Genomic DNA, 54,453 nt, shown 5'->3' with positions numbered 1-54,453 from the left:
CGCGACAAGCCATTACCGTTACCCACGAACGTCCTCCTACTGCGATGGGACACCAAGCCCGACAAGCGCATCAGGAGGACGTTCCCTCGTCCAGACACCCGGCGCATAGAACGTCTTTCTATGCCGCCTGCCACATGACCGGCACAGCACCGAAAAGCCCTACAGTCAGGACACCCGTCCTGCCGAATGTCAATTCGGCCCCGAAATATCCGGCTCGATAGGCTGGCGGCCATGGAAAGCCCGGACCCGAACTCTCCGCTGACCTACGACGAAGCGCTGCGAAAAGCGCGCGATCTGGCCCAGGATCCCGGCACTCTGATCCCCTACACCCACCAGGGGCTCGAGAATGCCCGCTACGGACGAGGTTTCGCCTTCTTACAGACGATCGGAACCGACTGCGGCGACATAGACGGCTATGTCCTGGTGACCACGACTGGTTACGGCAGCGGGCTACTGTCTGTGGACGGAGACACCATCGACACAGTGATCGCCGAACACTTGGCTCGAGCCGAACACGCCAACAGACAAATCCCCGATAGCGAACTCTCGGTGGCGCACCGAGTGGCGCTCGATGCCTACGATGCCGGCCTCACGCGCATCGACGAGATACCCGGGCGCGGAGCGATCGACGCCGAGACAGCCGACTACGCTGAGTTCGTTCTGCTGGTCCTGCGGCGCAACCGCAACCAGAGAGACGCGGGGCGTAAAATCCTCGCCCGCAACGATTTCCTGTTGCAAAGTCCGACCCCTGGGCGTCGATACACCCAGCCCTGCCCGAATTGCGAGCGGCCGACGATCTACCAGGACCGCTACCCCCGCGCGGTCTGCGATCACTGCCGGGACCGCACTACCGACCGCGCCGGGCGCCGAGTGACCGGTTTCAACGCCAGTTTCAGTGGCGGAATGATCGCCTACTACACCGACACGCTCGAGCACTCGGGCCGCTCTGGCTCCCAACAGGAAGAATGCATCGAGGTCAGCCGAAACGGTGTGTGTTTTATCGACGCACACCCAGCGACCATGCAGGAGGTGCGTCTCGGTGGGATCGTCGTCCAAATGGCATCCGCCGATGGAGACGGCTTAGGCAGGCCGAACGGCGCAGTAAGCCGCTTACGTCGCGTTTTCCGCTGGTAGCGACGACGGCAGGACATCGCACGAGTATTCAGCCGCCGACCAGTTGACGCGTGGACGAGCGGCATCATCAACGATCCACCGAACCCGCAGGTCATGTCTTGGATGTCACCTGCCGCGTGCCTACCGTCCTGATGCGCAGCTGGGGCCCTTCGGCCGTGGGGTGGTTCGGATTGATTAGCGTTAGGCCCACCGAAAAAGGCTTATTTTGAGGATCATCCAGCCATTCGATGCAGCTCAATGCTCAGGACACGAGGGGTTGCTCCTCTGATTCGGTCAACTTCACGATGCACAACCCGCCGCGCTCGGCCTTGACGTCCGCGACGTCGAGCTGCGTGCCCGGCAAGAGGATGAATTCCTCTTCGTCGGTGAACGCGGAGAAACTCCGGATGCTCACGGCCCGAGTGGGGTGTACCTCGAAGAGCGTTCGCTTGCCACGACTACCGAGGAATGCCTGTGCCACATTGGGCTCGGACGTGCAGGAGGACACCCCCCACCACGTCACGGTCCGACCTAGTGGGTACTGCGCACGCAGGTCCAGTGATACCCCGCGCCACAACGGCTCGCTACGTGCGGGAAGCCGTGACACCGCCGAGAACAGCAGTCGCAGGTACGGGAGGTACGGGGCGAGTTTCGTGCGGTCCGGGGCGCGCAGGACGGCGTTGATCTCCCGATAGAACGCGGACTCGCCGGTGTAAATGTGGAGGGCGGCAATCGCGTTGGCGGAGAGTCTCCCGGCCGTCTGGTCCGCCCGCCTCTTGCCGAACTCGTGCGACAGCGCGGCGTGCCGATCGAGACCGGACAGCAGCTTGGCGATCGGGGCGATGGCGTCATGGAAGTCCATGAGCGGGGTGTCGAATACGCCGGTGATCGCGGGGAGGACGAGCCCCTCGTCCTTGACGCTCGCGAGCCGTTCGAGGTAAAGCTGGTGCAGCTCCATGGTCGACGCGATGAACGCGCCCATACGTTCGGCGATGTCGTGGTCCGTCCCGCCGGCTTCCGCTGCAAGCTTGTTCCACCCTGTGCTCGGCAACCAGTCGATCTCGTCGGCGCCCAGCGCTGCGAGGGCCGCGTTCACCGTTGCGAAATGGTCACCGTTGCAAAAGATGTCACCCTGCGCGGCAGGGTTGGCGTGGTCTACGTGCCGGACTTCGACCTGAGGGTACTTCTTCTGGAGTTGCAGGACGACCTTTTTCAGACTGCGCGCGTGGGTCCCCCACCAGGCGAAGACAACACCACGGTCGGCCTCGTCGGCGTTCTGCTTCGCCCTGAGGATCTCTTCGACGATCCGCTCGGCAACGGGACGCCAGAACGCAGTGTGCTGATCGGTTCCCAGCGCTCCGTCGCTACTGGCGGTGAGCGCTGCGTTGAGCAGTAGTACACCCTGGGTGAGCATCGCCTGGAACCACTCCGGAGGCTGCACGGCGTCCTGCTCGTGCAAGAGTGCGCGAATGTCGGCAATCGGAGTCTTCTTCGGGATACCGTACTTCCACATCGCCGCTGCTTTGATGATGCAGCGGATGCTGACGACCCGTCCGAACTGGCTGTTCTTCCAGTTGTGGAAGGTGTTGTCGAACATGGCGATGCCGGTGGCGCTCTCCGGCCGCGGGTATGGGTTCTGGCCGAAGACGACGACCTTCCACTTGTGTGGTGAATTGGGCTTGAGCGCCTGGAAGGTCAGTTCCCGGACGGGGACGATCCGCGGGCTGCGGCCCGGGCCCATAAATGTTGCCGCGTCCGGCCGTGCCTCGATGACCGGCTTCAGCAGTGGCAGCCACGGCTCACCGCCGCCTTTGAACAATTCAGCAAGGGCCAGTGGATCATTCATGCTCACCATCGGCACTATATTTCATGAAATCTCCTCTGACAGAGGACATGTCGGTGGGTCGCGGTAGCGTCGTGAACGGGTGGGAGAACCGCATCTAGATTGGAGTTGACCATGACCATGAACCGTGTGCAGGCGCCGCTGCGGGTGGTGCTGACCGACATCAACCCGCACGTTGTGGAGGCGTGGCGGGCGGCGTTTGCCGACAACCCCGAAATCGAGATCCGCAGGGGCTCAATCCTTGACGAGCATGTCGATGCCTGGGTCACCCCGACCAACTCCCGGGGCCGGATGGACGGAGGGGTCGATGCGGTCATCAAGCGGCACCTCGGGGCGGGGATTCAACTGCGAGTGCAGCGGGCGATCCGTGATCAGTTCGCGGGAAGGCTTCCGGTGGGAAGCGCGGTGTGCGTTCCGTCCGGGGCGACCGACCCGAAGTTCTTGATCTCGACGCCGACAATGGAAACGTCCGTACAGAACGTCAGTGAGACCCTGAATGTGGCCTTGGCGTGTGCCGCCGGGTTCCAGGCGATCCACCGGCAGAACAACGAAGCGCCGGGCAGCATCGAATCGGTGGCGCTGGTCGGCATGGGCGCCCAAACCGGCAGTGTGCCTGCCCGCGTGTGCGCCAACCTGATGTGGACGGGTTACACGTTGTTCACCGACTACCGGTTCGAAGACTACGACGACCTGCGCAGCACAATCATTGCGCAACTCGACGACATCGAGAATGCACCCCACGACCAGCGGGTACGCATCGCGCGGCCCAAACGCCCCGCGACCAATCGCTGATCGACCGGACGGTGCGGTCGACCGGGGTCAGGGACTCCTCGGCCACTGGTGGCCCGGCAACGCCAGCGCCACCGGTGCCGACCTCACCTCGAGCGACTTCGACCTCGGTAACGATGCTTGGCACACGAGCTGATGCTGTTCGGCGAAGCCATCGCCGTTCTGCCGACCCGTTGCAATCCCGCCCGCCGTCACCGGCCGTGACGACCTCGACTCGGGCGACATCATCCACCGACTCGGCTGACGTACCGCCGGCATTCCGGCCAGCGAACCATAGATGCTTGACTGTGATCAAGGTCACAGTTTGATAGCGGTTTGTGCGGCTTGCCTTCAAAAGCTTTCCATACGCTTTGCGAAGTCTTTACTATTTGCCTGACCTTCGCATCATCGGGTCGCTGCTCCACGAAGCAACAGCTTCGCCCGCCGCTCGCTTTCGATGCCAGTACATGTTCGACCGATGAACCGGATCGGCTCCTGCCGATTCGGCGAAGGAGAATTATGTCCACCGACACCGATCCCGCACCACGGACGTCGCCGCCGCGCGCAGGTATTCCCGAACGTCTCGCCGCCATCAGCCGCCATGACTTGCCCGCTTCGGTCGTGGTTTTCCTTGTCGCACTGCCACTTTCGCTGGGTATCGCAGTGGCCTCCGGCGCGCCCGTCGCCGCGGGCCTCATCGCGGCCGTCGTCGGCGGCGTTGTCGCCGGGCTACTCGGCGGCTCGGCGGTGCAGGTGAGCGGGCCGACCGCGAGTCTTACCGTTATCGTCGCCGAGAGTGTGCATCAATTCGGCTGGGCAGCAACATGTTTCATCACTGTGGGCGCGGGTGTGCTGCAGATTCTGTTCGGTGTGAGCCGGGTCGCGCGCGGTGCACTGGCGATCGCGCCGGTGGTGGTGCACGCGATGCTGGCGGGCATCGGCGTGATCATCGCGTTGCAGCAGGTGCATGTGCTACTCGGCGGCAACTCGCTGAGTTCGTCGTTTGCCAGCCTCACGGCCCTGCCGCAACAGCTGATGTCGGTGCATCGCGGTGACCTGGCCATCGGTGTGGTTGTCATCGCGATTCTCATCGCATGGAAGTCCGTGCCGCGCCCGGTGCGTGTGGTGCCGGGCCCACTGGTCGCGGTCGTCGTCGCAACGGTTCTGTCGCTGGTGCTGCCGACGCATGTCGAGCGCATCGTGTTGAACGGGTCCCTGCTCGATTCGATCGGCTTGCCCGCGATTCCGTCCGGCAGCTGGTCGGCCATCGCGGTGACGATGGTGACGATCGCGCTGATCGCCAGCGTGGAGAGCCTGTTGTCGGCCGTCGCGGTGGACAAGTCGCGTCCGGACAAGCCGACGAACTTCGATCGTGAACTCATCGGACAGGGTTCGGCGAACATTGTGTCCGGCCTGCTCGGTGGGTTACCCGTCGCCGCGGTGATCGTCCGCAGCATCACCAATGCCCATGCGGGGGCGCAGACCAGGGCCGCGACCGTGCTGCACGGTGTCTGGATCCTGTTGTTCGCGGTCGCGCTGGCGGGGCTTGTCCAGCAGATCCCCAAGGCGGCGCTGGCCGGGCTGCTCATCCTGATCGGCGTGCAACTGGTGAAATTGGCACACATCCGGCTGGCCCGCCGCACCGGCGAGCTGTATGTCTATGTGGCGACAGTGCTCGGCGTGGTGTTCCTGAATCTGTTGCAGGGCATGGTGATCGGCCTGCTGCTGTCGTTCGCACTGTTGTTGTGGCGGGTGGTCCGGGTGACGATCATCGCCGAACCCGTGGCCGGGGCCCGGCGCTGGGTGGTGACCATCGACGGCACCTGCACCTTCCTTGCGCTACCGAAACTCACCGCCGAACTGGCCAAGGTGCCCGCAGGTGCCGAGGTCACCATCGAGATGACCGTCGACTTCCTCGATCACGCCTCCTGTCAACTGATCACCGACTGGGCGGCTAAGCGTGAATCCGGCGGCGGGGTAGTCGAATTCGTCGAAATCGGGAGCGCGCGGATGGCAAGGGCGGAGGCAGGTCCGCCGGAACGCGGCCGTTCCAGGCAGGTCATCGACGAGGTGATCGGGCCGTGGCGGCGCACCGGCAACCGGGAGGATCCGATCGCCGCGGGCATCACGGCCTACCACCGTGGCCACGCCCATCTCATGCGCCCGCACCTGGATGGATTACGTAACCGTCCCGACGCCGATTCCTTCTTTCTGACCTGCGCCGATGCTCGTATCGTGCCCAACGTCATCACCAACAGCGGTCCCGGTGATCTGTTCACCGTCCGGAACGTCGGCAATCTGGTCCCGGCGGGCAGCAGCGATGTCTCGGTGGAGGCAGCGCTGATCTACGCGCTGGAGAAGCTGGACGTGCGTGCTGTAGTGGTATGCGGGCATTCCGGCTGCGGCGCGATGGAGGCGCTGCACCACGAGGTGCAGACAGGGCCAGGGCTGGGCGATTGGCTCGCGCATGCGCGACCGAGCCTGGACCGGTTTCGTCTCGGGCATCCGGTGGCCGACGCCGCGGCCCTCGTCGGTTTCGGCCAGGTGGATCAGCTCGGCATGGTGAATGTCGCGCTGCAATTGGAGCGGCTGTACGCGCACCCTGCGGTGCGTTATGGGATCGAGGAACGCGGTGTCGCGGTGTCGGGGCTGTTTTTCGACATAGCCACGGCACGCCTCATCGAGGTCACTGTCGACGGGATCGCCGAGTTCGACGATGCGGGTAGCCGTGTCGCCGCGGAACCTGTGTAGCGGTGGCGGTGTCGGCCGACCTTTGCCGGTCGGCCGGGGCAGGTGTGCGGAACGTCATGGTGTGGTTCGAGCATGGAGTCGGGGCACCGCGGGGCTACTTCTCAGGCTTTGCTAAGTCTTTACCAATACCCTTGTTGGGATTTACATCTCGACCCGTTGCCGGGTCGGGAACTGCTTCACCGCGAGATGCCGGTTCGCGGTCTTATGCCCTGCTGGACATGTTGATCGTCAACCGACCTCGGCACCTGCCGAGTTCGGCGAAGGAGAGTCAATGGCCGTCGAGAACGATGTAGCCACACCGCTGTCACCGCCCACTGAATCGGGGGATGATTCTGGATCGCGATCCGGCCGCTTGGCGTCTGTCCTACGCCACGACGTGCCTGCGTCGATCGTTGTATTTCTGGTCGCTCTACCGCTGTCGCTAGGCATCGCCCTCGCCTCCGGCGCGCCGGTGGCCGCCGGGCTCATCGCTGCCGTTGTCGGCGGTGTCGTCGCCGGCACAGTCGGCGGTTCCGTGCTCCAGGTGAGTGGCCCTGCCGCCGGTCTCACCGTGGTGGTCGCCGAGTCCATCAGTGAATTCGGTTGGCGCGTCACCTGTTTCATCGTGGTGGCGGCCGGTCTATTGCAGATCCTCTTCGGGCTCAGTCGCATCGCGCGTGCGGCGCTCGCGGTCGCGCCCGTTGTGGTGCACGCAATGCTTGCCGGCATCGGCATCACCATCGCACTGCAGCAGATCCATGTGCTGCTCGGCGGTTCCTCCCACAGCTCGGCGTGGAAGAACATCGTGGAGCTGCCCGGTCAGTTGATGAACCTGCACGGCGGCGGTGCCTTCATCGGCGTGGTGGTCATCGTGATCATGCTCGGATGGCGTCATGTTCCTGCTCGGGTGCGTGCCATTCCCGGACCGCTGGTCGCGGTGTTCGTTGGCACCGTCCTTTCCTTGGTGCTGCCCACAGGTGCCGAGCGAATTGTGTTGAGCGGCTCACTGTTCGACGCGATCGAGCTGCCGAGCCTGCCGAGCGGCGATTGGTCCGCGGTGGCGATCATGGTGCTGACCATCGCACTTATCGCCAGCGTCGAGAGCCTGCTTTCGGCGGTGGCCGTCGACAAGATGCACACCGGTCAGCGCACCAATTTCGACCGGGAACTCATCGGCCAGGGCTCCGCGAACGTGGTCTCCGGTCTGCTCGGTGGTCTACCGATCACCGGTGTGATCGTCCGCAGTGCCACCAATGCGCAGGCGGGCGCGCGCAGCCGGGCCTCTGCGGTGCTGCACGGATTCTGGATTCTGCTGTTCTCGGTCGCGCTGGCCGGACTCGTGCAGCAGATTCCGAAGGCCGCGCTGGCGGGTCTGCTGATCGTGATCGGCGTCCAACTGGTGAAGCTGGCCCACATCAAGCTCGCCCAGCGCACCGGTGATCTGCTGGTCTACACGGTCACCGTGGTCGCCGTCGTGTTCCTGAACCTGCTGGAAGGCGTGATCATCGGTCTGGCGCTGGCCTTCGGCCTGCTGCTGTGGCGCGTGGTACGAGTGGCCGTCGCCGCTATGCAGGTCCCGGGTTCGCAGCGGTGGCTGGTCACCATCGACGGTTCCTGCACCTTCCTGGCCTTGCCGAAGCTGTCCACGGAGTTTGCGAAGGTGCCCGCCGGTGCCGACGTCACCGTCGAGATGACCGTGGACTTCCTCGATCATGCCGCCTTCGAAGCCATCGAGGAATGGGTGCGCCAGCAGGAAAGCAGCGGCGGCACTGTCGAATTTGTGGAGATCGGTAGTGCGCGCATGGCCGCGGTCACGGCGGGCCCGCCCGCGCGCGGCTTCGGTCGGGCGGCCATGGACGAGATTCTCGGTCCATGGCGTAGCGACGACAAGAACATCGATTCGGTCACCTCGGGCGTCGCGGCATACCACCGTAGCCATGCGCATGTGGTGCGCCCGCACCTGGATGACCTGCACGACTCACAGGATCCGCATTCGTTCTTCCTCACCTGCTCGGACTCGCGGATCGTGCCCAACATCATCACCAGCAGCGGTCCCGGCGACATGTTCACCGTCCGCAATGTGGGCAACCTGGTTCCGGTATCCGGTGACGCGTCGGTAGAGGCCGCGTTGATCTTCGCGCTGCAGGAGCTCGATGTGCGCTCTGTCGTGGTCTGCGGCCACTCCTCGTGCGGCGCGATGAAGGCGTTGTATTCCGGAACCGATACCGGCCCGGGGATCGGGCCCTGGCTGGCGCACGCGGACCCGAGCCTCGAACGCTTCCGCTTCGGGCACCCGGTCGCGGCGGCGGCCGAGGCAGCCGGGTTCGGTGCTGTCGACCAGCTCAGCATGGTGAACGTGGCGGTGCAGTTGGAGACTCTGCATCGGCATCCGGCGGTGCAGGCGGCCATGGCCCAGCGCGGTGTGACGGTGTCGGGCCTGTTCTTCGACATCGCCAGCGCGCGCGTCATCGGGATCACCATCGACGGGCTCGTCGAGATCGATGATGCCGGGCAGCGCAGCACACCCGAGCTGGTCTGAGATGTCGAACATCTCGAACCAGTGCTGGAGCCGAATCGGGTACCGCCGGATGGCTCGTAGGCTGGCGGGGTGACCGCCGAGCTCGAACCGTATTCAGCGACCGAACCGACCCGCTGGCGCGCCTTCCGTAACGGACTGGCCGGGCGACCTACTCTGAACCTCGCCTACCGGATCGGGGTCGCGGTGATCGGCGTCGCGGTGCTGGTGCTCGGCATCCTGGCGATTCCCTATCCCGGTCCCGGCTGGGCGATCGTTTTCGCCGGCCTCGGCATCCTGGCGACCGAATTCGCGTGGGCGCACCGGGCGCTGGGTTGGCTGCACGGGAAGTACCGGCAGGGTATGGCCTGGTACTCCAGCCGGGGTATGGCTCTGCAGGTGTTCGCGGCGGCGGCTACCTTTGCGCTGGTCGTCGCGACACTGTGGATATTGGGAACATTCGGGTTGGTCGGCGGCTGGATCGGAGTCGAATGGCAGTGGTTGCACAGTCCCCTCACTCGGTGAACACCGTTCCAGGGCGGACACTCACCCAACCGGACTGGCTCACCGCGCGAATCACGGAGATGGGCCAGTCCTGGGGTACCACCTCGCTGCGCATTGCGGGCACCCTGTGGTGGTGCATGGTGGCCTCCGCCCTGGTCGAACGGATCGCGCGCGCCTACGCGCACGAGGAAACCGCGGCTGCGCCGGTATTGGACCGGATAGCCTGCGAGGTCCGACCCGATGGTGGGGTCGAGCACATCAAGGTCGCCGGCCCCGGCACAGACACTGTCGGATGCGGCGCGGCTCTGCGGGAAACCCTTGCCGACGTGATCGCCCCGGTCGCCGAGGTGTCAGGCGCGGGCGTGCCGTCGCTCTGGGCGATCGTGGCCGACGCGATCGGCAACCGGGCACTGGACGCCGGTGCGCCCGCGGCAGGCACGCGTCTGGCCGCCGAGATCGGTGACAAGCTGCCGACGCCCCGCTTCGTCGAGATCGGCGGGCGCACCTTCGTGCGCCGCATCTCCTGCTGCCTGGTCTTCGAGGTGCCCGGGTGCGAAATGTGTACCAGCTGCCCCAAACGCCCCGCTGCCGAGCGCAAAGCCCTCCTGGAGAAGCTGGCCGCGGAGAGCTGACACGTTGTCGCCTTCGCAAAGGCGACCAGTGGGTACCTGCGTAACTCACCGGGCACGTCCAGACGCCGATGGGACACGCGATCGCCGGTCCGCTGTCGTGGCACTGACGTCCGGCAAGAGTTACGGAAGACGGGGGAGCCCACGATTCGGCCAACTACGCGACCGTCGGCCCGCAATGCGAGTATTGACGCGCCCAACGACCGGCGGAAGACGCCGGGAGCCGGGCTAGCTAGCATGGTCGCGCCGGAGCAAATTCGTGTCCGGCTGATGAAACGCGGGAACAAGCCCGCCCACCAAAAGCCAAGGAGTCCGCTGCCGTGACCACCTCAGCCCCTATCAGCCCTGTCGCCCTCGTCCGGGTGCCGGCCGGGACGACGGCGGGCGCCGCGGTGCGCGAAGCGGGCCTGCCGACCAAGGGTCCCGACACCATCGTCGTCGTCCGCGACGCCGAGGGCCTCAAGGATCTGTCCTGGATTCCGGATACCGACGTCGAGGTGGAGCCGGTCGCCGCCAATACCGAAGACGGCCGCAGTGTCATCCGGCATTCCGCCGCGCACGTGCTCGCCCAGGCGGTGCAGCAGGAGTTCCCCGGCGCCAAGCTCGGTATCGGCCCCTTCATCAAGGACGGCTTCTACTACGACTTTCAGGTCGACAAGCCGTTCACCCCCGAGGATCTGGCCAAGCTGGAATCCAGGATGAAGAAGATCGTGAAAGGCGCGCAGCGCTTTTCACGTCGGGTGGTCGAGATCGACGAGGCGCGCGTCGAGCTCGCCAAGGAGCCGTTCAAGCTCGAGCTGATCAGCGATAAGTCGGGCATCGACGATCCGGAGGTAATGGAGGTCGGCGGCAAAGAGCTGACCATCTACGACAACCTCGATCCGCGCACCGGTGAGAAGGTGTGGGGCGACCTGTGCCGTGGCCCGCACATCCCGACCACCAAGTTCATCCCCGCGTTCAAGCTGACCCGCAGTTCCGCCGCCTACTGGCGCGGCGATCAGAGCCGCGAGGACCTGCAACGCATCTACGGCACCGCATGGGAGTCGCAGGAAGCCCTCGACGAGCACATGCACCTGGTCGCGGAGGCGGAGCGCCGTGACCACCGCAAGCTCGGTCTGGAGCTGGACCTGTTCAGCTTCCCCGACGAACTCGGCTCCGGACTGCCGGTGTTCCACCCCAAGGGCGGCATCATCCGCAAGGAGCTCGAGGAGTATTCGCGCCGTCGCCACGTGGCTGCGGGCTACGAATTCGTCAACACCCCGCACATCACCAAGGGTCATCTGTTCGAGGTCTCCGGGCACCTCGACTGGTACCGCGACGGCATGTTCCCCGCCATGCATCTGGACGCCGAATACAACGAAGACGGCACCGTTCGCAAGCCCGGCCAGGACTACTACGTCAAGCCGATGAACTGCCCGATGCACAACCTGATCTTCCGGGCCCGCGGCCGCTCGTACCGCGAACTGCCGCTGCGGCTGTTCGAATTCGGTTCGGTGTACCGCTACGAGAAGTCCGGTGTCGTACACGGCCTCACCAGGGTCCGCGGCATGACCCAGGACGACGCGCACATCTACTGCACCAAAGAGCAGATGCACGCCGAGCTGACCAATACCCTGCAATTCGTGCTCGATCTGCTGAAGGATTACGGCCTCGACGACTTCTACCTGGAGCTCTCGACCAAGGATCCGAAGAAGTTCGTCGGCTCCGAAGAGATCTGGGAAGAGGCGACCGAAACCCTGTCCAAGGTGGCCTCGGCCTCCGGGCTGGATCTGGTGCCCGATCCCGGCGGCGCGGCCTTCTACGGGCCCAAGATCTCCGTGCAGGCCAAGGACGCGCTCGGGCGCACCTGGCAGATGTCGACCATCCAGCTCGACTTCAACCTGCCGGAGCGGTTCAACCTCGAATACACCGCCTCCGACGGGACCAAGCAGCGGCCGGTGATGATCCATCGCGCGCTGTTCGGTTCGATCGAGCGCTTCTTCGGTGTCCTCACCGAGCATTACGCGGGCGCCTTCCCCGCCTGGTTGTCGCCGGTGCAGGTTGTCGGCATCCCGGTGGCGGAAGCCTTTGCGCCGCACCTGGATCAAGTGATCGAGCAGCTGCACGACGCCGGTATCCGGGCACAGGTCGACCGCAGCGACGACCGGATGCAGAAGAAGATCTTCAACAACACCGCGCAGAAGATTCCGTTCATGCTGCTGGCGGGCGAGCGCGATGTGACCGCGGGCGCGGTGAGCTTCCGGTTCCGCGACGGCACCCAGGTCAACGGGGTGCCGGTCGCCGACGCGGTGGCCACCATCGAGGCGTGGATCGCCAACCGGGAGAACGCTTCACCGACTGCCGAGGGCTTCGAGGTACTGACGGAGAAGGACCCGGCATGAGCGAGCGTACGGTGCCGGATGGGCTCGCCGAACCGACCGAGCAGGGGAGCATCGTGGACACCGGGGCCGGCGAACCGGACCGGTTGCAGCGGATCTGGACGCCGTATCGGATGTCCTACATCGCGGAGGCCGCCGCGACGACCCCCAAAGACGCTACCGGACACCCGTTTACCGATATCCCGAAGATGTCGGATGAGGACGGTCTTGTCATCGCACGCGGCGAAGTGGTCTATGCGGTGCTCAACCTGTATCCGTACAACCCCGGGCACATGATGGTGGTGCCCTACCGCAAGGTGGCCGACCTCGAGGACCTCACGCCCGCAGAGAGCGCCGAGCTCATGGCATTCACCCAGCAGGCGATCCGGGTTATGAAGCAGGTCTCGCGGCCGCACGGTTTCAATGTCGGCCTGAATCTCGGTGGAGTGGCGGGTGGTTCGCTTGCCGACCATCTGCACCTGCACATCGTGCCGCGCTGGGGCGGGGACGCGAATTTCATCACCATCGTCGGCGGGGTGAAGGTGATGCCCCAGTTGCTGCGGGACACATGGGCCCTGCTCGCCGAAGCGTGGAAAGAGGTCGAGTAAGTGCTGAGCTTCTTCGGCCGCGAGACGTTCTCCAAAGCGACCGCGCCGCTGGGTAAGGCGCTTGTGAAGACCGGGCTCACGCCCGACGCGGTGACCGTGATCGGCACGGTCGCCTCGATCGCGGCCGCGGTCACCCTGTTCCCGACCGGACATCTGTTCTGGGGAACCATGGTGATCTGGCTATTCGTCATGTTCGACATGCTCGACGGCGCCATGGCCCGTGCGCGCGGTGGCGGCACGAAATACGGTGCGGTACTGGATGCCACCTGCGATCGGGTCGCCGACGGCGCGATCTTCGCCGGGCTGGCCTGGTGGGCGGTGTACCACGAGGACAGCAAGCCGCTGTTCGTGGTGACGCTGGTGGTGCTGGTGACCTCGCAAGTGATCTCGTATGCGAAGGCGCGCGCCGAGGCGAGCGGGCTTTCCGCGGACGGCGGGCTCATCGAGCGGCCGGATCGGCTGATCATCGTGCTGGTCGGTGCCGGACTCACCGGTATCGGCGGTTACTGGGGCATCGAATGGCTGACCTGGGCTGTGCACGTGGCGATGTGGATTCTCGCGGTGCTCAGCATCGTGACCGTGTTCCAGCGGATCTTGGCGGTGCGCAACTCGCCGGGCGCACGGGACGTGATCCCGCCTGCCCGTCCCGCCGCGGAATCCCAGGAACCCGCATGATCAACCGCGGCATGACGTTCGGTCGCACAATCGCAGGTCTCGGAGCAATACAGGGGTGGTTGTGAGTATCGGGGAACGGATCGGCGCCGCGGGGTATGCGGCAGGGTGGCGGCTGGTGCGCGCACTGCCGGATTCGACCGCGCGCAGGTTGTTCGATTGGGGCGCCGACCGGGCGACGCGCAAGGGCGGTCCGGACCAGTTGCGGCGCAACCTCGCCCGGGTCACGGGCGTCGCGCCCGAGCAGGTGCCCGACGAGCTGCTCAGGGCGAGCATGCGCTCCTACGCCAGGTACTGGCGCGAGGCCTTCCGGCTGCCGTCGATGGACCATGCGGCGCTCGGTGCGCAGCTGACCGTGGACGGGGTGCAGAACCTGGAAGCGGCGCTGGCGCAGGGGCGCGGGGCGGTCCTGGTGCTGCCACATTCGGGGAACTGGGACATGGCGGGGGTCTGGCTGGTGCAGAACCACGGTGGTCTGGCGACTGTCGCGGAACGGCTGAAGCCGGAATCGTTGTTCGAACGCTTCGTCGCCTATCGGGAAAGCCTCGGCTTCGAGGTGTTTCCGCTGACCGGTGGCCAGCAGCCGCCGTTTGTCGAACTGGCGGCGCGGCTGCATGAGAACAAAGCGGTCTGTCTGATGGGGGAGCGCGACCTCACCGGCCGTGGTGTCCAGGTGACCTTCTTCGGGGAGACCACCTGGATGCCTGCCGGTGCGGCGAAACTGGCCATCGAGACCGGTGCGGCGTTGATCCCGGTGCACCTGTGGTTCACCGTCGATGCCGACGGTCGCGAGGGTTGGGGCATGAAAACCGAAGCTCCACTGGATGTTTCGGGCGGGGTTACGGCGGCGACACAGGCATTGGCCGATCGGTTCGCAGCGAACATCGCCGAGCATCCCGCCGACTGGCACATGTTGCAGCCACAATGGGAGAACGACCTTTCGCCGGAGCGACGCGCCAGAATTGCCGCTGCGCAGGCCGCGTTCCAGAACCACGGCAGGGGAGACGACACACCATGAAAATCGGCATGGTCTGCCCCTATTCCTTCGACGTTCCCGGCGGGGTGCAGGCGCATGTCGTGGAACTGGCGCGGGTGTTCATCGAACGCGGTCACAAAGTCAGCGTGCTCGCTCCTGCCTCGGAAGATACACCTCTGCCCGACTTCGTGGTCTCGGCCGGTCGCGCGGTCGCGATCCCTTACAACGGGTCGGTGGCGCGACTGTCCTTCGGCCCCATGGCCTACACCAGGATTCGCCGTTGGATCGACGGCAACGACTTCGACGTATTGCACATCCACGAGCCCAATGCGCCGAGCCTGTCGATGCTCGCGCTGAAGATCGCCGAGGGCCCGATCGTCGCCACCTTCCACACCTCGACGACGAAATCATTGGTGCTCAGCACCTTCCAGGGCGTGCTTCGGCCGTATCACGAGAAGATCAGTGGTCGGATCGCGGTCTCCGAACTGGCGCGCCGCTGGCAGGTCGAGGCGCTCGGGTCCGACGCGGTGGAAATCCCGAACGGCGTCGACGTACCTGCTTTCGCACGGGCGCCAATGCTGCCCGGCTATCCGCGGACGGGCGGAACGGTGCTGTTTCTGGGCCGCTACGACGAGCCACGCAAGGGGATGGAGGTACTGCTCGGCGCGTTGCCGTCGTTGGTGAGCAAGCATCCTGACCTGCAGATTCTCATTGTCGGGCGCGGCGACGAGGAGCGGCTGCGCCGCGAGGCAGGTCCGCTGGCCGACCATTTGCGTTTTCTCGGTCAGGTCTCCGACGAAGACAAGGCCTCGGCGATGCGCAGCGCGGATGTGTACTGCGCGCCCAATCTCGGCGGCGAGAGCTTCGGCATCATCCTGATCGAGGCGATGGCCGCTGGAACTGCCGTGGTGGCAAGCGAATTGGACGCCTTCCGCCGGGTGCTGCGCGACGGATCCGCGGGCGTGCTCGTGCCGGTGGGTGATTCGGCTCGGCTCGCCACCACGATCGATGGACTGCTCACCGACGATGCCCGCCGGAATGCGCTGGTGCAGAGCGCGACTCAGATCGTCGGCGAGTACGACTGGCCGGTGGTCGCCGAACAGATCCTGCGGGTCTACGAGACCGTGACCGTCGGCGACGTCCGAGTGCGGGCCGCGGGATGATCACTTTCTCCGCGACAACGGTCCTTGTACTCGCGCTGATCGCGGCGGTGTTTTTCGCGATCGGCATCTGGGCCTACTCGACGGCCAACCGGCTCGACCGGTTGCACGTGCGTTCCGACCAGTCCTGGCATGCGCTGGATTCGGCGCTGGCCCGGCGGGCGGTGGTCGCGAGGTCGGTCGCGATTGCGATCGCGGGTCCGATGTCGGACCCGGCATCGGCCGATCGGGCCAAACTCCTGTCTATGCTGGCCGATCGCGCGGAGCGAGCAAGCCGAGCCGACCGTGAAACCGTCGAAAACCAGCTCTCGGCGGCACTTTCCGCGATCGACATCACCCAGCTGCGCCCGCAGCAGGTGGCCGAACTCGCCGATGCCGAAGCCCGGGTGCTGATCGCCCGCAGGTTCCACAACGACGCGGTCCGTGACACCCTTGCCCTGCGCACCCGGCGACCGGTCCGCATCCTGCACCTCGGCGGCACCGCCCCGCTGCCGACCTATTTCGAGATCACCGAGCGCGCCACCCCCGCCGCGTCGACCGGACTCGACGTGGACACCATTCGCACTTCGGCGCGGGTGGTGCTGCTCGATGACGACGATCGCGTGCTGTTGATGCGCGGTCACGACCCCAAGACGCCGGATATTTCGTTCTGGTTCACCGTCGGCGGCGGTGTCGATCCGGGGGAAACCCTGCGTGCCGCGGCGATCCGCGAACTGTGGGAGGAGACCGGTCACCGGGCCGATCCGGACAGCCTGCGCGGGCCGATCTGGCGACGCGTCGCGGTGTTCCCGTTCGACGGCGAACTGATCCGTGCCGAAGAGCTGTTCTTCGCACTCCGCGTCGGCGCCTACCAACCGCAGCCGGGGAACATGACTGCGGTGGAGCGCCGCTGCATCACCGCCAACAAGTGGTGCACGGCCGCTGACATCGTCGCGCTGGACCAGTCCGGCGAAACGGTGTACCCGTACCACCTGGACCAACTGCTGACCGAGGCCGCGAAAGTCGTTTCGACCGGCACCGATCCCGAGGTCCGTTCGATTCGCTAGCGTCCGGCTGCGCCGCGGCAGCGGTGCGCTGCCGATCACATTGCCCTGTGATGTATTTCACGATCGTGATAGCGTCGCGACTGGATTGGCGCGGCCGGGGTAGTGCTTATCGGAAGGCACTCGGAAACCCGGGGTCGCGATCCCACCGAGGTGGGATGAAACATTGGTGCGTGGAGGTAAGTAGTAGATGTCCTACCTGTTGTTCGATTTCCTCTTGCCGTTGATCGGCCCCACCGCCGCGGAGTATTGGGCGCAGTTGCTGGTCGTCAACCCGATCTGATCATGAGCTCGGAATTCGCCGGGTCGACGAAACTTCTCGTCGGCCCGGCGAATCCGTGTTCACACCCCTGAAGTATCGGTCCAGTCCAGCCGGTTCGAGGTGAGACCTCCTGGTCGTGGGCAAGGCCAGTGGTGCACAACTGGCTATCAAGTGGCCTGATGGGCCCGCCTAGAATCAGTGGCGTTCCATCCATGCGACCCGATTGGCGCACATGACCCAGGAGTTTGCCGTGACCACGCCCGAGACCACCAACACCATCGGCACCGCCCGCGTGAAGCGCGGGATGGCCGAGATGCTCAAGGGCGGGGTGATCATGGACGTCGTCACCCCCGAGCAGGCCAAGATCGCCGAGGACGCCGGTGCGGTCGCGGTGATGGCGCTCGAGCGAGTTCCGGCCGACATCCGCGCCCAGGGCGGCGTATCCCGCATGAGCGATCCGGACATGATCGACGGCATCATCTCCGCCGTCTCCATCCCGGTGATGGCCAAGGCCCGTATCGGGCACTTCGTGGAGGCGCAGATCCTCCAGAGCCTCGGCGTCGACTACATCGACGAGTCCGAGGTGCTGACCCCCGCCGACTACGCCAACCACATCGACAAGTGGAACTTCACCGTTCCGTTCGTCTGTGGCGCCACCAACCTGGGTGAGGCGCTGCGCCGAATTACCGAGGGCGCGGCCATGATTCGCTCGAAGGGTGAGGCGGGCACCGGTGACGTCTCGAACGCCACCACCCATATGCGCAAGATTCGCGGTGAACTCCGCAGGCTGTCTTCGCTTCCCGAGGACGAGCTGTTCGTCGCAGCCAAGGAGTTGCAGGCCCCCTACGAGCTGGTCCGCGAGGTCGCCCAGACCGGCAAGCTGCCGGTCGTGCTGTTCACCGCGGGCGGCATCGCCACCCCTGCCGACGCCGCCATGATGATGCAGCTCGGTGCCGAGGGCGTCTTCGTCGGCTCCGGCATCTTCAAGTCCGGCAACCCGGCCGAGCGCGCGGCCGCCATCGTGAAGGCCACCACCTTCTACGACGACCCCGACGTGCTGGCGAAGGTCTCGCGCGGCCTCGGTGAGGCCATGGTCGGCATCAATGTCGAGGAGCTGCCGGTCGACCACCGGCTCGCCGAGCGCGGTTGGTGACTTCCGCTCAGCGCGGTCTCACGATTTTTCCACCACGAGCGGGGACTCAGCGGAGTCCCCGCTCGTGTGCATAGCCGGCACCTTGTGAGGTAGCGCGGTCTTTCCGTTTCCGGCCGGTCCTTCCCTCGTGCCGCTCATCTCGCACCAGGGAGGTTGTGGCCGAGGGGCGGGTTCTCGTGTGGCCGATGGTTATTCGTAGCTCGTCGCCGATGGTGCCGAGTTGATCGCGCGTTCCGGTCGGCCTCAGTGTGCTCATAGCAGTAGTTGGTGCTCGCGGTGACCGGCTTTTCGGCTCGTCGAGCCGGGCGATGGCCGAGTAACGTCTGGGTGTGGAGTTGCGGCAACTGCGGTACTTCGTGGTGTTGGCGGAGGAGCTGCATTTTCGGCGGGCCGCGGAGCGATTGTTCATATCGACGCCTACCTTGAGTCAGCAGATCCGGGTTTTGGAGCGGGAGATGGGTGGGCCGTTGCTCACCAGGGAGCCGCTGGTCGCGCTGACCCCTGCCGGTGCGGTGTTGTTCCGGACCGGCAAGGACGTGTTGGGCTCGGTGGACGAGGCGATCCGGGAAACCAGGCGCGCGGCGAACGCTGGTGCGTCGATCCTGCGGTTCGGGCTGTTGAACGGAGTGCCGCCGTGGATTCCGGCGCGCATCGGGGAGCTGCTCGGCGCCCGACTGCCCGGCACCCGGATGGTGCTCACCGGTGGCACCACCGCCGACCAGGTCCGGCTGCTCGACGCAGACGAGGTCGACCTCGCGCTCGTCCGCGCACCGGTGACTTTGCCGGACCGCTTCGACCAGGAACCGGTCGCGCGCGAGGAACTCGGTGTCCTGATGTCGTCGGCCCACCCGCTCGCCGTCGCCGAGGAGATCGAGCCGTCGGACCTCACCGGCCAGGAGCTGATTCTTTTCGCACGCGATTCCGCCACCGGCCTCCACGATGCGCTGTTGCGCGAGCTCCGTGAGCGCGGTGCCGAGGTTCGCCTCAGTGACAGCGCTATGGGCCACGCTCAGATGCTGGCCGTTCTCCCGTTGCGTCCAGATGCAATCGGCTTGAGCTCGGCACGCCCTGCCGACCTTCCCGGCCTCGTGTGGCGTCGGATGCGCGGCGCACCGCTGATGGTCACGTATGCCGCCGCATGGCGTTCGGCCAGCAGGAACCCGGCGGTGCGGGTGCTGGTCGACGCGCTGTCTCGGCGGCCGCTCACCGGCTCGGGCTGAGGCGCATTCCGGAGCCTTCGGTGGACCACATCATTGTCTTACCACCACCACAGAGTTGTTGGATAGCTTAGGGATTCGATGCCCGTCTGCCCCCACGCGGGCGTTCGTGCCGCATCAGTGTCGGGTGACACGCGACCCATCGAACGCAAAGGACGAGCAGTTGAAGCTTCGTAAGACCGGACAGATCACTATCGGCGCCGTGGCGATCGCGGCAATGCTGAGCCTGACCGCATGTGGCAGCGATGATCCGAAGGATCCGCCGAAGACGACCCGCACGTCGACCTCCGCGGCAGCGAGCTCGAATCTTCCGCCGATCCCCAGCGCCGCCGACCTGAACACGGCGTTGACACGGGCACTGGATCCCGCCTTACCGAATGCCGACAAGCTCGAACTGGTGCAGGGCGCACAGGCCGACCCCGAACTGCCCGGTCGCTTGGCCGAGGCCGCCAGGGCCGCGAACGCGCAGATCGTGGTCACCGACGTGACCGCTTTCGGTGACAGCGTCAACGCCAAGGCAAAGTTCATCGTCAACGGCCAGGAGAACACTGTCGACGTTCCGTTCGTCGCGGAGGACGGCAAGTGGAAAGTGCAGAAGACGTGGGCCTGCACCATGCTGACCAGCTTCGGCCAGCAGTCGGTGGCCTGCGGCTAGCAGCTCTCGAACCACCGGCCGCGGCCAGGATCTGCGGTATTAGTCCTGATCTAACGCGAATTCGAGAGCGCGACATGGACACTCGGTGCTGCCGATGGTCGGGTGGAGTCATGACACAAACCACGACAATCCCCGAACGCGTCGTCATCGTCGGCGGCAGCTCTGGCATGGGACTCGCGCTGGCGGCCGCGCTGATCGGCCGGGGTGCCGAAGTCACCATCGCGGGCCGATCGTCGGCCCGGCTCGCCGACGCCGAACGCGCTCTGCCCGAAGGCCCCGGCACAGTGCGTTCGGTCGTCACCGACATCACCCGCGAGAGCGATCTCGAGCGATTGTTCACCGAGGCCGGTCCGGTCGACCACGTGGTGACCACCGCAGCCGACGCCAACGGCGCATACCAGCCCATTGGTTCTTTCGACGCCGAGATCGGCCGAAACTTCGTAGAAGCCAAGGTGATCGGCCCCACCCTCGTCGCCAAGCACGCCCGCATCGCCCCCGGCGGCTCCCTTACCTTCACCTCCGGCGTCGCCGCCTACCGCCCGGCCCCCGGCGCCTCCATCGTCGCGGCCGTCAACGGCGCTCTCGCCTCCCTCGCCTACGCACTCGCTGTCGAAATGGGCCCCATCCGCGTCAATGTCGTCTCGCCCGGCTGGGTGGACACCCCCATCTGGGACACCATCGCAGGCCCCGCCAAAACCGAACGCCACCAGCAAATGGCCGCCCGCCTCCCCGTCGGCCGAATCGGCCACCCCGACGACATCGCCCAAGCAATGCTCACCCTTATGCACAACCCTTTCATCACCGGCACCGTCCTCCACATAGACGGTGGCCACCGCCTCACCTAGGCCACACCGAGTGGCACATCGTCGTGGTGAAAGACCGCGAACGCTCTCTACCATGCGCCATCACTGGAGGGGAATTACGCTGTGGCACAAGGGATAAGGCGCTGCGCACCGGGCCGCCGGCTCGGCTAGGCGACGTGGGCTCGACCGAGCGAGGTCGGGCGTTACCTCGGCGACGGCGAGTGGTACACGGTTGCGGCGACACACCACAGCCGCCTTGGCCATGTGCCACTCGACGCGCCTAGCGCGAGGCTATCGGCGGGGTTCCGGTCTGCGCAGCTCTGCCACGGTGCTGTCCGCTGTCGAACGGGATATGGCTGCGGCATATCGCGAGGAAGTTTGCCACTATGTCCCGTTCGTGTGGTGATCGCTGTGGTGTGGATGCCTATCGGGGTGGTTCGGTGCGGAGGGCCGGGCGGTGGGGGTGGTCCCAGCGGATGAAGAGGGTTGGGGGGTCTGGGTTTTCGTGATGGTGATGGAGTAGGGCTGGGATGGTCCATTGGTGGTCGGGTGGGGTGTTGCGGCGCAGGGCCGGTTCGGACATATCGAGGCGGAGGGTCAGGTCGAAAGGGAGGGTGCGGCCCAGGAGCATGGGGCCCGCGATGAGGACGACGGTGTCGGGGGCTGCGGGGCGAATGGCTGCGCGGGCCGAGCGGTCGGTGTTTTCGTTCCAGAGGGCGGGCAGCCAGCGGGCAGTGTCGTGGAGGGCGTCGACGACCTCACGGCGGAGGGCTTCGTAGTCGAACCATGCTGTGCGATAGGACAGTTCGTCGTCACGGCCGTACTCCATGCGCAGCGATGCCGGGCGGACGTAATCGTGGAGGGAGACTACGTAGGCGGCGCGGCCGGTGGCGCGCAGGGCGGCGGCGATGAGGTCTGCGAGCGGGACCGGTTCGGCGGCATCGGCTCCGTCGACCGCGATTACCTGGCGGCCGGGCAGTTCGAGGATACGGTGGCTCACCAGCTCGACGAGGCTGTCTCGGGTGATCGCTGCGAACTGTGGCACCCGTCAATCACAACAAACCAGGATCCGGCGCTCGCGGCCGACCGACCGATGGTGCAGCGGTGCCGCATGTGGTCGCCTCCTGGTTTCTCGTTCAGTGCCGAGCGGCTGATTATGTGTCCGGCAGAACCGGCCGGTCAGGTCGGTCGGCGCGACCGGGTTGCGCAGGAACGAGCGGTCGGCCCGGCAGGAGCGACCGCCCAGCCGGGCGGGAGCGGTGGGCGGCGGCGGGTTAATGTCAGCGCATGGCGACAATCGAAGAGGCGCTGGAAATCGAGCGGCTCGAGCGGGACATCTTCCGTGGTGCTTCCACGAAGACCCAGCTCCCGCGCACATTCGGCGGACAGGTTGCCGGCCAGGCTTTGGTGTCGGCGGTACGCACGGTGGAGCCGCGGTATCAGGTGCATTCGCTGCACGGGTACTTCCTGCGGCCTGGCAATCCGGATCAGCCGACGGTGTACCTGGTCGAGCGGATTCGTGACGGCCGGTCCTTCTGCACCCGCCGGGTCACCGGCGTCCAGGATGGCGCGGCAATATTCACGATGTCGGCATCGTTCCACGTCGGCGACGAGGGTCCGGAGCATCAGGACGAGATGCTTGCCGTGCAGCCGCCCGACGACCTGCCCGATGCCAGCACCACCATGAGCCCGGAGCGGCTGTGGGCGATGCGGGAGTGGGAGCACTGGGATATCCGCACGGTGCCGCAGGACAGCGTGGCCCGCCGCGACGGCGTGGTGTCCCAACAGCAGGTGTGGTTCCGCTACCGGCATCCGCTGCCCGACGACCCGCTGTTCCACGTCTGCACGCTCGCCTACATGAGCGATATGACGCTGCTGGGCTCCTCCAAGGTCATCCACCCCGACGAAGAGACCCAGAACGCGTCGCTCGATCACGCCATGTGGTTCCTGCGCCCGTTCCGCGCCGACGATTGGCTGCTCTATGACCAGTCTTCGCCGTCGGCGGGCTTCGGCCGTGCGCTGACCGGCGGCAAGATCTTCAACCGCGAGGGCCAACTGGTCGCCGCGGTCGTGCAGGAAGGTTTGATCCGCACCCTGCGGGAGCACTGACCGAACTGCTCGACGTGGCCGACCGGCACCACCACCGGGCCTGAGCTCAGTCCGGCACCACCAGCGGTCGCAAGTACCAGCACGATCGCTTCCGGACCGTAGGACACCGACGCCATGGCGTCGAGGGACAGGCCCGCCAATCCGGTCGAAACGGTCAACCCGCGCCGGTTCGGGTGGCACCCGCATCTCCGCGCGGCTCTGGCGTCCGGCGCGGCAAGACGGCAATCACAGTGCGAGTGTCGGCCTGTTCCTGGTCGTGCGGACCCGCGTTGACGGAATCTTGACGGCGACCGTGAGCAGGGCCACATCGCGGTGGCTCGTAAGCTCTCGATCGTGAACGCATCCTCGGTAGCCTCGCCGGCCGCAGGCGCGCAGCAGGACCCTTCCCGGCCGACCATCGGCGTGCTCGCGCTGCAGGGTGACGTGCGCGAACATGTCGCGGCGCTCGCACTGTGCGGTGCGGAACCTGTTCTGGTGCGCCGCGAATCCGAGCTCGCCGCCGTCGACGCACTGGTGCTGCCGGGCGGCGAGTCGACCACTATCAGCAAGCTGCTCGAGGTGTTCGAACTGTTGGAACCGCTGCGCGCCCGGCTGCGTGCGGGCATGCCCGCCTTCGGTTCCTGCGCCGGGATGATCCTGCTCGGCTCCGAGGTGCTCGACACCCGACCCGATGCCAAGCACCTGTCGGGTATTGATATGACGGTGCGTCGCAATGCTTTCGGCCGTCAGGTCGACTCGTTCGAGACCGATCTGGATTTCGCGGGCCTCGACGACGGCCCGATCCGCGCGGTGTTCATCCGGGCGCCGTGGGTCGAGCGTGCAGGCCAGGGCGTCGAGGTGCTTGCCACGGTGCCGAGCGGTCCGTTCGCCGGACGTATCGTCGCGGTGCGGCAGGGGAAGGTCCTCGCGACGTCGTTCCACCCCGAGGTCACCGGCGACCTGCGGGTGCACCGGATGTTCGTGGACCTGGTGCGCGAGGCGTAGCCGTAGCTCGAGCCGGGCGCATGCGCGGTGCGAATCTCGCCCCGATGTGAGCCTGGAGAAGGCGTGGCGGCAGGCCGAGTAGGCTGGGGGAGTTGTCTACCCGGCCGGAACGGGTACCGTGCGCACAATCAGACGTGCAGTCGACCTGGAGGAAGTAGGGAATGAGCGGCCACTCCAAATGGGCCACCACCAAGCACAAGAAGGCTGGGATCGATGCGAAGCGTGGCAAGCTCTTCGCCAAGCTGATCAAGAACATCGAGGTGGCGGCCCGCACAGGTGGCAGTGACCCGGCCGGTAATCCGACGCTTTTCGACGCCATTCAGAAGGCGAAGAAGTCGTCTGTGCCCAACGACAACATCGAGCGCGCCCGTAAGCGCGGCGGCGGCGAGGAAGCCGGTGGCGCCGACTGGCAGACGATCATGTACGAGGGCTACGGACCCAACGGTGTCGCGGTGCTGATCGAGTGCCTCACCGACAACCGCAACCGCGCCGCGGGCGAGGTGCGTGTCGCAATGACCCGCAACGGCGGCAATATGGCCGACCCGGGTTCGGTCTCGTACCTGTTCCACCGCAAGGGTGTCGTCACGCTGGAGAAGAACGGCCTGTCCGAGGACGACGTTCTCATGGCTGTGCTCGACGCGGGCGCGGAGGAGGTCAACGACCTCGGTGACACCTTCGAGATCATCAGCGACCCGTCCGACCTGATCGCCGTGCGCTCCGCGCTGCAGTCCGCCGGAATCGATTACGACTCTGCCGAATCGGGCTTCCAGCCGTCGGTGTCGGTCGCGGTCGACGCGGATGGTGCGCGCAAGGTGTTCAAGCTGGTCGACGCGCTCGAAGACAGCGACGACGTGCAGAACGTCTACACCAACGTCGACCTGTCCGACGAGGTCCTCGCGGAACTCGACGACGAGTAGTCCGATTTCGCAGTGATGCACGGCAGGCAATAGCCGCCGTACTCGGGGCGGTCCGCAAATATGCGGGCCGCCCCGAAGCATGTGCTGGCCTTCTATCGCCGGGCCCGGGATGTAGTCGCCCCGACATGTCGGTCGCATTTGTGCCGGCCGATCGTCCGACCGCGTTCTCGCCCGGCGGTAAGGCAAGCACTCGAGCCCTATCGGTTACGCATTCGGCCATGACTGTGCCTGCGGTGTGGTTGCGCTACGGCACCGTCAGCACCAACGTGCCTACGGTGCGGCCGGTGTCGCCGAGTGCGTGTGCCTTTGCGGCGTCTGCCAGCGGGAAGGTCCCGGCGATTGTCGGTCGCAGCGCGCCGGTTTCGGCGAGTTGTGCGAGCGCGGTCATGCCGGCGTGGTCGTCTTCCACCAGCATGCGGACTGCGCGTACGCCCAACTTGTCGGCCTCGGCCGCCAAATCGGCAGGGCCGAAGGCACGCAGGGAGATCAGCAGGCCGCCGGGGCGCAGGGTGTGCAGGGAGCGGAGGCTGTTCTCGTCGTCGATCGAGTCGAGCACCACGTCCACATCGCGGGCTGCCTCGGCGAAATCTGTTGTCCGGTAATCGATCACCTCGTCGACGCCGAGAGCGCGCAGGAATTCGTGATTGGCCGCGCTCGCGGTGCCGATCACGTATGCGCCACGGGCCTTGGCGATTTGGACGGCGAAGTGTCCGACGCCGCCCGCGGCGGCATGGATCAGGACGCGCTGTCCGGCGGTGAGGTCCGCGGTATCGACAAGCGCCTGCCAGGCAGTGAGGGCGGCGAGCGGGATCGCGGCGGCTCGAATGTGGTCCAGCCCAGCCGGTTTCCGTGCGAAGGCGCGTGCCGGTCCGGTCGTGTACTCGGCGAGCGCGCCGTGACCGTACGGGTAGGGGAGCATGCCGAAGACCTCGTCGCCCGGCGCGAAGAGCGTCACGCCGATGCCGGTGGCGACTACGTCGCCGGATACGTCCCAGCCGAGTACGAACGGTGGCTCCGCGAGGAACAGGCCGGGCACTGCGCGGTGTCGCCAGTCGGTCGGGTTGAGTCCCGCCGCACGCACGCGAACCAGAACCGTTGGCCACCGCGGACACCGTGGTCATCCCAGCGTGCGACATTGCGATGACCCTCGATGGCGAGCTGCCGCCCACCGTGTCGGACGCGCTCGCGCGGATTCGACCGGGCGCCAGAATCGTGTCCATCTGCACCGGTGCGTTCGTCGCCGCGGCCGCCGGGTTATTGGACGGCAGGCCCGCCACGACGCATTGGAATCAAGCCGACCTGTTCCGCCGCACCTTTCCGAAGGTGCATCTCGACCCCGACGTGTTGTACGTCGACGACGGCGACGTCCTCACCTCGGCGGGCGCGGCAGCGGGCATCGACATCTGCCTGCACCTGGTGCGCCGCGACCACGGCAGCGAAGTCGCCAACCGGGCGGCCCGCCGCTGTGTCATCCCGCCTTGGCGCGACGGCGGCCAAGCCCAATACATCGAACAGCCGGTGCCGCCGGCGACCTCCACCGGCACCGCGGCCGCCCGCCATTGGGCGCTGGAAAACCTCGGATTGCCCTTGACCATGGACGATCTCGCCGCCCACGCCCGTATGAGCAAGCGCACCTTCGCTCGCCGCTTCCGCGACGAGGTCGGCATGAGCCCCGGCCGCTGGCTCATCCAGCAGCGCGTCTTCCGAGCCCGGGACCTCCTGGAATCCACCGATCTCCCGATCGATCGGATCGCAGGCGAAGTCGGCTTCGCCACCGGCGGCTCCCTACGCCAACACCTCCACGAAGCAATAGGCGTCTCCCCCCGAACCTACCGCCGCACTTTCCGCCCCGACCCCACCCGAGACGTCGCCCCGACCCCGTAGCAATCGACCCGCAACCGCATCTCCCTCGGATGCCGCTCAGAGTGCCCCGACCATGTGCCGCGACCGACCTCGAGCACTCAGGGGTAGGGGTGGTGCGCGCTTATGGGGTGATCCGATAGTTCACGGGGCATCGGGTACCGGAAGACCGACGCGGGCGACGATCCACGGGAACGATGCGGTGAAGGCCGCCGAGGCGAATTGCCAGGTGTGCCCGCCCTGAGTGGTGTGGATCGTGCAGTCGATGCCGACCTCGCGGCCCTGCTTGCACAGCTGCTCGGCCGCGCCGACCTCGCCGGTGTCGGGCACACCGTCGTGGCCGCCCAGGCCGGCCGAAGAGTCGTCGGCGGGTGGCCGGGGATGTCCACCCGTCCTGGCGTGCGGCGGCGGGGTCAGATCGTCGAAGAGTCCGGCGGTGCCGGTATACGGGCCGTGTTCGGCCATGACGGTCAGCGGGTCGAAGGCCGCCCATTGGTCGGCGTCGCCGCCGAAGAGGCGGGCGATGGTCTGCTCCCTGGTGCCCGAGGCCGGACCGATGTCGCCCGCGATATCGACGAAGGTGCGCATGAGCTCCGGATGCATCACAGCCAGATCGACCGCGCAGGTGCCGCCCATTGACCAGCCGACCACCGCCCATTGCGCTGGATCCGCCGATGCGCCGAATCTGGACTCGACATAGCCGGGCACAGCGCGGGTGAGGTGATCGGCCGCATCGCCGCGCGGGCCGTTCACGCACTCGGTGTCGTTGTTGAAACTGCCGCTGGAATCGACGAAGACGAGGATCGGCGCGCGGCCACTGTTGGCCGCGGTGAACTTGTCGACGGCGGGCATGATCTGGCCGCTGCGAACCCAGTCGGCGGGGGTGTTGAATTCGCCGCCGATCATCATCACCACGGGCAGCGCGGGTGGAGTCGGCCCGGCGAACCAGGCGGGCGGCAGATACACGTATTCGGTGCGATGCGGAAAACCACTGCCCGCGTCGAGGATCCGGACCGGCACGATCTTGCCGCTGCTGAGGTTGGTGCCGCGCAGCGCGGGCAGCGCGTCGAGATCGGTCTGCTGTGGCAGCGGGCCGGCGGTGAGCGCGCTCCACGCGGATTGCACGGTCGGGTAGTAGCCGACCCATTGATCGAGCACGATGCCCGTGCTCAGCAGTGCCAGCGGAATCGCGAGAATCGACATCCCACGTCGCCACCATCGTGCGCTACGCCAGCCGAGCACCGCCACTGCGATCGCCGCGCCGGTCGCGCCGACATACACCCACAGCAGCAGCGGGGCCGGATCCGACGCCAGCCCCTGGTCGTTGACATAGGCCCTTGCGGCGACCGCGCCTGCGATACCCGACGCCACGCACACGGGTACGCCGACGAGACGCCAACGGCGCCTACGCCATCCGATGGCCGCGATGAGCACGGCGACTGCCATCAACTCGATGGTCGATGGCAGCCAACCGTGCAACACCGATAGTCCGTGATGAAAGGTGTTCTGGTAGTTGGGGTTCAGATCCGCCGATGGGAGTTGCGGCGGTGGCGGCACAGGGTTGGCCGGCGCGGCGAGGGGAGCTCGAAGGACGGGCACCTACAGCATTGTCGAGGTCATTGCTCGAGACAAGCTGTGAATCCGCTCCGGTGACACTGTGACCGCTCGGGGCTCACTGCGCGATCTCGGTGCGCACCGTCCACTCGTAGACGGGCAGGCTGCCCTCGGATGTGTCTTTATGCCTGGCGGTGACCTTGAAATGCTCGTAGCCGCCCTTGAACGCGACCTTGAGCTCGATCCCCGGTGGTGTGATGGGAACGATGCGGGCCGGCAAGTCCTCCGGCCCGCCCTCGAGGACTGCCTTAACAGAGTTGCTCATCTTCGGATCGTAGGGGCATAGCCAGACCGAATCAGACGATTCCAGGAAACCACCGGCCACCGGCGTGCCGCTGGGATGGCAGAATTCGGTCATGGTCGCGTTGCAACTCATGCAGGGAGACATCACCTAGCAAACGGTGGATGCCGTGGTCAACGCCGCGAATTCGTCGTTGCTCGGCGGTGGCGGAGTCGACGGCGCGATCCACCGCAAGGGCGGGCCCGAGATTCTCGATGCGTGGCGCAAGCTGCGCGCGTCGCACTTCGGCAAGGGCCTGCGCACCGGGCAGGCGGTGGCGACGACGGCGGGTCGACTGCCGGCGCGCTGGGTGATCCACACGGTCGGTCCGGTGTGGTCGGCGACCGAGGACCGCTCGGATCTGCTGGCCTCCTGCTATCGCGAATCGTTGCGGGTGGCCGATGAATTGGGTGCGAGCACGGTCGCGTTCCCGGCCATCTCCACCGGTATCTTCGGCTGGCCGCTGCCCGACGGCGCCCGGATCGCCGTCGAGACCGTGTCCGCCGCGGTCACCACTGTGCGCGAGGTGCGGTTCGTCCTGTTCGACGAGCATGCCTACGCGGCGTTCGCCGCACAGGTCGCGGCGCGGTAGCTCGGCCATCGGAACGGCCGAGTGCGGTCTGGCGGCCGAAACATGTCGGTGGCCTCTGCCATGGTGGTGCGGTGTCGAATACCTACGAACCGTTTCGGGTTCGGATCGACGTCCGCGTGTCCGACCTGGACCTCCAGCAGCATGTCACCGGCTCCGCCTACCAGCAGTTCGCCGACCACGCGCGGTTCGCCTGCGTGCAGGCGGCCGGGATATCCGTCGAAGACCTGCTGAGCTCGGGCCTCGGCCCGGTCAACCTCGAGACGGTGATCAAGTACCACCGCGAACTGCGTGCAGGCGATTCGGTGGACGTGTCGTGCTCGTGGGTTTGGGGCGCTGGCAAGACCTACCGCGTCGAGCACACTTTCACCCGATCCGACGGTGCATTGTCGGCGACCATCACCTTCGTCAGCGGACTGCTCGACCTCCAGGCGCGTCGCCTGGTGGCGAACCCCGCGCACGAATGGGCCTCGCGTGCCACCGAACCGGCGCTGCTCGGCCTCGCGCCGGTGGCGCCCTGACTCGCTTCTCCCGATTTCCCTGCACCCGTGTCGCTGTCGCAGGCAGCGTGCGATGTCCTCTAGACTTCGAACAACTGTTCGTGTCTGTCGAAGGGGTGTTTCGTGCGGGTGATGGGTGTCGATCCGGGGCTCACCCGGTGCGGCCTCAGCATCGTGGAGGGCGGGCTCGGTCGGAAGGTGACCGCGCTGGCCGTCGATGTGGTGCGGACGCCGCCGGACCTGGATTTGGCACACCGCCTGCTCGGCGTCGCGGATGCGGCCGAAGGCTGGATGGACACCCACAAACCCGAGGCGGTGGCGATCGAGCGGGTGTTCGCGCAGCACAATGTGCGTACTGCAATGGGCACCGCACAGGCGGGCGGTGTGATCGCGCTTGCGGCGGCCCGCAGGGGGATACCCGTGGCCTTCCATACGCCCAGTGAGGTGAAGGCCGCCGTCACCGGCAACGGCACGGCGGACAAGGCTCAGGTGACGGCGATGGTGACGCGTATCCTCGGCCTCCAGGTTGCGCCGAAACCCGCGGACGCGGCCGATGCGCTGGCCTTGGCGATCTGCCACTGCTGGCGCGCGCCGCTGCTGGATCGGATGGCCAAGGCCGAGGCGCAGGCGGCACAGGTGCAGCGGCGGTACGCGGAAAAGCTTGCTGAACAACGGAAGGCGGTACGCAGGTGATCGCGTCGGTACGCGGTGAGGTGCTGGAGATTGCCCTCGACCATGTGGTGATCGAGGCGGCGGGCGTCGGCTACCGGCTCAACGTCACCCCGGCGACGTTGTCCACGCTGGCTCGTGGCGAGGAATCCCGGCTGTACACCGCGATGATCGTGCGCGAGGACTCGATGACGCTGTTCGGTTTCGCCGATACCGAATCCCGTGACCTGTTCGGGCTCTTGCAGACGGTGTCCGGAGTCGGCCCCCGGCTTGCCATGGCCGTGCTGGCTGTACTCGAACCGGAGGCGCTGCGCAAGGCGCTCGCGGAGAGCAATGTCGCCGCACTGACCCGCGTTCCCGGCATCGGCAAACGTGGCGCCGAACGCATGGTCGTCGAATTGCGCGACAAGGTGAATCTCGTTCCGGTCCAGGCAGGTCCGCCCGGGGCTACCCCGACGCCGGTGCTCACACCGGTGCGTGAGCAGGTTGTCGAGGCGCTGACCGGGCTCGGCTTCCCGCTCAAGCAGGCCGAGCAGGCGCTCGACGCGGTGCTGGCCGAACAGCCCGCCGCCGACACCGCCATCGCGCTGCGCGCGGCCCTCGCCTCGCTCGGCAAGAACCGGTAGCGGGGCATGGACTACGACGACGTCGAATCCCACATGGATGACGAATCCCAGGTCACCGCAAGCTATCTCAGGTCCGACGGTGAGATCGAGGCCAGCCTGCGCCCGAAGTCGCTCGACGATTTCATCGGCCAGCCGCGCGTGCGTGAACAGCTCGCGCTGGTGCTGCGCGGCGCCAAACAGCGCGGCGGCACCCCCGATCACGTGCTGCTGTCCGGTCCGCCCGGCCTCGGCAAGACCAGCATGGCGATGATCATCGCGGGCGAACTGGGTACCGCACTGCGCATCACTTCCGGCCCCGCGCTGGAACGGGCGGGCGACCTCGCCGCCATGCTCAGCAACCTGGTCGAAGGCGATGTGCTGTTCATCGACGAGATCCACCGCATCGCGCGGCCCGCCGAGGAAATGCTGTACCTGGCCATGGAGGATTTCCGTGTCGACGTGGTGGTCGGCAAGGGCCCCGGCGCGACCTCGATCCCACTCGATATCGCCCCCTTCACCTTGGTCGGCGCCACCACCCGCTCGGGTGCACTCACCGGCCCGCTGCGTGACCGCTTCGGCTTCACCGGCCACATGGACTTCTACGAGCCCGGCGAGCTGCTGCGCATTCTGCTGCGCTCGGCGCACATCCTCGGCGTCACCATCGAACCCGAAGCGGCCGCCGAAATCGCTGGCCGTTCGCGCGGTACGCCCCGCATCGCGAATCGGCTGTTGCGCCGCGTCCGCGACTACGCCGAGGTGCGCGCCGACGGTCTGATCACACTGCCGATCGCGCAGGCGGCACTCGAGGTCTACGACGTCGACGTGCTCGGCCTCGATCGCCTGGACCGCGCGGTGCTGGCCGCGTTGGTCCGCAGCTTCGGCGGTGGTCCGGTCGGTGTGTCGACGCTGGCCGTCGCGGTAGGGGAGGAAGCGGCCACCGTCGAGGAGGTCTGCGAGCCGTTTCTCGTCCGCGCGGGCATGGTCGCCCGCACGCCGCGAGGTCGTGTCGCCACGGCCGCGGCATGGGAGCACTTGGGTCTGGTCCCGCCACCGGACCTGGTCTTCGGCTCGATCGAAGTCCGCGGCCGCGAACCACAACCTACCTCGGATGCCGTCGACTGACCTTGTGGCGCAGCGTCATACGCCCCACGACCCGGCGCGGCGGGTAAATGTTCAGCGGTGGTGGTGTGCCGCGTGCTCGAGTGCGGTGACGACGAGGTCGAGGAATGCGTCCACCTCGCCGCGCTCGTACCCGCGGGTGCTGAGCCTGGCCTCGGTGAACCGCACCGCCCGCACATCGGTGACGGTGAGGCTGCTGGGTCCGCCGTGGGCGAGGGTCGCGGCGACGAGGTCGAGGAACGCGTCGACCTCGTCGGTGTCGTAGCCGCGGCGACCGATGGGCGCCTGGGTGAACCGCATCCGGTGAATGTCGTCGGGTGTCAGCAGTGGCCCGGAGCCGTTGCCGGACGCGGGTACCGGCCGGGTGCCGAGCTGCCGGAATTCCAGCTCTATCCGAATCTGATCGAGGAATTCGTCGACCTCGTCGGCCTGGTAGCCGCGCCCGCCGAACCGGGGTGCGTCGAAGGCCACGTGCCGGACGTCGTCGGCGGTGAGGGTGCCGCGTCCGTCGAGCGTAGCGGCGACGAGCTCCAGGAAGGCGTCGACCTCATCGGCGTGATAGCCGCGGTGTCCGACCGGTGGCATGGGGAAATGGGTCCGGCTCACGTCCTCGGGGGTCACGCGCGACATTCTGTCAGGGTCATTGCCCTGCTCTGGTCGAATACCACTTCTTCGTACTCCGCGGTCTCTTGCGAACACGTGCGACCCCCATATGGACACCGTCGATCAGTGTTCACCCTAGCCTCCGAAATCGTGCTCGTATCCAGTGAAATTCGGCCAGCTGCCTGCGGATGACCGATGGCGGCCGAGTGTCTTTGCGTCACACCGCATCTGCAGTGTGGCGACCGCGATCAGTCGTTGCGGACACCATCGATGAGTAGTCTGCGGATCGCCTCGTTGAGCCCGTCGACGGCAGCGGGGTCGGGGCTGCGCAGTCCGTGCACGATGCCTGCGATGAGCATGCCGGTGACGGCCTTTGCGGTGTTGGTGGTGTCCAGATCGGCCCGCAGGTACCCGAGTTCGACGCCGTGCGAGAGGTAGCCGGCGGTCAGTGCGTCGGCCATGTCGAGCAGGCCGTAGAGCCGGGCGGTGAGTTCGTCGTCGATGCCGGTCGCGTGGAAGAGCAGCAGCTGGGCCACCCTGCGGTCCTCGACGAGGATGTGGTGGAGCGCTACGCCGATGCGATCGAGTTGAGCGCGGTAGTCGTCGAGCGAGGTCGCGGCGTCCGGGGCGTTCTCGGTGCCGAGGGCTGCCACGATGCGCCCGGCGAGATCGTCGATGACGTGATCGATGATGTCGCGCTTATTGCTGAAGTAGCGGTAGAAGGTGCCGTGCCCGATGCCGAGGACGCCGGCGATGTCCGCGATTCCGGTGCCGTGATAGCCCTTCTCCGCGAAACAGACGAAGGCAGTGTCGATGATGTCCTGGCGCAGTTCGGCTTTGCGTCGCTCAGCACGCGTGGATGGCTTCGTCACCCTCACGATGATACTGTGTTCACAAACGGAATGATGTGTCATTCCGTGAGGATTGATTCACATTCCATGAGGGAATGGTTCACTCAGCAGGAGGTTCGACGTGGCGCCTCAGTTCGATGCGGTCGTTGTCGGTGCAGGTTTCGGCGGAATGGGTGCGAGCATCGAGCTCGACCGGCTCGGTCTCAGCAATTTCGTCATCCTGGAACGCGAAGACGACCTCGGCGGCACCTGGCACGTCAATCACTATCCGGGTCTCGCGGTCGACATCGCCTCGGTGACCTACTCGTACTCGTTCGAGCCCAATCCCTACTGGACGCGTCTGTTCGCGCCCGGCCAGGAGCTCAAGAAGTACGCCGAGTTCGTCGCCGACAAGTACGGCCTGCGCCGCCGGATGCGTTTCGGCACCGTGGTCGACGGCGCACGCTGGGACGAGGAGCACCAGTACTGGGTGGTGTCCGTCGCGGGCGGTGAAACCATCACCGGCCGTTACCTTCTCACTGCCACCGGGTTCCTCTCCCAGCCCTACACCCCGCCGTTCCCCGGCATCGACTCCTTCGCGGGCAAGATCATCCACACCACCGCGTGGGAGGACGACTTCGACCTCGCCGGTCGCAAGGCCGCGATCATCGGCACCGGCGCGACCGCCGTGCAGCTGGTGCCGGAGGCGGCCGAGAAGGTCGCGGAGCTCACCGTTTTCCAGCGCACCCCGATCTGGGTGGTGCCGAAGGTCGACACCGCGATCCCCGGCCCGGTGCAGAAGCTGTTCGCCCGAGTACCCGCCACTCAGAAGGCGGCCCGGCTGGTGAATACCGGCATGCTCGAGGCGCTGATGGTAGTCGGTGTGCTGCATTTCAAGCAGGCCAAGCCATTGAACAAGGCCGCGGGCCTGCTCGCTAAGGCGCACCTGCGTGCGCAGGTGCGCAACAAGGAAACGCGCAAGAAGCTGACACCGCACTACGACTTCGGCTGCAAGCGCCCGACTTTCTCCAACCTGTACTTCAAAACGTTCAACCGGCCGAACGTGCGCCTCGAGACCAACTCGATCGACCACGTCGAGGCCGACGGCATCGTGACCGCCGATGGACGCAAGACCGAGATCGACACCCTGATCCTTGCCACCGGCTTCAATCTGTGGGATGTGAACTTCCCGGCCATCGAGATCATCGGCCGCGATGGCGTCGACCTCGGAAAGTTCTGGCGCGACAACCGTTTCCAGGCCTACGAGGGCATCACCGTGCCCAAGTTCCCGAACTTCATCAGCCTCAACAGCCCGTACTCCTACAGCGGCCTGTCGTACTTCACCACCATCGAGGCTCAGATGAAGCACATGGGCAGGCTGCTGAAGGAGACCTTCCGTCGTGGTGAGACAACCTTCGAGGTGACCGAGCAGGCCAACGCACACTTCCTGAACCGAGTGACAGACAAGCTCGGCTCCTCGGTGTTCTACGGCGGCGATTGCTCGACCGCGCGCAGCTACTACTTCAACCAGCACGGCGAGGCCGCGCTACTGCGCCCGACCAGCACCATCAACGCCCACCGTGAGGCAGTCAGCTTTCCGCTCGACGACTACACCTACGGCAAGTCCGCCTAAAGACGCCCCTTGGGCGTGCCCGCGGTCGAGATGTCGGCCGCGGGCCCGTCCGCATCGCTACTTGGCGATCTTGCGCAGGATCCATTCCGCGAGTACCGGCGTTACCGCGGAGTGCTCCGAATTGGTTGGCGACGCCGAGCCGGACCGGCTGCTGTGAGAATCCGCCGAGGTCGGCCAGTTCCTGCAGGAACTGGGTGCGCAGTGGCGATGCGGTCGCGACCGGGCCCGAGTACCGCGAGTCGTCGACCCAGGCCCACAGCAGCTGCTGAGCCGCTGGGCTGCGAATCAAATCTGCCTTACTCGGCTTTCCCGGGGTGAGTGCCTCGAAGAACTCGAAGAAGTACGCCATCTGCTGCAGGATCGGCGGAATCCACGCACCGTTGTGCGGTGAGTCCCAGGACAGATAAGTCTCGGTCTGATGCTCGTCCCCGTCGCGTTCCATCGCCGTAAGGGCGTACCGGGTGGCCAGTCCGCCCATGCTCACGCCGCCGGTGACCTTTCACTGAGAAGTTTGATGCCGACTGGTTCGTCGGTGCCGCCCGGCAACCGCGCAGCAGCGCGCCGAATTGCCCGCCGGAGCGCGAATCGGGACGTCAAGGGTGTGCCGGTGTGGCAGTGGTGACGCGAGCTGGCAGACTGTTGAGATACCTGTCCACACCCACCCACAGACTAGGGACTGACTTCGACGATGGAACTTCTGTTTCCGCTAGTGCTGGTAGGCCTGTTCGTGTCGATGTACCTGATGTCTCGCCGCCAGAAGCGCGAGGCACAGAAGGTCGCCGATATGCAGGGCAGCCTGAAAGTCGGCGATCAGGTCACCACCACGTCGGGGCTGTACGGCACAGTGGTCGATCTCGACGACACCACCGTCGACCTCGAGATTGCCGAAGAGGTTGTCACCACGTGGCTGCGCCTGGCCATCCGTGAGGTGCGCACCGAGGACGAGACCACGGATGAGGCCACGGACGAGACCGTGACCGACGAGGCCGTCGACGGTGCCGTCGAAGAATCCGCGGAACAGACCGAGACCCGGCTGACCAAGGACTGACCGGCCCGACCGGTTATCGGTGAGCCCGCGCGCCGGATGCTGCCGGGCCCCACTCCCGGGTACCCGGCGCCGCTGGTGCGTGCCCGTCCGTTCCACCTCGACTTCCCGCCTAGGAGATGACGTACTGTGCCACCTTCCCAAGGATCGGCGCATCCGCTCCGGCTGCTCGGCGTCTACGCCGCGCTGCTGGCCGTGATCTATGCGTTGGTGTTCTTCACCGGTGACAAAGACCCGACCCCCAAGCTCGGCATCGACCTACAGGGTGGCACCCGGGTCACGTTGACCGCGCGCACCCCCGACGGCAGTAAGCCGAGCCAGGACAGCCTGCGGAAGGCGCAGGAGATCATCGAGAACCGGGTCAACGGACTCGGCGTCGGTGGCTCCGAGGTCGTGATCGACGGTGACAACATCGTCATCACGGTGCCGGGTGACGACGGTCAGCAGGCGCGCGCGCTGGCGACCACCGCCAAGCTCTACATCCGGCCGGTGCTGTCAGCCGAATCGGTGGCGAGTCGGGGTGTGCCGCAACAGCCTGTGCCGTTGCCCGACGCGACGCCGTTGAGCCCCGCACCGGAAACACCGGAAGAGGTGTCGCCGGAGCCCGCGCCGCAGCAGCGGGTGTTCCCCGAGCAGGCGCCGACCGAGCCGCCTGCGCCGCCCGGTTCCCCGCAGGAACAGGCACAGAAAGAAATCGCCACGGCCAAGGCCGTCCGGCAGAGCACCGACCCGACCATCCAGAAGGCCGCGATGGCCGCGCTGGATTGCAGCAAGCCCGACCCGCTGGCAGGCAATGACGATCCGAACCTGCCGCTGGTCGCCTGCTCCACCGACGGCACCGAGGTGTTGCTGCTCGACAAGAGCCGCATCGACGGCCAGGAGATCAAGAACGCGAGCTCGGGGCTCAACCAGCAGCAGGCGCGGCACGAGGTCAACCTCGAGTTCAAGTCCGGCGGCAGTGACGCTTGGGCCACGCTTACCGGCGAATACCTCTACAAGCGAGTCGCATTCGTCCTCGACTCGAAGGTCGTCAGCGCGCCCGTCGTGCAGGCGGGACCGCAGCAGGGCGGCCGCACCACCATCAGCGGCAATTTCAACGCCACCAGTGCAAAGGAACTCGCGAACACGCTGAAGTACGGTTCGCTGCCGCTGTCGTTCCAGATCTCGGAAGCCGAAACCGTCTCGGCGACGCTGGGCCTTTCCTCGTTGAAGGCGGGTCTGCTCGCGGGCGCGGTCGGTCTTGTCGTGGTCCTGCTCTACTGCCTGGCCTACTATCGGATGCTCGGTTTCCTGACCGGCTTGTCGCTGGTCGCCTCCGGTCTCGCCGTATACGGCATCATGGTCCTGCTCGGGCGGTGGATCGGCTTCACCCTCGACCTTGCCGGCATCGCCGGCCTGATCATCGGTATCGGCATGACCGCCGACTCGTTCGTGGTGTTCTTCGAACGCATCAAGGACGAGATGCGTGAGGGCCGTAGTTTCCGCTCGGCCGTGCCACGCGGCTGGCAGCGCGCCCGCCGGACGATCCTGTCCGGCAACGCGGTGAGCTTCATCGCGGCGGCGGTGCTCTACGCGCTGGCCGTCGGCCAGGTGCGCGGCTTCGCGTTCACCCTCGGTCTCACCACCGTGCTCGACGTGGTGGTGGTGTTCCTGGTGACGGCGCCGCTGGTGTTGCTGGCCTCCAGGACGGCCTTCTGGTCGAGCCCGTCGGTGAATGGTCTCGGTGCGATCCAGCAGGTCGCCCGTGAGCGCAAGGCGGCCGATGCCGCACTCGGGGAAAGCGTGAGGATGCGATGACCAACAGCCAGATCACGCCCTCGCTGCATGAGGACGATCCCGAAACCGATGACGTGCGGTACGCCGCACAGCCCAAGCACAGCTTCCTCAACCGGCTCTACACCGGCACCGGCGCCATCGACGTCATCGGCAAGCGCCGGATGTGGTACCTCATCACTGCGGCCATCGTGCTGATCTCGTTGGGCAGCATCGTTTTTCGCGGTTTCACCCTCGGCATCGATTTCGAGGGCGGCTCGCGGATCCAGTTCCCGGCGGGTAACGCGACCACCAGCCAGGCGGAGGATGTCTACCGCGGCGCCATCGGTACCGACCCGGTGTCGGTACAGACGGTGGGCACGGGCGCGTCGTCCACCATGTTGATCCGCTCCGAGGCGCTCGACAAGAATCAAGTGGAAGCGCTGAACAACGCGCTGTTCAGTAAGTTCCAGCCCAAGGACCGGGACGGGAATCCGAGCCGCGCCGCGATCAGCACCTCCGACGTCAGCGAAACCTGGGGCAGCCAGATCACCCGCAAGGCCCTCATCGCACTCGCGGTGTTCCTCGTGCTGGTCGCCATCTACATCACCGTCCGGTTCGAGCGGGACATGGCGATCGCCGCCCTTGCCGCATTGGGCTTCGATGTCTCGGTGACGGCGGGCGTCTACTCGATCGTGGGCCTGGAGGTTACGCCGGCCACCGTGATCGGCATTCTCACCATTCTCGGCTTCTCGCTGTACGACTCGGTCGTCGTCTTCGACAAGGTCGAGGAGAACACCAGGGGCATCCTGCATTTGAACCGTCGGACCTACGGCGAGCAGGCCAACCTCGCGGTGAACCAGACGCTGATGCGTTCGATCAACACCGCGCTGATCGGTATTCTGCCGATCGTCGGCCTGATGGTGATCGCGGTGTGGATGCTCGGCGTCGGCACGCTCAAGGACCTGGCGCTCGTGCAGCTGGTCGGTCTGCTGGTCGGCACCTACTCCTCGATCTTCTTCGCTACCCCGCTGCTGGTGTCGATCAAGGAACGCTGGGGTCCGGTCGCGGCGCACACCAAGAAGGTGCAGAACAGGCGGTCCGGCGTGGCCGCGGCCCGTGCGGGCGCTGAGGCCGAGCGGCGCGCGGTGGCGGCGACCGGCCGGGATTACTCCGAAGCGCCGCGACGGGCGCGGGAACCGGGCGATGCTCCGCGGCCCGGCGCACGGCCGAGCGGGAAACGGTACAAGAAGAGGCACTGACCTACAGGCAGGGGTTTCCTTCCATGCGTAAGCAGTCACTGGCGCGTCTGATCGGATCGGTGGCTGCGGGCACCCTGGCGGCCGGGATGGTCGCCGGGTGCTCCGGTCAGAACCAGGTGCCGTCCATCGGCTACGCCGTCGATGCCGTGATCGCCAGCTACAACGGTGGCAGCACGCTCGGTGCGAGCAGCGGCTCGGCGGCCGTGTTCGGCCGGGTGCTGACCGGGTTCTTCTACACCGGACCGGACGGTCAGCAGGTCGCCGACACCGACGCGGGCACCGCGAAAGAGGTTCCCGGCGAGGCCCAGACCGTGCAGTACCGGCTCAACCCGGATGGTGTGTACTCCGATGGCGTGCCCACCTCGTGTGACGACCTGGTGCTGGCCTGGGCCGCGCGCAGCGGTCGGTTCACCAAACCCGGTGACCGCGGCCCCGCGCCACTGTTCGACGCAGCCAACAGCGCCGGGTACGCCGACATCGAGCGGGTGGACTGTCAGCCCGGCTCCAAGGACGCCACCGTGGTGTTCCGGCCCGACCGGCATTTCCTGCCGTGGCGCACCCTGTTCACCGCAGGCGAGCTGATGCCCGCACACGTCGCGGCGCGGGTGGCCAATGTGCCGAATGTGGTGTCGGCCTTGCAAACCGGTGATCCCGGCGCGATCCAACGGCTGGCCGACTTCTGGAACAACGGCTGGGCCATGAGTTCGGGCAGTCTCGATCTGTCCCGCTTCCCGTCGTCCGGGCCCTACCGGATCGAATCCTATTCCGCCAAAGACGGTTTGGTGCTCGTCGCGAACGAGCGCTGGTGGGGCAACAAGCCCGAGACCGGGCGGATCGTGGTGTGGCCCAAGACCGTCGATGTGCAGGCCAAGGTCACCGACAATGCTGTCGGTGTTGTCGATGTCGGCGCTGGATCGGTGAAAGATCTTAACCTGGACGGTTTTTCGGTACGCACCGTGCCGGGCCGCGGTGTCGAGCAGTTGGTGCTCGGGACCGGGGGAGTGTTCGGTTCGGTGGATGCGCGTCGTGCGTTCGCCCTGTGTGTGCCGAGGCAGGCGCTGTTCGACAAACTCGGCAAGGCGAAGGACGCGCCGAAGAGCGGTCTCGGCGCCGCACCGCTGAATTCCCGCATCGTGCAGCAGGACTCGCTGTACTACCCAGCGGTCACCGGTGCGGCCGAGAAGTATCGCGGCACCGACGTCCCCGCCGCCACTGCGGCGCTGGCCTCCTTCGGCGCAGGCAAGCCCACCGTTCGCATCGGTTACCTGCAGCCCGATGAGCGTCGTGCACAGACCGTCGCGATGATCGCCGAGGCGTGCAAACCCGCCGGCCTCACCGTCCTCGACGCAGGCGCGGCCGATTTCACCTCCGCTCAGCTCACCGAGGGCAAGGTCGACGCCGTCCTCGCGAGCACCGCGTCGGCGTCGGGTCCGGCCGGATCACTGGCCGGGATCGCCGCGACCAGCGCGTTGCGCACAGGTAGCGGGCTCAATTTCGGTCGCTTCGGTAACGGGCGATACGATGCGATCACCGATCAGCTTGCGGCCGACGATAACTCGACCACAACGCTGAATCTGCTGACCGAGGCCGAAAACCTGCTGTGGTCGGAGATGCCGAGCGTCCCCTTGTTCGCCAATCCCCGCATCATCGCCTTCGGCAACGGTCTGCAGAACGGCATCGCCGGCCCCACGCAGGGCGGGACCGGCTGGAACATGGACCGCTGGGTGTTGAAGCGGTGAGAAGGTGTTGTGGGTGATGGACCATGGAGAGGTGTCGATGAGCAAGCACGCGGCGGTCGAATCAGACGACCTGGCAACCGAGCGGACAACAAAGGCCGCCGAGCTGGTAGAGCGTCTTACCCGGTGGCGCGACGATTTCCCTACTCCTGGTGTTCGTTTTGCTGATCTCAGCCCCGTTTTTGCCGATCCTGAGGGCTTCCGCGCCGTCATCGACTGCCTCGCGGATTGTGCACCGCAGGCCGACCTGGTCGCCGGCGTCGATGCTCGCGGCTTCATTATCGGCGCGGGCGTCGCGGCCACCCTCGGCACCGGCGTCCTCGCGGTCCGCAAGGCGGGCAAACTGCCCCCGCCCGTGATCACCCGCGAATACAGTCTCGAATATGGCACCGCGGCCTTGGAGATCCCCGCCGACGGCATCGATCTGAAGGGCCGCCGCGTGCTGCTCCTCGACGATGTCCTGGCCACCGGCGGCACCCTCGCAGCCGCCGCGGCCCTCTTCGCCGAGGCGGGCGCCGAAGTCGTTGCCGCCGCGGTGGTCCTCGAGCTCGGCTTCCTCGGCGGGCGCGAGCGGCAAGGCGACTACCCGTTGACCTCGGTGGTTCGCATCTAGTCATTTCGAAAGAATCCGTCAGGACGTTGCTCCGGCGCAGCCCGGAGAATGCCGCGCATCATCAGCCTTCCAGCTGATGGTGCGCGGTTTCCTTGGGCGCCCGGCCGCAGCCATGCTGCCGCGCAATACCGCTCCGAGGAGCCGACCGTCGAACAGGCGCGGGCGGGGTGAACAGGTGCGCCCGGAAGCGATCCGGCACTCGGCTGACGGCGTGCGTGGGGCTCGTGGAAGGTCGCGCAGCCCGCAGACCTGCAGAGATGATGTGATCCAAATATCACTGGCGCGATCGGTGCGGTTTGCTTAATCTGGACGAGTCTTGTTCCCGTTGATCGGAGTCATGCCGTTGCTCTCATGAGGTAGCTACTCGGGCGGCCCGCGTCTCGCGCGTCGCATTCCGTTGCAACCTCTGGGGTAGGCACATGACCAATCTTTCTATTTCCGATCTCACTTTCTCGTGGCCCGACGGGACTCCGGTCTTCGATGGGCTCGACGCTGTGCTCGGTCCCGGCCACCTCGGTCTGGTCGGCAGCAACGGCGTCGGCAAATCGACGCTGTTGCGGCTGATCGCCGGTGCACTGCCGCCGGCGCGTGGCTCGATTACGGTTTCCGGTCGCCTGGGCTATCTGCGGCAGGATCTCGGACTCGGCGACGGGCTGCGGGTGGACGAAGTGCTCGGCATCGCGGATACGCGAAAAGCCTTGCACCGCATCGAATCCGGCACGACAGCCGACGCCGACTTCGACATCGTCGGCGGCCAGTGGGACGTCGAGGAGAGCGCCGTCGCGCTGCTCGGCCGGCTCGGTCTGCACTATCTGGCCGATTCGACAGAGCAGCTCGATCGCCGACTGGAAACCCTGTCCGGCGGCGAGACGGTACTGCTGGGATTGGTGGCGCAGCTGCTGCGCGAGCCCGATGTGCTGTTGTTGGACGAACCGACGAACAACCTGGATCATGTTGCCAGGCAGCGGCTTTATGCCGTGGTCGCCCAGTTCTCCGGCACAGTGCTCACCGTGAGCCACGATCGTGAGCTGCTGGACCGGATGACCTCGATCGTCGAGCTGCGGCAGGGCGAATTGCGGTTGTTCGGAGGAAATTTCAGCGAGTACGAGCGGATCATCGAGGCCGAGCAGCAGGCCGCGCGGGCGGCGATCCGCGATGCGCGCAGCGATGTGCGTAAGCAGGCACGCGAACTCGTGGAGGCGCGGATCAAACTGGATCGACGACTGCGCTACGGGCAGAAAATGTGGGACACCAAGCGGGAACCGAAAATCGTGATGAACGAGCGGAAGCGGCAAGCGCAGGTGTCGGCGGGCAAACTGCGCAACAACCACATCGAAAAGGTCGATACCGCAAAGGAACAGCTCCAGCAGGCGCAGGAGCTGTTGCGCGACGACAGGGAGATCCGTGTCGATCTGCCCGACACCCGGTTGTATCCGGGCCAGGACGTGATCGACCTGGACGGGGTCCGGCTTGCGTGTGGACCGAAGGTGACGTTGCGGGTGACCGGCCCGGAGCGTATCGCGCTCACCGGCCGTAACGGCGTCGGCAAAACCACGTTGCTGCACCGGATCGTCGAGGAATCGCCGAAGGTCGCGTGGCGGATGCTGCCGCAACGTCTCGACGTCTTCGACGCGCCGTGTTCGGTGTTCGAGAACGTGGCGGCGGCGGCACCGCACGCGTCGGCGGAGCAGATCCGGGCTCAGTTGGCGCGGTTCCTGTTCCGGGGTGCCGACGCCGATGTCGCCGCCTCGGCACTGTCCGGTGGTGAACGCTTGCGTGCCGCGCTGGCCATGCTGCTGCTGGCCGACCCGGCGCCGAAGCTGTTGCTGCTCGACGAGCCGACCAACAATCTCGACCTGCCGAGCCTGGAGCATCTGACCCAGGCGCTCGCGAGTTTCGAGGGCGCGCTGATCGTGGTGAGCCACGACCCGCGGTTCCTCGACGACATCGGAGTGACCCGTCGGGTGGAACTCACCACCGATGGCCTGGTCGAGACCCCGGTCGGCTGATGCGGCGGCGTGGGGCGCGGTCGCGCAGCGCCGCACATTCCTCGGTGTCGTGCACCCGCAGTGCCCTGCGGGTGTCGCGCATCAAGGGGTGTGCGGCCGCGCTCCGGCGGCTCGCCGCATGACGCCGGGGTGCCGGATGAGCCGGGGGCCCAGCCTGACCGCGAGGAAGGTGAGGGCGAGCCACGGGCGGATGTGCGGGTTCAGCTTGCGGATGCGGCCGTCCTTGTCGAGCTCGATCACCATCGCCTCGGTCATTCGGAACGGTCCGATGGATGCCTCTCCCAACAGGACTCGGTGCGCGCCGTCGCCGATCTGATCGGTCCACTGCATCGCGGAGATGCCGCGGTACACCGCGGTCAGCAGGATCCGAAGATCGTCCTGCCCGCGGAACACCAGTCGCCCGGAGATCGGGGAGGCCAGCTCGGCGTCGGGTGCGAGGGTTTCCATCAGCGCGTCGATGTCGGCGGACTCGGTCGCTTTGCGGAACTGGGGCACTACGTCTGTCATGGCCTCGATCGCCTCTCGTGCGTGGTGTCGGTCGAGGCGAATTCTTCCCCAGTCACTTGCAAAAAGCAATGGACTAGGATGGTCGGGTGCCCAAGGCTGCTATGTCCGACATCGTCTGCTCGATCGCGCGCACCCTCGACGTGGTCGGCGAGCGCTGGACGCCGCTGATCCTGCGCGACCTGTTCGTCGGCCTGAACCGATTCGAAGACATCCGCCGCGACCTCGGCATCGCCACCAACGTCCTTACCGCCCGCCTGGAAACCCTCCAGCGGCACGGCATCGTCGAAACCCGCACATACCAATCGAATCCGGTCCGCTACGAGTACGTGCTCACCGATCAGGGTCGCGACCTCTATCCGGTCCTGACGATGCTCATCACCTGGGGCGACAAATGGCTCGCCGCTGAAGGTCCTCCTGCACTGGTCGTGCACGACGACTGCGGCCGAACCACCTCCGGCGTCGTCACCTGCACCAACTGTCATACCCCCCTGACCGCCGACAACGTCCACTGGCTCCAAGGCCCCGGCGCCCACCGCGCCCCAGGCACCATGCTCATCGGCGACTATCTCCAGCCGCCGCCACGTCGAGCCGGACATGACGGTGTTCCGACCTGACCTCTGCGGCCGCCATGTCCCGCTCACGCCCTGGCTGATCGGTGGTGGCGGAACCCGGGTGTGCTGCCCCGACTTTCGGCGTTGGACCGCGGACACAAGGATGTATCCATGGGAATCGAGCTGAATGTCGCGGGGGTGTGCCGCGCGCCCAATGAAGACTTTCTGCAACGGGTCGAGCAGTGGTTGCGGACCGGGCCCGCGGGGGCGCGGATCGATTGGACCTCGACGTCGGCACCGTTCCGCAATCCGGTCGAGGTATCCGGCGACCAGCTGCTTGCCGTGCTACATCCCGCGGCCGAGCCGGTCGATCTGCGGGCGGCCCACGGTCAGGTGGTGGTGACCGCGGGATGTGCGCCGGCCGGGCCCGGCTATCACCGGCACGTCGCCGCGGTCCTGCACAAAATGGGCAGGGAGTTCGACATCGTCTGGGATGAGGGGACCGATGATCCGCTCGGGCTTGCGGATAACCGCGCGGAGGTCGAACGGGACTATTTGACGTGGATTCGAACGCTCGCGCACACCGTACTCAGCCAGGTGCCGAACGAAGGCAATGTGGTGTCGCTCGGATTGTCTCTCGGCAGTGACCAATTCGACTACGAGGGCCTGGCCGCGACCTGGCTCGGACCCCGTGACGTCGACTGGTTCCGCGCCGTCGCCGATGGCGACGAAGCCGCCGCCGTTCGATTCTTCCCTTGGTGGGAGGACGGCTGGACGGCGCGAACCTTCCGTGACACCGCACTCGGCATCATGTGGAACGACGTGCGCTGGCGGGTTCCCACCGACGAAGACGACGCACCGGCATTGCGTCAGGCCGACACACTGCTCGCCGAGGCGAGTCGGCTCGACCACGCACTCGAATTGCCCTGGGCGGCCTGGCACGAGCTGCGCGGACTGCTCGGCACGCTGGAACCGGTTGTCGACGACGCGCCCGCGGACCTGGCTGAACGCGCCAGCCACGATTTCGGCGCACGTCCCGGGTATCGGCGCCGGCCGGTGTTCACCTCGCTGCTGCCTGGTTGGAGTTTGCGCATCCCCGGCGATTTCACCTACGGGTGGGATGGTGACCGCTGGTGGGCGTGGGACGGCGAGCGCCAGATCGACATTACGGTGCTCCGGGTGGACGACGAAAAGACCGGTCCACCGCCCGCGGCCATGCTGCAATACGGCGCGAATGCGACCGAAGGGCACCGCGGCGAGCCGGTGCTCGGCGGTCCCGGCGACGGCTGGTGGTTGCCCTCCAGTGACACCGACGAAGCCGGTGTCCAAGGCATCGCCAGCCACCGCAACGGCGAACTGCTCCTGGTCACCATCAGCGTTCCCGACGCGGAGATGAACTGGGCGATCGAAACGTGGCGTTCCCTGCGCTATTCGCCCCGTTGAGGATCCGCTGCCACGACGAAGCCGCTCAGCGTCCATCCGTCGGTCGCCGATGTCGCGATCATCGGGTACCCGGACGAGGTGATGGGTGAAAAGTGTTGCGCTGTGGTGGTTCCCGCGTCAGGATCGGCGGTGACACTGCAGGAACTGACCGAGCATCTCCGCGCCGTGGCGGGGCCTCGGTCACACTTCCCGAACGCCTCGTGCTCGCCACCGAACTGCCGCGCAACCCGGTCGGTAAGCCGATGCGTCGCGACCTGCGCGCCGAGCTCCTCGACACCGAAGGTTGACCCCATGGCCGATGCCCCGGTCGGACTACACCGCGCAACCCCGAACCTCACCGACGGCGACGGCGACGCCGCCGCCCAGCTCACCGCATTACTGCAGGGCCGACTGCCGGGACTGCTCGGCGTACGCGTGCTCACCGCCGATGCTGCCCGAGTGACCGCAGAAATGCAGGTCAGGGAGGAGCTCATGGCCCCCAACGGCTACCTACACGCGGCCACCGTCGTGGCGCTCGCCGACACCGCCTGCGGCCTCGGCACCCGGCTCAGCCTGCCCGACCGCGCCGACAGATTCACCACCATCGAGCTGAAATCCAACTTTCTGGCCACCGCGCGCGCGGGTCTGATCCGCACCGAGGCAACGCTCGTGCACGGCGGCCGTCGCACCCAGGTCTGGGATGCCGTGGTCAGCGACGGCGCAGGTAAGACCATGGCGCTGTTCCGCTGTACCCAGCTGATCCTCTAACCGCCGCGCGGTGAACAGCTGCGTGACGAACTCGCCGCCTTCCTGGACAAGGTCGGCAAGGACGTCCTCGAATTCGAGGAACAGCGCGACCGCACGCTCGCCCGCGAGGCCGTGAAGCGTGAGCCTTGAGCAATCGGAACCTGCCGACGCGGGGCCGGAATAGAACGATCGGCGCGGTCGGTTGCAGTAGCCATGACGAGACCTGTTCTGCAGCCGGGCCCGGATCATCCGATCACCGTCACGCCACACCCGGAGCGCATTGTCGTTCGAGTGCACGGTCAGGTGGTCATCGACACGCAGAACGCACTGGTGCTGCAGGAAGCGTCCTACCCGCCGGTCTATTACCTGCCGTTGGCCGACGCCGAGGAATCGGTGCTGGAGCGCACCGACACCGCCACGTACTGCCCCTACAAGGGCGACGCGAGCTACTTCACCGTTTCGGTCGACGGTGCACAGAGTATCGACGCGGGATGGGCCTACGAGTCGCCGTACCCGGCTGTCGCCGAGATCAAGGACCACATCGCGTTCTACCCCGATCGCGTCGACGCTCCGTAACACTCGAGCGTTTGCGGCAGCGGGCTACCCCACGAGACCGAGGCAGAGCTTGAAGCCAGGGGCCCGCCCACCAGGTGGGCTCCCGCCGATTGCAGGATCTGGTCCTGAGCGACGACGTGCATATCGTCGTCGGGGACCTGGTCGGGCGGTACGCCCAGCGCGTGCAGGAAGCCGGTAATGACTTCTCATGGCGCCGTATCGTCGGCGCGGCGGGCCGACATATCGGCGATGGGCTGGCAGTCGGGAAATTCGGCGGTCAGCTGATGGGCGAAACGTAGCGCCAAGGTTGTCTTGCCGATGCCGACCGGTCCGCGCACGACCGCCGGGACGCGGGAGTCGGCGATCCCCACCCTGGCAGCCCGGGTGCCGTCGAATTCCCCTAGTCGCCCGGCGAAGTCCTGCGGTCCGATCGGCAGCGTCGGCAACGAGGTCCGCCTGCTGCATCCAACAGCACCGAGGGGGAGTACACCGCCGGACTCGCCATCCCGTTTTCCGCGATGTCCATCCGGCGGGTGAATGTCCGGAGTCGAGGTGGGGTGCAACAGGCTACACACCGTCTAAGCCTCAATCGCCTTAGAGCTGTTGGGCATTAACGGTTTTCGGGTATCTCGGAAAGAAGTACTCTTGACGACGATTGTTTTGGTCGAATACACTAAAACAAGCCGTGAGAGGGAGTGAACGACATGGGATACGGACATTGGGACGACACCGCCTACCGTGCGGCGAAGACCTACCGTGCCAGCCGGGGGCTCGACGATTTCGGATATACCGCGACCATGCGCGCCGAACCGTCCACGAGGTGGTCCGCGCACCCCGACCTTGATCCACTGGGGGTCGACGTGCGGGAATGTCGGGATTCGACCGAGCACGGAAACTCGCTGCCTATCGCGGTATTGTTCGACGTCACCGGGTCGATGGGGCAGGTCCCGATCATCATGCAGGACAAACTCGGCAAACTGCACGGGCTATTGCAGCGCAAAGGCTATGCGGAGGATCCGCAACTACTGTTCGGCGCCATCGGTGATGCCGACAGTGATCGGGTTCCGCTGCAGATCGGCCAGTTCGAATCGGACAATCGGATGGACGAGCAGCTGCGCGCGGTGTTTCTGGAAGGCGGCGGCGGTGGGCAGAAATCCGAAAGCTACGAACTGGCAGCATATTTCATGGCAGCCCACGTCGTCACCGATGCCTGGGAGAAGCGGCGAAAACGCGGCTACCTTTTTCTGATCGGCGACGAGCTCAACAAACCGAAGCTGGCGAGCAGGCATATTCGCGAAGTGGTCGGCGACCATGTGCGCCGAGACATTTCGGTGGAATCCATCTACCGTGATCTCGCCGAACGCTGGCACGTCTACTACATCCTGCCGAACCAATCCAGCTACTTCGACGACCCGGAAATCGCCGACCACTGGCGCGACCTACTCGGCCAGAACTTCCTGAAACTCGACGACCCCCGTGCCGTCTGCGAACTCATCGCACTCACCATCGGCCTGGAAGAAGATCGCGTCGACCTGCCTACCGGTCTGGCGGACCTGCGAGACGTGGGCTCGGCTGCCGAAGCGGCCTCCGTGGGAAAAGTGCTCGGCACCAATAGTCCTGGTATCCGAGCCCTGCCCGGCGGACGCGGCTGAGGCAGTCGATTCGAGCGGATCATCGCCGCCGCGGCCTGCTGCGCCGCAGGGCCCGACATCGCCGGCAGGACCGTCGCGTGCGCACAGGTTGTCGTCCGATCGGGTGATCGATCGGACGAATCATGAAGGGGTGCAACATGTCTCATGGACACATCATTGTGGTCGACCTCGGGTTCGGCGATGCGGGCAAGGGGGCGACGGTCGACTGGTTGTGTTCGCCGGAGGCCGATTTGGGTGTGGCGGCGGTGGTGCGATTCAACGGTGGGGCGCAGGCGGCGCACAACGTGGTGGCCGAAGGACGGCATCACACCTTCGCGCAGTTCGGGTCCGGGACGTTCGCGGGTGTGCCGACCCTGCTGTCGCGGTACATGCTCGTCGAGCCGATCGCGCTGGCGGGGGAGGCACGGCGGTTGGCGGCGCTCGGTGTGCCGGACCCGCTCTCGCTGCTGTTCGTGGACGGGCGGGCACTGCTCACGACGCCCATCCACATCGCCGCGAACCGTGCTCGTGAGGCCGCGCGGGGGCCCTCGCGGCACGGTTCGTGTGGACGTGGCATCGGGGAGACGGCCTCGTATGCGCTCGGACACAACGCGCCGACGGTGTCGGATTGCTTGCGCCCCAGTCTACTTCGCGACAAGCTGCAGGCGCTGGCCGCGCACTACGGGCCGCTGATCGCGCCGAGCGAACACCGGTTCGAGCCGATAGCCGACCTTCTCGACATGTATCGGGAGTTCGCCGCCGCGGTGCGGATCGTCGACGGCGCCCACCTCGCACGCTTTGCGCGGCAGGGGCGATTGGTCTTCGAAGGCGCCCAAGGCATCCTGCTCGACGAGTGGCGCGGCTTCCACCCCCACACCACGTGGTCGACCGTCGAACCACGCAATGCCCGCGCCATGCTCGCAGGCATCGGCGCCGAGGGCTACGTGCTCGGCGTGACGCGCACCTATCTGACCCGGCACGGTGCGGGCCCGCTGCCGACGGCGGACCCCACCCTCGCGATCCCCGAGCTACACAACACGACCGGCCCCTACCAGGGCCCCTTCCGGCTCGGCCATTTCGACCCGATCCTGCTCCGCTACGCCATCGCGGCATCCGGCGGTATCGATGGGCTGGCCGTCACCCACCTGGATGCGCCCGGAACGCGCTATGCCGCAACCGGATACACAACCTCCACCGGCATCGTCGACCACCTCGCGCCGGGTACCTGGCAGGATCTCGACCATCAGCGGCACCTAACCGACCTCCTGACCGCCGCGATCCCGGAACTGACCGCCATGCCGACCGATCCGGTGCCCTGGCTCGAACACCAACTCGGCACCCCCGTCGTGCTCACTGCCGACGGCCCCGATCGCACCGAGCGGATGCCGCTGCGTGCGATGCGGGCACGGGAGACCTCTGCTGGTTCGGCGCGGTGATCGTGGCCGAGACGATGCGCAGCTCCGTCGGCAGCGGCACGCCGGATCCATTACGGAGCACTCCACTCGACGCCACCGCTCGCAATGTCGCCGGTCGCATGAATGCCGACGCATTGCGACCGTGCGGCGCGGGGTCCACGGTGCTGGCAATGCGTGAAGCGTGCGCTCGGGTGTCCCGTTCGTCGGGCGGGCCCTGCATCGTGGTCGAGTGCGCAGGCTGGGGCAGGATGGGTCGACGTGGAGCAATCTGTGGTTTCGGTGGATGTGGTGGCGTTGCGATTCTGGGCTGCGGACGCGGGGGTCACGATCGGGGTTGCGCCGCGCGAGCTCGAGCCGTTCACCGGGGAGTTGGCGTTGCCTGGGGTGTTGCTGGGGCGGGGGGAGCGGTTGGTTGGGGCAGCGCGGCGGGCGGTGCATGCCAAGTTGGGTGTGCCCGAGGCCGCGATCGGTGCAGTGGGGCAGTTGGTCACCTTCGACGAGCCGAATCGCGACCCACGCGGCCCAACCTTATCGATCGCGATGTGGGCAGTTGTCGGCCCACACGAGGGTCCGGCGCAGTGGGTGTCGTTCGACGCCCTGCCCCAGCTCGCCTTCGACCACAATCGGATCGTCGACGCCGCACAGGGCTTGCTCGCCCGCCTGCTCTGGAAGGACATTCCCTTCACCCGCGCCCTGACGGGTGATGAGTTCCCCGCCACCCGCGCCGTTGAACTCAGTACCACCCTGCAGGGCGCCAAGCCGGACCCGGCAAACCTGAACCGCACCCTCGCCGCCCTCCCCGGCCTCTACCGCACCACCGAACGCCGCCGCGTCAAAGCCACCGGCCGCCCCGCCGCCGTCTGGGCGTTCACGCCGACCGAGTGACCCAGCCCGCCTAGCGACGCCCGCCTGACCGGCACATGGTGGAGTGGCCCACCCACGTTCTGCCGCAGCCATGTGCCGCTCGTTACGCGGACCGTTCGGGGGTGGCATTCGATGGCTGCGGGATTGCTCGGGTATTGGTGTCGCCGTGTAGATCGGTGCTGGAATCACATTGTGATACTTGGATATGCGTATCTATTCATGTGAGTCATCGGGGCATTTTCAGGGCTTTTCTGGAAATGGCGATTTACGGACGGCAAGGACGCGGAAGGGGTTGCGGCTCGGAGGGTTTCGGTTGGCTAGCTGCGCGGTGCGTACATGATGATCGCCACGCCGAGCAGGCAGCTGGTTGTGCCCACGTAATCCCAACGGTCGGGGTGGAATTTGTCGACGATCATGCCCCAGACGAGAGAGCCTGCGACGAAGACGCCGCCGTATGCGGCGAGGATGCGGCCGAAATTAGGGTCCGGCTGGAAGGTTGCCGCGAAACCGTATGCGCCGAGGCGAGGACGCCTGCCGCAATCCAAAGGACGCCGCGGTGTTCCCGCCAACCCTGCCAGACGAGCCAGGCGCCGCCGATTTCGGCAAGCGCGGCGAGAGCGAACAACAGCAGCGACTTGGCGACGGTCATGGCGAGAACCTACCGGCCGGGCCACGCTGGTAGCCGTTGGACTCGCCTCGCTGGGATACTCGACCGGCGCGCTGTTGCCCGTCAGATCGGTTGCGGGAATCGGCCGCTACCTCAGCGCTACGTCGTAGACGACGTAGCTGCGGCCGATGACGGGATAGGAGACGTTGCGGACCGGGACACCGCCCGCGGTGCGGCCGAATTCGGTGCCGCCGTGCGCATGGCCGTGGATCGCCAGGGTGGCGCGTCCCGCGTCGACGGCTTCGGCCAGATCGTGGCAGCCGAGGCCTGGGTAGATCTTTCGTGGCTCGCCGACCAGCGTGTCGATGACGGGGGCGAAATGCATGAGAGCGATTCGGGTTTCGCAGGTGAGGGTGTCGAGTGCCTGGTGTAGGCGGAGCGCGTCGAGGGGGCCGCGGCGCATGCGGGCCTGGTGTTCGGGGGTGCCTTCGTCGGGTGTGCCGGGGTAGCGGGGGAATCCGCCGCTGCCGCCCATCACTCCGGCGATGCCGAGTCGGGAGCCCGCCAGATCGAGAGTGACGGCGTCGCCGTCGAGCAGGTGAATGCCGGCGGCGGTGAGCATCGCGGCGATTTGGTAGCCCAGCCTGTGGTCGTGGTCGTGGTTGCCGAGCACCGCGACGACAGGTACGGGGAGAGCCGCGATTTCGGCGCAGAGCAGATCGGCTTCGCGCACTGTGCCGCTCTCGGTGAGGTCGCCGGCGAGCAACAGCACGTCCGCGTGCTCGGCCAGGCGGGTGAAGTCGGGACGGAACACCCCGACCACCGAGTCGCGCATGTGCAGGTCTGCGACAGCCGCGACTCGGATGCTGCGATTCCCGCTGTACTGCATGTCCGTCAGCCAGCCACATGACCAGCCGGGTGTCAATCGGTATCTCGCACACCTCATGCGGGTTAACCACTGTGAACAGGTGGAATAGCTGTCGGCTCTGGAATGTTCAGCGGTCGTTCAGCGAGGCAACGCGCGGTGGCGTGACCGATGAAACGTCTATGAACAGTGGCGCGGCGGCCTTCCGAAAGGCCGCGCGGGCCCGCATGGTTCGAACTGTGAGGGAACCCAGCGAGCGGGCCATGGACCCAGTGTCGTCGGCAGCCGACGGTCACGGGCATCGGTGGGGCGCGGTCGTCGAGCCGGTCGTGGCCGAGGCGCTTCCGGGGCATCGTGGAGCCGAATGTCCGCACCGTGCGGGTGCCCGACGCGACATCGGGGGACCGCTGCCTCCCGAGCACGGTGCAGGTCGGCGTCCGTGGGGTGGCGCCGTGAGCCGTAGGCGGTTGCTGTCGGGTGCGGTTGCCGCCGCGGCGGTCGCGGCGCTGCCCGTCGCCGCGCCGGCCGGAACCGTGCGGGCCGATGGCCGAATGCGCAAAGTCGTGCTGATCGGGCTCGACGGGTTGATGTACAAGAAGATTCAGCAGGTGCAGGCGCCGAATCTGTTGCAGCTCAGCGCAGAAGGGTCGCTGAGCCGAACGTCCATAGCGCCGCACATCACCATCTCCGGCCCCTCGTGGGCCACCGTGTTGACCGGTGTGTGGGACCGCAAGCACGGCATCAGGAACAACCAATTCGATGCCACGCCGTTCGCGACGTATCCGACCGTGTTCACGCAACTCGGGCGCGCCGACCCCGCATTGAAAACCCATTCGATTGCCACGTGGGATCAGATTGCCATCATGGCCGCGAGCGGCAACCCGCGCGCCGACGTGGTCATTTCCACCCAACCCGTGCCGAACGACGCCGACGAATCCACCGTAGACGTCGCTACCGCCGATGCCGTTGTCACCGCCATTACCCGCTTCGGACCCGATTTCCTCTTCACTCACCTCGATCAGGTCGATCGGGCGGGCCATAGCCACGGGGGTGCGTCACAGGAATACCTCAACGCCGTGACTCGCATCGATGTGCTGGTCGGCCGAATCGCCGCCGCCGTCGACGCGCGGATGCGGGCGAATCCGGCCGAGTCGTGGACGATCTTGGTCACCGCCGATCACGGGCACCTACCGGAGGGTGGTCACGGCGGCCAATCAGCCGACGAGACAACGAATTTCGTGATCGCCCGCGGTCCCGATTTCTCGGCGGGTGCCACCAACGCCCGCTACTCGCTGGTCGACATCACCCCCACTGTGCTCGACCTGCTCGGCGCGCCACCCGACCCTGGCTCCGACGGGCACTCCATGCTCGCCCACCCGCGCGGTGATGTCGGGATAGTCGAGGTCGTCGCGCCGCAAGGAGTGCGCTAGGTTCTGTCTCGAAGTGAGTGAATGGGGTGGCTCCGCGCAGCGGTGCCACCCCATCAGCGTGCTCGATGGAAGCTGTTGCCCGCGTTGGTATATGGGTGAGGTCTCCGGTATTTCGGATTAGC

General features: G+C 66.4%; 49 protein-coding genes and 2 pseudogenes. 40 read left to right on the top strand and 11 right to left on the bottom strand.

Features of this window, described 5'->3' with window-relative positions; genetic code table 11:
• Window positions 1-231 precede the first annotated feature (231 nt).
• Entirely contained in the window at window positions 232-1,134 is a 903-nt protein-coding gene (locus ACLMAL_RS34350; protein ID WP_412002867.1) for a hypothetical protein, read from the top strand.
• Between the two features lie 241 nt (window positions 1,135-1,375).
• Here ACLMAL_RS34350 and ACLMAL_RS34345 read toward each other — a convergent pair whose 3' ends face one another.
• Window positions 1,376-2,959, bottom strand: a complete 1,584-nt coding sequence (locus ACLMAL_RS34345) for an ADP-ribosyltransferase domain-containing protein (protein WP_412002870.1) — start codon at window positions 2,957-2,959, stop codon at window positions 1,376-1,378.
• A 111-nt stretch (window positions 2,960-3,070) separates the two neighbouring features.
• On the opposite strand from ACLMAL_RS34345, the gene ACLMAL_RS34340 reads away from it, so the two are divergent.
• From ACLMAL_RS34340 to ACLMAL_RS34270, 15 genes are all read left to right on the top strand, one after another.
• Window positions 3,071-3,748 (top strand): macro domain-containing protein, encoded by a 678-nt coding sequence (locus tag ACLMAL_RS34340; protein ID WP_412002866.1) that lies wholly within the window; start codon window positions 3,071-3,073, stop codon window positions 3,746-3,748.
• A gap of 495 nt (window positions 3,749-4,243) precedes the next feature.
• Window positions 4,244-6,475: a SulP family inorganic anion transporter gene (locus ACLMAL_RS34335; RefSeq protein ID WP_412002865.1), complete on the top strand. Its 2,232-nt coding sequence runs from the start codon at window positions 4,244-4,246 to the stop codon at window positions 6,473-6,475.
• A 271-nt stretch (window positions 6,476-6,746) separates the two neighbouring features.
• Window positions 6,747-8,993, top strand: a complete 2,247-nt coding sequence (locus ACLMAL_RS34330) for a solute carrier family 23 protein (protein WP_412002864.1) — start codon at window positions 6,747-6,749, stop codon at window positions 8,991-8,993.
• Between the two features lie 69 nt (window positions 8,994-9,062).
• The gene (locus tag ACLMAL_RS34325; protein WP_412002863.1) at window positions 9,063-9,494 is read left to right on the top strand and encodes a TIGR02611 family protein; all 432 of its coding nucleotides are present in this window, start codon (window positions 9,063-9,065) and stop codon (window positions 9,492-9,494) included.
• Complete coding sequence (locus ACLMAL_RS34320) at window positions 9,491-10,105, top strand: (2Fe-2S)-binding protein (protein ID WP_412002862.1); 615 nt, start codon at window positions 9,491-9,493, stop codon at window positions 10,103-10,105. Before ACLMAL_RS34325 ends, ACLMAL_RS34320 begins: the two co-directional genes overlap by 4 nt.
• A 317-nt stretch (window positions 10,106-10,422) precedes the next feature.
• Window positions 10,423-12,483, top strand: coding sequence for a threonine--tRNA ligase (thrS, locus tag ACLMAL_RS34315; RefSeq protein WP_412002861.1), 2,061 nt, complete (start codon window positions 10,423-10,425; stop codon window positions 12,481-12,483).
• Entirely contained in the window at window positions 12,480-13,067 is a 588-nt protein-coding gene (locus ACLMAL_RS34310; RefSeq protein WP_406231168.1) for an HIT family protein, read from the top strand. The genes thrS and ACLMAL_RS34310 overlap by 4 nt, the downstream gene beginning before the upstream one ends.
• A complete protein-coding gene (pgsA, locus tag ACLMAL_RS34305) occupies window positions 13,068-13,742 on the top strand; it encodes a phosphatidylinositol phosphate synthase (RefSeq protein WP_328403288.1) in 675 nt (224 codons plus the stop codon).
• A 61-nt stretch (window positions 13,743-13,803) separates the two neighbouring features.
• Window positions 13,804-14,757: a phosphatidylinositol mannoside acyltransferase gene (locus ACLMAL_RS34300; protein ID WP_412002860.1), complete on the top strand. Its 954-nt coding sequence runs from the start codon at window positions 13,804-13,806 to the stop codon at window positions 14,755-14,757.
• Complete coding sequence (locus ACLMAL_RS34295) at window positions 14,754-15,878, top strand: glycosyltransferase family 4 protein (protein ID WP_328403284.1); 1,125 nt, start codon at window positions 14,754-14,756, stop codon at window positions 15,876-15,878. The genes ACLMAL_RS34300 and ACLMAL_RS34295 overlap by 4 nt, the downstream gene beginning before the upstream one ends.
• Window positions 15,878-16,921, top strand: a complete 1,044-nt coding sequence (locus tag ACLMAL_RS34290) for an NUDIX hydrolase (RefSeq protein ID WP_412002869.1) — start codon at window positions 15,878-15,880, stop codon at window positions 16,919-16,921. The genes ACLMAL_RS34295 and ACLMAL_RS34290 overlap by 1 nt, the downstream gene beginning before the upstream one ends.
• A 491-nt stretch (window positions 16,922-17,412) precedes the next feature.
• Entirely contained in the window at window positions 17,413-18,333 is a 921-nt protein-coding gene (gene pdxS / locus ACLMAL_RS34285) for a pyridoxal 5'-phosphate synthase lyase subunit PdxS (protein ID WP_328403282.1), read from the top strand.
• Between the two features lie 329 nt (window positions 18,334-18,662).
• Window positions 18,663-19,553, top strand: a complete 891-nt coding sequence (locus ACLMAL_RS34280) for a LysR family transcriptional regulator (protein ID WP_412002859.1) — start codon at window positions 18,663-18,665, stop codon at window positions 19,551-19,553.
• A 160-nt stretch (window positions 19,554-19,713) separates the two neighbouring features.
• Window positions 19,714-20,205 (top strand): hypothetical protein, encoded by a 492-nt coding sequence (locus ACLMAL_RS34275; RefSeq protein WP_412002858.1) that lies wholly within the window; start codon window positions 19,714-19,716, stop codon window positions 20,203-20,205.
• A gap of 110 nt (window positions 20,206-20,315) precedes the next feature.
• Window positions 20,316-21,050, top strand: a complete 735-nt coding sequence (locus ACLMAL_RS34270; protein WP_412002857.1) for an SDR family oxidoreductase — start codon at window positions 20,316-20,318, stop codon at window positions 21,048-21,050.
• A gap of 382 nt (window positions 21,051-21,432) precedes the next feature.
• Here the strand turns inward: ACLMAL_RS34270 and ACLMAL_RS34265 are convergent, their stop codons facing one another.
• Window positions 21,433-22,053: a hypothetical protein gene (locus ACLMAL_RS34265; protein WP_412002856.1), complete on the bottom strand. Its 621-nt coding sequence runs from the start codon at window positions 22,051-22,053 to the stop codon at window positions 21,433-21,435.
• Between the two features lie 242 nt (window positions 22,054-22,295).
• On the opposite strand from ACLMAL_RS34265, the gene ACLMAL_RS34260 reads away from it, so the two are divergent.
• The 3 genes from ACLMAL_RS34260 to ACLMAL_RS34250 all read left to right on the top strand — a co-directional run bounded on the left by ACLMAL_RS34260 (window position 22,296) and on the right by ACLMAL_RS34250 (window position 25,018).
• The gene (locus ACLMAL_RS34260; RefSeq protein WP_328403272.1) at window positions 22,296-23,117 is read left to right on the top strand and encodes an acyl-CoA thioesterase II; all 822 of its coding nucleotides are present in this window, start codon (window positions 22,296-22,298) and stop codon (window positions 23,115-23,117) included.
• 333 nt (window positions 23,118-23,450) lie between these two features.
• Window positions 23,451-24,101 (top strand): pyridoxal 5'-phosphate synthase glutaminase subunit PdxT, encoded by a 651-nt coding sequence (gene pdxT, locus ACLMAL_RS34255; RefSeq protein WP_412002855.1) that lies wholly within the window; start codon window positions 23,451-23,453, stop codon window positions 24,099-24,101.
• Window positions 24,102-24,262: 161 nt separating this feature from the next.
• Window positions 24,263-25,018, top strand: a complete 756-nt coding sequence (locus tag ACLMAL_RS34250) for a YebC/PmpR family DNA-binding transcriptional regulator (protein WP_364901666.1) — start codon at window positions 24,263-24,265, stop codon at window positions 25,016-25,018.
• A 244-nt stretch (window positions 25,019-25,262) separates the two neighbouring features.
• Here ACLMAL_RS34250 and ACLMAL_RS34245 read toward each other — a convergent pair whose 3' ends face one another.
• Window positions 25,263-26,099, bottom strand: coding sequence for an NADP-dependent oxidoreductase (locus ACLMAL_RS34245; protein ID WP_412002854.1), 837 nt, complete (start codon window positions 26,097-26,099; stop codon window positions 25,263-25,265).
• 5 nt (window positions 26,100-26,104) lie between these two features.
• Here ACLMAL_RS34245 and ACLMAL_RS34240 point away from each other — a divergent pair.
• A pseudogene (locus tag ACLMAL_RS34240) lies at window positions 26,105-26,902 on the top strand (GlxA family transcriptional regulator); the annotation flags it as partial.
• A 120-nt stretch (window positions 26,903-27,022) separates the two neighbouring features.
• Here the strand turns inward: ACLMAL_RS34240 and ACLMAL_RS34235 are convergent.
• Entirely contained in the window at window positions 27,023-28,477 is a 1,455-nt protein-coding gene (locus tag ACLMAL_RS34235; protein WP_412002853.1) for an alpha/beta hydrolase-fold protein, read from the bottom strand.
• A gap of 73 nt (window positions 28,478-28,550) precedes the next feature.
• Window positions 28,551-28,757 carry a DUF5988 family protein gene (locus ACLMAL_RS34230; protein WP_328403260.1) on the bottom strand — a complete coding sequence of 69 codons (207 nt, stop codon included), beginning with the start codon at window positions 28,755-28,757 and terminating at the stop codon, window positions 28,551-28,553.
• Between the two features lie 136 nt (window positions 28,758-28,893).
• On the opposite strand from ACLMAL_RS34230, the gene ACLMAL_RS34225 reads away from it, so the two are divergent.
• The 5 genes from ACLMAL_RS34225 to ruvB all read left to right on the top strand — a co-directional run bounded on the left by ACLMAL_RS34225 (window position 28,894) and on the right by ruvB (window position 32,257).
• Entirely contained in the window at window positions 28,894-29,364 is a 471-nt protein-coding gene (locus ACLMAL_RS34225) for an O-acetyl-ADP-ribose deacetylase (RefSeq protein WP_412002852.1), read from the top strand.
• A gap of 71 nt (window positions 29,365-29,435) precedes the next feature.
• A complete protein-coding gene (locus ACLMAL_RS34220) occupies window positions 29,436-29,882 on the top strand; it encodes an acyl-CoA thioesterase (protein ID WP_412002851.1) in 447 nt (148 codons plus the stop codon).
• 102 nt (window positions 29,883-29,984) lie between these two features.
• A complete protein-coding gene (gene ruvC / locus ACLMAL_RS34215) occupies window positions 29,985-30,554 on the top strand; it encodes a crossover junction endodeoxyribonuclease RuvC (RefSeq protein WP_412002850.1) in 570 nt (189 codons plus the stop codon).
• On the top strand, window positions 30,551-31,156 hold the full coding sequence (gene ruvA / locus ACLMAL_RS34210) for a Holliday junction branch migration protein RuvA (protein WP_412002849.1): 606 nt from the start codon (window positions 30,551-30,553) through the stop codon (window positions 31,154-31,156). The genes ruvC and ruvA overlap by 4 nt, the downstream gene beginning before the upstream one ends.
• Before the next feature lie 6 nt (window positions 31,157-31,162).
• Complete coding sequence (gene ruvB / locus ACLMAL_RS34205; RefSeq protein ID WP_328403252.1) at window positions 31,163-32,257, top strand: Holliday junction branch migration DNA helicase RuvB; 1,095 nt, start codon at window positions 31,163-31,165, stop codon at window positions 32,255-32,257.
• Window positions 32,258-32,308: 51 nt separating this feature from the next.
• Here the strand turns inward: ruvB and ACLMAL_RS34200 are convergent, their stop codons facing one another.
• Together ACLMAL_RS34200 and ACLMAL_RS34195 are read right to left on the bottom strand one after the other, a co-directional pair.
• Window positions 32,309-32,884: a DivIVA domain-containing protein gene (locus tag ACLMAL_RS34200; protein ID WP_412002848.1), complete on the bottom strand. Its 576-nt coding sequence runs from the start codon at window positions 32,882-32,884 to the stop codon at window positions 32,309-32,311.
• Window positions 32,885-33,105: 221 nt separating this feature from the next.
• A complete protein-coding gene (locus ACLMAL_RS34195) occupies window positions 33,106-33,771 on the bottom strand; it encodes a TetR/AcrR family transcriptional regulator (RefSeq protein WP_412002847.1) in 666 nt (221 codons plus the stop codon).
• A 58-nt stretch (window positions 33,772-33,829) separates the two neighbouring features.
• Here ACLMAL_RS34195 and ACLMAL_RS34190 point away from each other — a divergent pair, with 58 nt between their 5' ends.
• The 7 genes from ACLMAL_RS34190 to ACLMAL_RS34160 all read left to right on the top strand — a co-directional run bounded on the left by ACLMAL_RS34190 (window position 33,830) and on the right by ACLMAL_RS34160 (window position 43,737).
• Window positions 33,830-35,320, top strand: coding sequence for a flavin-containing monooxygenase (locus tag ACLMAL_RS34190; RefSeq protein ID WP_412002846.1), 1,491 nt, complete (start codon window positions 33,830-33,832; stop codon window positions 35,318-35,320).
• A gap of 688 nt (window positions 35,321-36,008) precedes the next feature.
• A complete protein-coding gene (yajC, locus tag ACLMAL_RS34185; RefSeq protein WP_412002845.1) occupies window positions 36,009-36,368 on the top strand; it encodes a preprotein translocase subunit YajC in 360 nt (119 codons plus the stop codon).
• A 126-nt stretch (window positions 36,369-36,494) separates the two neighbouring features.
• The gene (secD, locus tag ACLMAL_RS34180) at window positions 36,495-38,162 is read left to right on the top strand and encodes a protein translocase subunit SecD (protein WP_412002844.1); all 1,668 of its coding nucleotides are present in this window, start codon (window positions 36,495-36,497) and stop codon (window positions 38,160-38,162) included.
• On the top strand, window positions 38,159-39,379 hold the full coding sequence (secF, locus tag ACLMAL_RS34175; RefSeq protein ID WP_412002843.1) for a protein translocase subunit SecF: 1,221 nt from the start codon (window positions 38,159-38,161) through the stop codon (window positions 39,377-39,379). The genes secD and secF overlap by 4 nt, the downstream gene beginning before the upstream one ends.
• A 23-nt stretch (window positions 39,380-39,402) precedes the next feature.
• Entirely contained in the window at window positions 39,403-41,118 is a 1,716-nt protein-coding gene (locus ACLMAL_RS34170) for an ABC transporter substrate-binding protein (protein WP_412002842.1), read from the top strand.
• A gap of 37 nt (window positions 41,119-41,155) precedes the next feature.
• Entirely contained in the window at window positions 41,156-41,728 is a 573-nt protein-coding gene (locus ACLMAL_RS34165) for an adenine phosphoribosyltransferase (RefSeq protein ID WP_328413183.1), read from the top strand.
• A 419-nt stretch (window positions 41,729-42,147) separates the two neighbouring features.
• Window positions 42,148-43,737: an ABC-F family ATP-binding cassette domain-containing protein gene (locus ACLMAL_RS34160; RefSeq protein WP_412002841.1), complete on the top strand. Its 1,590-nt coding sequence runs from the start codon at window positions 42,148-42,150 to the stop codon at window positions 43,735-43,737.
• A gap of 81 nt (window positions 43,738-43,818) precedes the next feature.
• Here the strand turns inward: ACLMAL_RS34160 and ACLMAL_RS34155 are convergent, their stop codons facing one another.
• On the bottom strand, window positions 43,819-44,244 hold the full coding sequence (locus ACLMAL_RS34155) for a nuclear transport factor 2 family protein (RefSeq protein ID WP_412002840.1): 426 nt from the start codon (window positions 44,242-44,244) through the stop codon (window positions 43,819-43,821).
• Window positions 44,245-44,330: 86 nt separating this feature from the next.
• Here ACLMAL_RS34155 and ACLMAL_RS34150 point away from each other — a divergent pair, with 86 nt between their 5' ends.
• From ACLMAL_RS34150 to ACLMAL_RS34135, 4 genes are all read left to right on the top strand, one after another.
• Entirely contained in the window at window positions 44,331-44,858 is a 528-nt protein-coding gene (locus tag ACLMAL_RS34150; protein ID WP_412002839.1) for a winged helix-turn-helix transcriptional regulator, read from the top strand.
• A gap of 108 nt (window positions 44,859-44,966) precedes the next feature.
• Entirely contained in the window at window positions 44,967-46,238 is a 1,272-nt protein-coding gene (locus ACLMAL_RS34145; RefSeq protein ID WP_412002838.1) for a hypothetical protein, read from the top strand.
• Window positions 46,239-46,529: 291 nt separating this feature from the next.
• Window positions 46,530-46,985: a PaaI family thioesterase gene (locus ACLMAL_RS34140; protein WP_412002868.1), complete on the top strand. Its 456-nt coding sequence runs from the start codon at window positions 46,530-46,532 to the stop codon at window positions 46,983-46,985.
• 192 nt (window positions 46,986-47,177) lie between these two features.
• Window positions 47,178-47,540, top strand: a complete 363-nt coding sequence (locus tag ACLMAL_RS34135) for a DUF427 domain-containing protein (RefSeq protein WP_328403223.1) — start codon at window positions 47,178-47,180, stop codon at window positions 47,538-47,540.
• A 185-nt stretch (window positions 47,541-47,725) separates the two neighbouring features.
• Here the strand turns inward: ACLMAL_RS34135 and ACLMAL_RS34130 are convergent, their stop codons facing one another.
• Window positions 47,726-47,965: a hypothetical protein gene (locus ACLMAL_RS34130; protein ID WP_412002837.1), complete on the bottom strand. Its 240-nt coding sequence runs from the start codon at window positions 47,963-47,965 to the stop codon at window positions 47,726-47,728.
• Between the two features lie 258 nt (window positions 47,966-48,223).
• Between ACLMAL_RS34130 and ACLMAL_RS34125 the strand changes: the two genes are divergently transcribed.
• The 3 genes from ACLMAL_RS34125 to ACLMAL_RS34115 all read left to right on the top strand — a co-directional run bounded on the left by ACLMAL_RS34125 (window position 48,224) and on the right by ACLMAL_RS34115 (window position 51,450).
• Window positions 48,224-49,171 (top strand): hypothetical protein, encoded by a 948-nt coding sequence (locus ACLMAL_RS34125; RefSeq protein WP_412002836.1) that lies wholly within the window; start codon window positions 48,224-48,226, stop codon window positions 49,169-49,171.
• A gap of 137 nt (window positions 49,172-49,308) precedes the next feature.
• The gene (locus tag ACLMAL_RS34120; protein WP_412002835.1) at window positions 49,309-50,586 is read left to right on the top strand and encodes an adenylosuccinate synthetase; all 1,278 of its coding nucleotides are present in this window, start codon (window positions 49,309-49,311) and stop codon (window positions 50,584-50,586) included.
• 237 nt (window positions 50,587-50,823) lie between these two features.
• Complete coding sequence (locus ACLMAL_RS34115) at window positions 50,824-51,450, top strand: NUDIX hydrolase (RefSeq protein ID WP_412002834.1); 627 nt, start codon at window positions 50,824-50,826, stop codon at window positions 51,448-51,450.
• 296 nt (window positions 51,451-51,746) lie between these two features.
• On the opposite strand, the pseudogene ACLMAL_RS34110 reads toward ACLMAL_RS34115, so the two are convergent.
• Together ACLMAL_RS34110 and ACLMAL_RS34105 are read right to left on the bottom strand one after the other, a co-directional pair.
• A pseudogene (locus ACLMAL_RS34110) lies at window positions 51,747-52,078 on the bottom strand (YnfA family protein).
• A gap of 106 nt (window positions 52,079-52,184) precedes the next feature.
• Window positions 52,185-52,925 carry a metallophosphoesterase family protein gene (locus tag ACLMAL_RS34105; protein WP_412002833.1) on the bottom strand — a complete coding sequence of 247 codons (741 nt, stop codon included), beginning with the start codon at window positions 52,923-52,925 and terminating at the stop codon, window positions 52,185-52,187.
• A gap of 215 nt (window positions 52,926-53,140) precedes the next feature.
• Between ACLMAL_RS34105 and ACLMAL_RS34100 the strand changes: the two genes are divergently transcribed.
• Window positions 53,141-54,331, top strand: a complete 1,191-nt coding sequence (locus tag ACLMAL_RS34100) for an alkaline phosphatase family protein (protein WP_412002832.1) — start codon at window positions 53,141-53,143, stop codon at window positions 54,329-54,331.
• Window positions 54,332-54,453 lie beyond the last annotated feature (122 nt).

The sequence above is a fragment of the Nocardia sp. CWNU-33 genome, assembly GCF_046764895.1.
Taxonomy (GTDB): domain Bacteria; phylum Actinomycetota; class Actinomycetes; order Mycobacteriales; family Mycobacteriaceae; genus Nocardia.
This window is presented reverse-complemented; position numbering and strand designations above follow the sequence as displayed.

Bases quoted from the DNA above. Each gene is read 5' to 3' on its own strand.
- ACLMAL_RS34295 (WP_328403284.1), top strand. From the start codon at position 14,754: ATGAAAATCGGCATGGTCTGCCCCTATTCCTTCGACGTTCCCGGCGGG.
- ACLMAL_RS34105 (WP_412002833.1), bottom strand. From the start codon at position 52,925: ATGCAGTACAGCGGGAATCGCAGCATCCGAGTCGCGGCTGTCGCAGAC.
- ACLMAL_RS34330 (WP_412002864.1), top strand. From the start codon at position 6,747: ATGGCCGTCGAGAACGATGTAGCCACACCGCTGTCACCGCCCACTGAA.
- ACLMAL_RS34345 (WP_412002870.1), bottom strand. From the start codon at position 2,959: ATGAATGATCCACTGGCCCTTGCTGAATTGTTCAAAGGCGGCGGTGAG.
- ACLMAL_RS34120 (WP_412002835.1), top strand. From the start codon at position 49,309: ATGTCTCATGGACACATCATTGTGGTCGACCTCGGGTTCGGCGATGCG.
- ACLMAL_RS34140 (WP_412002868.1), top strand. From the start codon at position 46,530: ATGGCCGATGCCCCGGTCGGACTACACCGCGCAACCCCGAACCTCACC.
- ruvB (WP_328403252.1), top strand. From the start codon at position 31,163: ATGGACTACGACGACGTCGAATCCCACATGGATGACGAATCCCAGGTC.
- ACLMAL_RS34125 (WP_412002836.1), top strand. From the start codon at position 48,224: ATGGGATACGGACATTGGGACGACACCGCCTACCGTGCGGCGAAGACC.
- secF (WP_412002843.1), top strand. From the start codon at position 38,159: ATGACCAACAGCCAGATCACGCCCTCGCTGCATGAGGACGATCCCGAA.
- ACLMAL_RS34340 (WP_412002866.1), top strand. From the start codon at position 3,071: ATGACCATGAACCGTGTGCAGGCGCCGCTGCGGGTGGTGCTGACCGAC.
- ACLMAL_RS34195 (WP_412002847.1), bottom strand. From the start codon at position 33,771: ATGACACATCATTCCGTTTGTGAACACAGTATCATCGTGAGGGTGACG.
- ACLMAL_RS34155 (WP_412002840.1), bottom strand. From the start codon at position 44,244: ATGACAGACGTAGTGCCCCAGTTCCGCAAAGCGACCGAGTCCGCCGAC.
- ACLMAL_RS34135 (WP_328403223.1), top strand. From the start codon at position 47,178: ATGACGAGACCTGTTCTGCAGCCGGGCCCGGATCATCCGATCACCGTC.
- ACLMAL_RS34350 (WP_412002867.1), top strand. From the start codon at position 232: ATGGAAAGCCCGGACCCGAACTCTCCGCTGACCTACGACGAAGCGCTG.
- ACLMAL_RS34160 (WP_412002841.1), top strand. From the start codon at position 42,148: ATGACCAATCTTTCTATTTCCGATCTCACTTTCTCGTGGCCCGACGGG.
- ACLMAL_RS34335 (WP_412002865.1), top strand. From the start codon at position 4,244: ATGTCCACCGACACCGATCCCGCACCACGGACGTCGCCGCCGCGCGCA.
- ACLMAL_RS34310 (WP_406231168.1), top strand. From the start codon at position 12,480: ATGAGCGAGCGTACGGTGCCGGATGGGCTCGCCGAACCGACCGAGCAG.
- ACLMAL_RS34165 (WP_328413183.1), top strand. From the start codon at position 41,156: ATGAGCAAGCACGCGGCGGTCGAATCAGACGACCTGGCAACCGAGCGG.
- yajC (WP_412002845.1), top strand. From the start codon at position 36,009: ATGGAACTTCTGTTTCCGCTAGTGCTGGTAGGCCTGTTCGTGTCGATG.
- ACLMAL_RS34145 (WP_412002838.1), top strand. From the start codon at position 44,967: ATGGGAATCGAGCTGAATGTCGCGGGGGTGTGCCGCGCGCCCAATGAA.
- ACLMAL_RS34170 (WP_412002842.1), top strand. From the start codon at position 39,403: ATGCGTAAGCAGTCACTGGCGCGTCTGATCGGATCGGTGGCTGCGGGC.
- ACLMAL_RS34230 (WP_328403260.1), bottom strand. From the start codon at position 28,757: ATGAGCAACTCTGTTAAGGCAGTCCTCGAGGGCGGGCCGGAGGACTTG.
- ACLMAL_RS34250 (WP_364901666.1), top strand. From the start codon at position 24,263: ATGAGCGGCCACTCCAAATGGGCCACCACCAAGCACAAGAAGGCTGGG.
- ACLMAL_RS34200 (WP_412002848.1), bottom strand. From the start codon at position 32,884: ATGTCGCGCGTGACCCCCGAGGACGTGAGCCGGACCCATTTCCCCATG.
- ACLMAL_RS34270 (WP_412002857.1), top strand. From the start codon at position 20,316: ATGACACAAACCACGACAATCCCCGAACGCGTCGTCATCGTCGGCGGC.
- ACLMAL_RS34260 (WP_328403272.1), top strand. From the start codon at position 22,296: ATGGCGACAATCGAAGAGGCGCTGGAAATCGAGCGGCTCGAGCGGGAC.
- pdxS (WP_328403282.1), top strand. From the start codon at position 17,413: ATGACCCAGGAGTTTGCCGTGACCACGCCCGAGACCACCAACACCATC.